Raw genomic sequence first — 55,965 nt, forward strand, 5'->3', positions numbered from 1 at the left:
CGATCATGATTGCTGCCAGATGGACAAGGTGACTAGCCAGAAATCATCGAAGGCCAAGTCGTCTACAACATGCAAACCTGGGCAGGAATGCAAGCTCGGGCAAGTCTTTTCTCCTGTGCTGGCTTCGCTGGCGTTTCAAGCGTTGCCAGCCGACTCTGTTGTTACCATCTATCCCGACATCGTAATTCATTCCCATGACCCGTCCGGGTTGTGGCGCCCCCCGCAGTCCTGACTCCGTTTGACGTTCCGATCCGGTGCGATTTTCGTCGCACGGATTGCTGTCGTGCGCTTTCGCGCACCTGTCACGCCATGGAGTTAGAACATGTCCCATTGCTGGATACGATTCCCCCTGCAGCTGTCGCTGGCAGGGCTGGTCGGCCTTGCCCAGGCCGCACCACTCACATTTAACGCGGCACTTGATCAAGCCGAAAACCACGCGCCGGTACTTGCCGCCCAACGTGCACAAATCGGTGCCGCCCAATTCGCCGCCATGCCGGCTGGCGCCCTGCCGGACCCGAAGCTGTTCGTCGGGATCGACAACTACCCGGTCTCCGGGCCGATGCGCGGCTCGCTGACTCAGGATTTCATGACCATGCAGAAGGTTGGCGTGATGCAGGAGATCCCCAACGCCGACAAGCGCCGGGCGCGGGTCGAGGCCGCAGCGGCTGAGGTCGAGGTGGCCGAAGCGCAAAACCGGGTGGCTCGCCTCAAGGTGCGCAGTGAGGTCGCACTCGCCTGGCTCAACCGATACACCCTGGAACGCAAGCTGACGCTGTTTGATGCGCTCGGGCGGGAGAGCCGGCTGCTTGCCACGGCGGTTCAGGCACAGATTGCGTCAGGCCGTGCCCAGCCCGCCGATGCGGTGATGCCGAAGCAGGAGGCCGCTCAACTGGCCGAGCGGCACGATGACCTGGTGCGCGATCTGGCCAAGGCGAATGCCGAGCTGCGCCGCCTGATCGGCTCCGCGGCCGATGAACCGCTGGCGGGCGAACCACCAACATTCAACCTCGCTACCGCCAGCTTGCGGCAGCACTTGCCCCGGCACCCGGAAATCGCGGCATTCGGCGCGGCAGTGCATAAGGCTGAGGCCGAAGTAAGCGAAGCCGTCGCAATGAAAAAGCCGGACTGGGGCGTGGAGTTTGCCTACCAGAAACGTGGCGCCCAGTTCGGCGACATGATGTCGCTGCAGTTCACCTTTGACCTGCCGCTGTTCACCAGGACACGACAGGATCCGAACATCGCGGCCAAGCAGCAGGAATTGACCAGGATCGATGCCGAGCGCGAAGCGATGCTGCGCGATCATGCCAGCGAATTGGACAGCAACATGGCGGATTACGTCGCTCTCGGGCGCCAGTTGGATCGGACCCGTCAAGAGTGGCTGCCGCTGGCGCAGCAGAAGGTCGATCTGGTTACCGCCAGTTACCAGGCGGGCAAGGCTGACTTGACGGCGGTGCTCGCGGCACGGCGCGAGCTGATCGAGCAGCGCTTCAAGCTCATCGAGCTGGACTACCAGCGCGCCAGCAGTGCCGCCCGGCTCCACTTTGCCTATGGGGAGAACGCACCATGAACAAGCAGCAATGCAAACTCGTTGCCCTGGTGGTAGCGGTGGCACTGGCCAGCGGTGGCGGCAGCTACTGGCTGGCCCGCCAGGGCCAGGCCGAGCACACGGCAAGCCCTGCTGCCACGGCGGTGGGTACCACAGGCGGCAAGGTACTGTACTGGTACGACCCGATGGTACCGAACCAGCACTTCGACAAGCCGGGCAAGTCACCATTCATGGACATGCAACTGGTAGCCAAGTACGCCGACGAAGGGGGCGAAGCGGCTGGGGTCAAGATCGATCCCGGCGTGGTACAGAACCTGGGTATCCGGTTCGCCATGGTCGAATCCAAAACCCTGACAGAAGCGGTCGCCGCGGTGGCGACCGTCGGGTTCAACGAGCGGGAAGTCGCCGTCATCCAGGCTCGGAGTGCCGGCTTCGTGCAAAGAGTATATGCCCGTGCGCCGGGCGATGTGGTTCCGGCCGGCGCTCCCATTGCCGACCTGCTGGTGCCGGAGTGGGCGGGCGCCCAGCAGGAATACCTGGCCATGCGCAACACCGGCGACAAGGCGCTTGCCAGTGCCGCCCGGGAGCGCCTGCGCCTCACCGGGATGCCGGAGTCGCTGATCAGCCGCGTCGAGCAAACCGGCGTAACTCACCCCATTGTCACCATTTCTACCCCGATCGGTGGCGTCATCCAGGAACTGGACGTACGCAGCGGCATGACCGTCGGCATGGGTATGACGCTGGCCAGGGTCAACGGGCTGGGCAGCGTATGGCTGGAGGCGGCCGTTCCCGAAGCGCAGGCCGGTCGTGTCCGTACCGGCCTGCCGTTGGTGGCACAGTTGACGGCCTACCCCGGTGAGACGTTCAAGGGCAAGGTCATCGCGGTGCTGCCACAAACCGATACCGATAGCCGGACCCTGCGCGTCCGCATCGAATTGCCCAACCGCGATGGCCGACTCAAGCCGGGTATGTTCGCGCAAGTGCGTCTCGAGGCGGGGACGGGTAAACCAGCGATCATGGTGCCGAGCGAAGCCATTATTCGCACTGGTACCCGTAGCATCGTGCTACTCGCCGGCGACGGCGGACATTTCCAGCCGGTAGAAGTGCAGCTAGGCCAGGAAGCCGGTGGCAAAACCGTCGTCCTCAAGGGCTTGGAGGCGGGACAAAAGGTGGTGGCTTCCGGCCAGTTCCTGATCGACTCGGAAGCCAGCCTCAAGGGCGTGCTGGCGCGTATGGCGGAGGGCAGCGCTGTTCCGTCACCATCCTCGATGCCGTCCAATGATAAGACCGCCATCCTGAATCAGGCCAGCGGCAAGATCGAGGCCATCAAGCCGGGCGAGATCACCCTTTCACACGGCCCGGTCGCCTCGCTCGGCTGGGGAGCGATGACCATGACCTTCAAGCTCGCCAAACCCGAACTCGCCGCAGGCCTGAAACCCGGTGACAAGGTCTCGTTCGGTTTCAGCCAGCAAGGCAGCGACTTTGTGGTGCAGCAACTCGGCAAGAGCGGAGTCACACCATGATCGAAAAACTCATTCGCTGGTCGGTGGCCAACCGCTTCCTGGTGCTGCTGGCGACGCTATTTATTGCGGTCTGGGGCGTGTGGGCGGTCAAGACCACACCGCTCGATGCGCTGCCGGACCTGTCCGACGTGCAGGTGATCATCCGCACCAGTTACCCGGGACAGGCGCCGCAGATCGTCGAGAACCAGGTCACCTATCCGCTGGCGACCACCATGCTGTCGGTACCGGGCGCCAAGACGGTACGGGCTTACTCCTTCTTTGGCGATTCCTTCGTCTACGTGCTGTTCGAGGACGGTACCGATCTGTATTGGGCACGTTCGCGCGTGCTGGAGTACCTGAACCAGGTGCAGGGGCGGCTGCCCGCTGCCGCCAAGGCCTCGCTGGGCCCGGATGCCACCGGCGTCGGCTGGGTCTACGAATATGCGCTGGTGGACAAGAGCGGGCAGCACGACCTGGCCCAGCTGCGCGGCCTGCAGGACTGGTTCCTCAAGTTCGAACTGAAGAGCCTGCCGGGCGTGTCCGAGGTGGCCACCGTCGGCGGCATGGTCAAGCAGTATCAGGTGGTGCTCGATCCGCTGAAGCTGGCGGCTTACCGCATCCCGCAGAGCAAGGTGGTCGCGGCGATCCAGCAGGCCAATCAGGAAACCGGTGGCTCGGTGCTGGAGCTGGCCGAAACCGAGTACATGGTGCGCGCCTCCGGCTATCTCAAATCGCTGGATGATTTCCGCGCCATCCCGCTTTCCACCACGCAAGCCGGGGTGCCGGTGCGGCTCGGTGACGTCGCTACGCTCCAGCTCGGCCCGGAGATGCGGCGCGGCATCGGCGAGCTCAACGGCCAGGGCGAAACCGTTGGCGGCGTGGTGATCCTGCGTTCCGGCAAGAACGCGCACGAGACCATCGCGGCGGTCAAGGCCAAGCTGGCCGAACTCAAGTCCAGCCTGCCCCCTGGTGTGGAGATCGAGCCGACCTACGACCGCAGCCAGCTGATCGACCGTGCCGTGGACAATCTCAAGGACAAGCTGATCGAGGAGTTCCTGGTGGTGGCGGTAGTGTGCGCGGTGTTCCTGTGGCACCTGCGCTCGGCGCTGGTGGCGATCGTGTCGCTGCCGCTCGGCATCCTGATCGCCTTCATCGTGATGCGGGAGCAAGGCGTCAACGCCAACATCATGTCGCTGGGCGGCATCGCCATTGCCATCGGCGCCATGGTTGACGCCGCGGTGGTGATGATTGAGAACGCCCACAAGCACCTCGAAACCTGGCGCCACCAGCATCCGGGTGAAACGCTGCACGGCGAGGCGCACTGGCGGGTGATGACCGAGGCGGCGGCCGAGGTCGGGCCGGCGCTGTTCTTCTCCTTGCTGATCATCACGCTGTCGTTCATCCCGGTGTTCACGCTGCAGGCGCAGGAGGGGCGGCTGTTCGGGCCGCTGGCGTTCACCAAGACCTACGCCATGGCCGCTGCCGCCGGACTGTCGGTGACACTGATCCCGGTGCTGATGGGCTACTGGATCCGTGGCCGGATTCCGGACGAGCACCGCAACCCGCTCAACCGCTGGCTGATTCGAGGCTACCGCCCCTTGCTCGACGTGGTGCTGCGCCGGCCAAAGACGACATTGCTCGTCGCCGGCCTGCTGTTGCTGACCACGCTGTGGCCGGTGACCCGGCTGGGTGGCGAGTTCATGCCACCGCTGGACGAAGGCGACCTGCTGTACATGCCGTCCGCGCTACCCGGCCTGTCGGCAGCCAAGGCCGCCGAACTGCTGCAACAAACCGACCGCCTGATCAAAACCGTGCCCGAAGTAGCGAGCGTGTTCGGCAAGGTTGGCCGCGCCGAAACGGCAACCGACCCGGCGCCGATGGAGATGTTCGAGACCACCATCCAGTTCAAGCCACGTGCACAGTGGCGGCCGGGCATGACCCCGGACCAGCTGGTCGACGAGCTCGATCGCGTGGTCAAGGTGCCGGGGCTGTCCAACATCTGGGTACCGCCGATCCGTAACCGCATCGACATGTTGGCGACCGGTATCAAGAGTCCGATCGGGGTCAAGGTGGCGGGCACCGATCTGGCCGCCATCGACCAGGTAGCGCAGCAGGTGGAACGGGTGGCCAAAGGGGTGCCGGGAGTCAGCTCCGCGCTGGCGGAACGGTTGACCGGCGGGCGCTACATCGACGTCGATATCGACCGTGCTGCTGCCGCGCGCTATGGGCTCAACATCGCCGAGGTGCAGGCCGTGGTGTCGTCGTCAGTCGGCGGCGAAAACATCGGAGAGGTCATCGAGGGACGCGCCCGTTACCCGATCAATGTGCGCTATCCGCGCGAGATCCGTGACTCGCTGGAGGGGCTGCGCAACCTGCCGCTGCTGACCGACATGGGCCAGCAGATCACGCTGGGCACCGTCGCCACGGTCCGTATCAGCGACGGCCCGCCGATGCTGAAGAGCGAGAACGCGCGGCCGTCCGGCTGGGTGTACGTCGACGTGCGCGGCCGTGACCTGGCCTCGGTGGTGGCCGATTTGCGTGCCAGCATTGCGCAGCAAGTGAAGCTAAAGCCCGGCATCAGCCTCGCCTATTCAGGGCAGTTCGAGTACATGGAGCGCGCCAATGCCCGGCTGAAACTGGTGGTGCCGGCGACGCTGGTGATCATCTTCGTGCTGCTGTACCTGACCTTCCGCCGGCTGGACGAGGCGGCGCTGATCATGGCGACGCTGCCGTTCGCGCTGGTAGGCGGGGTGTGGTTCCTGTATCTGGCCGACTACCACCTGTCGGTAGCCACCGGTGTCGGCTTCATCGCCTTGGCCGGGGTGTCGGCCGAATTCGGCGTGGTGATGCTGCTGTACCTGAAGCAGGCAGCGGCGGAACGGCAAGAACACGGGCTCAAGCTGGACGCGCACATGCTCGATCAGGCGATCCGCCAGGGCGCCGTGCTGCGCGTACGTCCCAAGGCGATGACGGTGGCGGTGATTCTGGCCGGCCTGTTGCCGATCCTGCTCGGCAGTGGCACCGGCTCCGAGGTGATGAGCCGCATCGCGGCGCCGATGGTCGGCGGCATGATCACCGCGCCGCTGTTGTCGATGTTCGTGATCCCGGCGGCGTATCGGCTGATGCGCACCAAGAAGCAGCCATCCCGGGCATTGCCTGAAGCAACCCTCGTCAACCAATCCATCCAGGAGAAATGATATGACCAAGTTACGCTCGATTCTGTTTGTCACCGCCTTCGGCCTCACGGCGATGCTTCCGGCCCAAGCCACCGATATGGGGATGGCGAGTACGGCGAAACCGTCCGCCCAGATGGCCCATGCCGAGGGCGTCATCAAGGCCCTCGACGCCAAGGCCGGTACCGTGACGCTAGCGCATGGACCGGTGCAAGAACTGAAATGGCCCGCGATGACCATGGCGTTCAGGCTGGCGAAGCCGGAGCTGGCTAAAGGACTTACCGTCGGAAAGAAAGTGACGTTCGAGTTTCAATCACAAGGCATGGCGGCGGTGATTACCGCCATCAAGGTAAGCGGCTGAGTGTGATGCAGAGGGGGCGTGAATGCCCCCTCTGCGTCTCACCATCTCAAGGCGTTTCCTTTATTGCTGTTGCAGCAACTTGTGCGAAGTAGGTGAGGTCAGGAAATTTCCTCACGTGGTTGAGAGAGGGACAAAAGGTTACAGACATCCGATTCCATAAAATTTCAGCCACATATCACTCTCCTGAAGCAAGCCGCGATCTGAACTGATGGCGGCCGTTAACTCTCGCCCCGGCACTGTCCGGGGTTTTTCATGGAGAAGGTGATATGTCACATCTGGTGGAATCGATGGCCTTTATGGGGGCTACGCCCTGGCACGGGCTGGGCAATCAATTGACGGAACAGCAGCCGGTCGATGTGTGGCTGCATGAGGCGGGAATGAACTGGACGCTGGAGTCCTCCGAGGTGCTGTTCAATGTATCGAAGGATGGCATGCACATCCGCCTGCACCGTGACGCCAAGGTACTGTACCGCTCCGATACCCTGGCGCCACTGTCGGTGGTGTCCCCGCGTTACAAGGTGGTGCAGCCACATGAGGTGCTGCACTTCTACAACGACCTGGTGCATGCCGGCGGTTTTGAGCTGGAAACGGCGGGGGTGTTGAAGGGCGGCCGCAAGTTGTGGGCGCTGGCGCGAACTGGGCAGGACACGCTGCTCAAGGGCGGCGACCGGGTCAAAGCCTATTTGCTGTTGGCTACCAGCTGCGATGGCACCTTGTGTACCACGGCACAGTTCACCTCGGTGCGGGTGGTGTGCAACAACACGCTGCAGATGGCGGTGGGTGAAACGCGTGGTGCGGTGAAGGTGCCGCACTCGACGGTATTTGACCCGCAGGCGGTGAAAGAGTCGCTGGGTATTGGCCTGTCGTCGTGGGATCACTTCATCGGCGACGTCAAAGCGCTCAGCCGCCGGCCGGTGTCGCCGGATGAGGCGCGGCAGTACTTTGCCGAGTTGCTGGATGAACCGTTGCCGGAGGATGAGGGTGATACGGTGTCGTCCCGCGCCATGCAGCAGCTGTCGATGTTGTACGACGGTGGCGGCCTGGGGTCGCTGCTGTCCAGTAGTCGCAATACGGCCTGGGGACTGGTCAATGCGGTGACCGAGTATGTCGATCATCGCCGTCGTGCCCGCAGCCAGGACTACCGCCTCGATTCTGCCTGGTTCGGCCAGGGCGCGCAGCTGAAAGACCAGGCGCTGCAGCGGGCGCTGGCACTGCTGGATTGAGCCATGGCCAGCGAACTGGACATTGCGCGAGCTGCCACCGGGCTGGCGATGGGACTGCGTGACTTCTGCAGCTGGAGCGACGCCAGGCTGCCCTACGACGGCCAGGACCTGCCGGTCACCTTGCTGTCGCTCTGGGGCCGGGGGGCTTGGGAGCTGCAGGCTGAGCTGGCGCAGTACGCACCGCTGGTGGTGCAACTGGAAGCCGAGCTGTGGGCGGTGCTGCAGGAGGGGTTTCCGGGGTGGTGGCACTACGAGGTGGTGGAGGCGCTGGGCTGGGCCATTGCCGACTGGATCGTCCAGCATGCCGGTGCAGCACCCAGCCGGGAGTGGGTAAGCGCGACCCTGCTGCAGTTGGCAGGCCAGTTTTTCACGCGGGCACCGCAAGCAGACTGGCCCGCGTTACGCGCGGTGTTGCTGCGCCATACCACTGATCCCTCCACGGTGTTGCTGCCGGCCTGAGTCCCGTTGGCCGCACGCTGCAGTGGCGTGCTGCTGTTCCTCTCCCGGACTGCCTTCACCGCTGTTTCTCCTCTTGTTGTCTTGCTGGTCGTGCCTTTCCTGCCGTGTTGTGGTTGCCGACTTTCCCTTTTCTTGTACGCCCGGCCGGGGGTTCCCCGCCGGGCGTTATGCCGTTATGGAGGTTCATCATGCGTGAACGTTACGGCCAGGCGCTGCGCCTGGCATCCACTTTGGAACTGTCCCGCCAGCAGTGGCTGGCGCTACGGGGGCTGGGTATCGGCTCCTCCGATGCCGCGTCGGCGGTGGGCTTGTCACCGTACAAGAGTGCACTGAGCTTGTGGCTGGAGAAGACTGGCCGCCGCGAGCCGGAAGACCTGTCTGAGAAACAGGCGGTGCTGTGGGGCACGGTACTGGAACCGGTGCTGGCCAATGTCTATGCCGAACAGACCGGGCGCCGGGTGCGCCGTGTCAACGCGGTGCTGCAACATGCCGAGCACAGCCACATGCTGGCCAACCTGGATCGTGCGGTGCGTTGTCCAAAACTGGGGCAGGGCATCCTAGAGATCAAGACCGCCAGCTATCACAGTGCGCCGCAGTGGGAAGAGGGTATCCCCGTTGCCTACCAGTGCCAGGTACTGCACCAACTCGCCGTCACCGGCCTCAACTGGGCCGATGTGGCGGTGCTGATCGGCGGCCAGGACTTCCGCATCTACCGGGTAGAACGCGATGACGACAAAATCCGCGACCTGATCGAGCGGGAACAGGACTTCTGGGCACTGGTGCGCTTCGATCAACCGCCGCCACCGGATGGTTCCGAGGATGCCGGCCAGGCACTGAACTGGTTGTTCCCGCGCGACAACGGCACCACCCTCGACCTGTCCGATTCCACCGACGGCAATCGCCTGTTCCATACCCTGCTGGCGTTGCGGGAACGCAGGGAAGCACTGGAGCAGCAAGAGGCGCAAGCCAAGCAGCAGCTGCAGACGGTGCTGGGTGAGGCCACCGGTGCCGTGTTCGCTGCCGGCCGCATCAGCTGGAAGAAACCCAAGGACCGCGAACAGACGGATCTGGAACGGTTGACTGCCGACCATCCCGACTTGCTGCAGCAGTACCGCAAGCCGGTCAGTGGCAGCCGCCGCTTTGTCATTCACACCGAAAGGAAATCAGCATGATCAAGGGACTCGCCATCACCCCGCCCGTGATCGGGCGCATCAGCATTGGCAAGCTGGTGCAGAAGGACCACAAGTGGCTGCCGGAGAAGGACGACAGCTTTACCCTCACCACTCAGGTGCAGAACCGCGACGGTTGGTTACTGCATCCGCTGCACCAACCTTTGGTTGACCAGGCCAGCAACGGCAAGATCCGCGCCATTCCCGTGCGCCTGCTGTTCAACAGCAGCGAACTGAACCTGCGTGCCGAATACAGTGCTTTCGACCGCAGTAATGGTCGGCCGCTGTGTGTCGGTAATGGCGAAACCGCGCGCCGTAGCAGCAAGGAAGGACTGGAGGAGGTGACCTGTTCCGGGCCGGATCGCTGCCCATTTGGCCAGAGTGTCGGCTGCAAGCTGTACGGCCGCCTCAACGTCCAGGTGGACGGGCAGCAGGACGCACTGGGCACCTTCATCTTCCGCACCACCGGCTACAACTCGGTGCGCACTCTGGCCGCCCGGCTGAAGTACTTCGAAGCGCTCAGCGGCGGGCTGACCCACTACCTGCCATTGCTGTTACGCCTACGTGCCAAGACCACCACCCAGTCCTACCGCACCCCGGTGTACTTCGTCGACCTGACGCTGCGTGACGGCGATGAGCTCGCCAAAGTGGTGGCGCAGGCCAAAGTGGAGGCGGAACAGGCGCTGGAGGCGGGCATCGATACCGTGCAACTGGAAGCCGCCGCCAAACAGCTGCTGCAGAACGGCCAGTTTGAAGACACCGAAGAGGAGGTGCCGCAACTGCTGGAAGAGTTCTATCCGGACTCGGAGACCGCAGGCGAGGGCAGCAAGCCGGCCACCCCCACACGAACCACTCGGCTGACACGGCAGCTGGGGAAGGCCAATCAAGCTTAGGAAACAGAACGACCTGTTCAGCCGTATCCGTTTGAAGAAACCCACGGTCGTCACTATGTTGAAGTGATGTCTGGTGTCTCCTCACGCTCTTGATGCTACCTGCTGGTTTGTCATACTGGCTGGCCCTCGCGGTTTCCTGACCGCGGGGGCATTTCTTTGGGATTTACGCTTCTTTCCCCAAACGCTGCACCAGCTTCTCCACCACCTCAATGACAAGGGTGCGATCCGCATCATCCAGTTGCGTCAGCAGCTGGCTCAGATGCTGGGCTTGATCCTGCAGCCGAGGGCTGACTTCATTCAGCAGCTCCGTGACTTCGCAATTGAAGATGTCGGCTAGCTCCACCAACCGAGCCACCGTCGGCATCACCGTTCCACGCTCCATGCGCGACACCGCCTCGTTGCCGATACTCAGTCGTTCGGCGACCTGTTCCTGTGTCAATTCACCAGCTAACCGATGGCGGGCAATCGCTTTGCCGATCACCTTGGCCAATGCTTTTTCATCCACCTTCATCATGTTACCCACCTTTCAACCTGAATGGTGGTGTGGCAACCGATTGACATGAAGTGCCATTCGGGTTGATATTCAACCTTAAAGGTTGATTTACGAATCGAGAAGCCGATTGACCCGATAGCCGGGTCTTACCCATCAAAGAAAGGAAGTGCTATGTCTACTCGTACGATTCGTCAGTACCAACTGTGTACTGCGCTGTTTGCCTTTTTCACGCTGTATGTGCTGTTTACCACCAATCACCACCTTGGCTTCATGTGGTACGTCCTGACCTTTGTCATCGGTTCGATTTGTACCGGTACCGGCGTCGTGGCTGGCGAGGCCTTCCGCCGTTTTGTGCATCCGGATGTGTTGTTGGCCTCGAATAGCTTGGACATGTTTGGTAAGCGGATATTTTGGCTGTGCGGGCCGCAAGTGATTGGTTGGGTCATTGGTCTCTGGATCTACCAGACCGTGATGATGAAGTTTGGTTACTACTACTAGTAGCCGTCGATAAGGAGATAAGCATGAAAAACCGTATCACGTTGGCCCTGCTGGGGCTGACTATCAGCAGTGGCGCCTTGGCATTTGGCGAAGTGGGGCGCTGGTCGAGTGGGTGGGGGCAGGGGGTGAGCGAGTACACCGTGGTCGATGCCAAGCAGAACCAGCTCTATATCGCCTGTGGCGATGAGCCGGCGCGGATGCAACTGACGGTCAACGGTCGCCAGTATGGCTATGGCGCCGCGCAAGGCTTCTCCCTGGTGATCGATGGGCGAGACATGGGGGAGTCCTACGAGACGGAGTCACGAGTGGGGAGTGACATTTTCAAGGCGACCTGGGCCGCGCTACGCAAAGGGAAGACCCTGGTGGCAAAACTGCCGAATGGTCAAAAGATTCTCTTGCCACTGACTGGCGCCGCGAAAGTGTTGCCATCCAGCCAGTCGAAAACCTACCCCTGCCGTACCGAATGGTAGCCACGACTGTGCGAGTGCTCCTGCTGCCAGTCATGGCCTTCTGTGGGGTATTACTGGTTGGGTGTGGAGGTCGGGAGGGATTTAGTCAGGAAGTGGCCGCGAATTACATGCGTGCTTGCACGGCATCGGGGCAGAGTAGTGCCACGCGTTGCCACTGCATCATGACGGCATTGGAAAAGCAGTACACCGATGAAGAGTTTCGTGCGCTGGATACCCAGATAAAAAGCACCCTGAAACTCCCTGACCTGTTCGTCCAGACCCTGGCGTCAGCCAACAGCCAATGTGGCACTTAGCCACGCGAGTCCAGATCACCAGCCACCTTTGCAAAGGTGGCTTTTTTTACGTCGAAAATCGGCGAGAAAGTTTTTTCCATGGAAACCAGCAAGCCCCAGGTCGGCATTCCTCCCCGCCTGCCCGAAGAATTGATTGCCGTATTACAGAGTAGTGGCGTCCGCCTGACGCTGGAGGAGCTGCAGCAAATCAGAGAGCGTATCCATCAGGTGGTCAACTACCATGCCACCATTGGCGTGATGGGCAAGACCGGTGCCGGCAAGAGCAGCTTGTGCAATGCGCTGTTTGGCCGTGACATCGCCGAGACCAGTGCTGTCGAAGCGTGCACCCGAGCTCCCCAGGAAATCGACTGGTCGATGCAGGAGGGGAAAGGACTGTCACTGATCGATATGCCTGGCGTCGGCGAAAGCGAAGCGCGGGATACGGAATATGCCGAGCTCTACCGTCAACTACTACCGGAGCTGGATCTGGTGCTGTGGGTAATCAAGGGGGACGACCGGGCGCTGAGCATCGACGAGCACTTCTACCAGCAAGTGTTACTGCCGCTCATCTGGGACAGTGCCATTCCGGTCATGTTCGTGGTCAGCCAGGCCGACAAGGTAGAGCCCTGCCGCGAGTGGGACTGGCGCAAGAACCATCCCGGGCCTTGTCAGGGGCTCAATATCACCGCCAAGGTGGAACAGATACGGCGCCTGTTCAAGCTACCGGCTAGCCAGGTCTGTGCCATCGCCGCAGAGGAGGGCTATGGTCTGGTCGAGTTGGTAGAGAAGATCGTCACCCTGCTGCCCAACGAAAAAAAATGGAGTTTCACCCGTGAAGCGAAACAGAAAAACGTCTCGAACCAAGCGTGGCAAAGCTCATCGCAAGGTTTGTGGGAGTCGATTGCCTCGGCCGTCAAAACGGTGATCAAAGACAGCTGGGACTATGTGTCCAGCAAGTTCTCCAGCCTGGCCAGCACCCTGTTTGGGTGGTGGTAGGGCATTCAGAGCACCCGTGGGGGGTGTTCTTTTTTTTTTTGGAAGAAATCATCAAAGTGAAGGCTGTAATGGGAGCAAACGGGACAACATCTTGAACTTGGCTGGAGAGTTCACCAAGCCAGTTTCATTTACAAACAGAATGGCCCATTACACTGGATCGTGAGTATGCTTTTGGATCTGAGTCACCGGTGGCAGCATCCTGACTACACCAATGGTACAAAGGGCGATGGTTGCCACGAATCCGGCCAGGAACCACGGGAAAGGCAGAACGCCATAAGCCAGCGGCTTGGCGACGCCCAAGAAGGTGCCGTAAAGCAGGCTGCCACTGGAAATGCCGAACAGCAGGTTGCGCCGTGCCATCGAAGCGCCACGAGAAGATCTTCTGATGGCATAGGAGGTAACCGCCCATAGCACAACCAGGCTGACCTTGGTCCACAGCTTGGGATTGTTCAGATACTCGGCGAAGCTGCTCAGATAGATGCCGGCACCGATCAGGATGGCGCCTGAAATCCAGAGGTGAGTCTCGCCCCAGTTGAACACATGACGCCAGAACGGGTGACCGTTTTCCTCGCCGCGCAGGGTACGGGCAAAATGGAATATCGCCATCATGGCCGCGACGGTAGCTATGACATGATAGACGGCGGCTAAAGCAATAATGAATTTACCAATCATGTTCACGCCACCAGTACCCAATGGTTATCGAGTGCCATCGGCTTGGGCCAAGGCAGGAATACCGGCTTGGCCGCAATATGCCAGCGAACCAGTCCGACTGCCGTTGCCAGCAATACCCCGCCCCCCGGATTGGGGCCATGCCAGTCCGCAAGTGCGTAAGATTCCTCCATTTCGACAATGGTCAGCAGCTTGTCAGGCTCGCCGGGGTGCCAGAGTTTTGCCATGCCCCCCTTGTTGCTAGATAGTACAAAGCCGCCGTTATAGGCAGCAACGATATCTCCGGCATAACCGTAGCCGTCATTGTCACGGGTTGGCGTACGCAGCGTGTCGCCATCAAAAACCGCCAGATTGGGCGCTGCAACGCGAAGCTCCGCACTGTCATGCTCCGCCTGCATCGCAATGCCAAGGTATGTTTTGTCCGCCTCCGGTGAGCGGCTCCAGGCAAGGTGGCGCAGGCTGAGGCGCTGATCGTCCAGCTTCCACTGGCCCAGCTGACGGCCATTACGGCCATCCAGCCTGACCAGCGAGGAGTCCATGTGCTGCAGATCATATTTCTTGTCTGCCAGCGTGCGCCGCACACCGCCATTGGCCACCACCAGATTGCCCGCATCATCAAGTAATGCCTGGTGCGGCTCGATGCCACCACTGGCCCATTCATCCAGTTTTTTCAGGCTGTGACGATCGCGTACGCCGATACGGCCCTGATCGTTCTTGTAGTCGATCTCGGTGGTGTAAAGGAACTCGCTGCCAACGGCAATATGGCCGCTCAACCGTACCGAGGCAGATTCGGCGCTCACATCAATCTGCTGCAGCACCTTGCCGTTACCATCACAACGCAACAGCCAAGTGCCGGGACGCAGTCCGTTGACCAGTAACCCGCCGCCGGCCTCGGGTACCAGGCCGTGCGGCCGCCCCGGCAGTGCCAGCTGATAGCGGATCTCCAGGGTTTTACGCTCCCAGTCTGCCGCCAGTACTCCTGCATAGTAAGCATCACTCGCGTTGGGGCCGCGCCAGGCAGCGCCAATAAGAGTCGTGGACCCTCCTTGAGCGTTAGAACCTGCAGCAAGAGCAGCGTGCGGCAGGATACCGAGAGCGGCAAGGGAGAGGAGGAAGCGCCGGCGGTCGAGTTCAATGTTCATGTAATTAACTGGCAGGCTATGCAATAACTGAATATTTGCCAATGTAAATCATTCTTATTACGTAAAGCCTTAATGAAAATCAAGATTGTCAAATCACTAGTTGTATGGTGCTGATGGCAGCCAATCTTGATCCGTGAGTGAGGAAGATCTGGAATTCGGCCTTATGTGGAACCCCATATAAGGCCGACGGCCTGCCGCGACTCACGGCCGTCAGGCAGCAGGTCGGCCAAAACGGCCGCTCTGAGAATCAATGGGTAATAGCCGGTTTACACGGAGTTTCAGACGCTCCCTCTACACGGGAGCCGGATTGTTTGTACTGGCATTGGGCGGTCTCATACTGAAAGCCCGGTGCACAATCCATGCTCGAATGACGTCTTGAACCGATCCAAGTTAGTTGAAACATAGTGGCCGCCCCATGGGCGACGGAAGGGCTAAGGTTCATGAGGGTGACTGCCACCCTCGGCCTGGCGGGTTGAGATATCTTGCCCATTGATTGAGCTGTGGCACCATCAGGTTGGCAACCAGTACTGCAAAGCACAGTCCATCGGCGTAAAGGCCAAACTCGCGGACTAGCTCAGTAACCATCCCAATCAGGACACCAAAGAAGATACGGCCAAGCTGGCAATCCGGGCTGGTAACCGGATCCGTGGCGATGAAGAAGGCGGCAAACAGGTAACCGCCAAGGGTCAGGCTGTGCAGGCTTTCCGGTAACGTATGACCTGCCAGCATACAAAGCAGTACCGAACTGCCCATCATGGCCAACGGAATTTCCAGTCGACTGACTCTCAACAGCCCCAGAATCAGTCCGCCGGCCAAATAACCTGCCCAAGAGAGATAGGGAGCCGGTGCGTCGAGTAATTCCGTAGCCAGGGGCGTCGCACTACTGAGTGCATCCAATTGCAGCGGCGGTACGATCTGCAGTTGCTGCTGCAACACTGCCGAGAAATCAAGATGGGCACTCCACGGGCTGTGAAAGTTCGGTGCCGGATACAGAAACTGGAAGAAGCAAATCGCGACAACGCCCAGCCCTGCCATCACTGGATTCAGGCAATTCTTTCCCAGCCCGCCACTGCCGTGCTTTACCACTCCGAGTGCAACCACGGTTGCCAGCAACATCAGCCATGCCGGCACCAGCAAGGGGAGTGCACGTGACATCAAGCAACCGCAGAGCAACCAGCTCATGTCACCTAGCCCGTGAGAAAGCGATTGTCCACGCACGCGTAGACAGACAGCCTCCACAAGCAATGCAAACAGGACACACCAAGCCGTCTGTAACCAGACTACCGAGCCAAATTGCCAAGCATGCAACAGCGTGCCAGGAATCAGCGCGATCACTACGGCAAGCATGATGCCCGGTACGGTCTTCGGTTGCAGTCTCATGTCCGTATCCCTAACCAAATAGTGCGCTTGGCGTGACGAAAACTGTCACGTAACGGCAGGCTGCTTGGACATACCTGGCTACAGGCGCCACATTCGATACAGGCCGTCAGTTTTTCCTGCTGCAGCAACGCATGGTTTTCTTGTTCACAGGCGCTTAGCAACTGTAGTGGCCGCAGCGCCATCGGACAGACGTCAACACAGCGGTTACAACGGATGCAGGGACGTGTCGCGGCACGGGGAGGAAATAGGGACTCGGAGCGGGCCAGCAGACCGCTCGTGGTTTTGCTGACCACCGCGGCAGAGTTGGCCAGCACTCGCCCCATCATCGGCCCGCCGACCTGAATGTCACCGGTACCATGGGGCTGTGCTGCGGCCAATAAGGTAGAAATTGGAAGCCCGATGGGCGCTTCAATATTGCCCGGGCTTGTTACCGCGCCGCTCAGGGTAACGATGCGACTGACTAGCGGCTCGCCGTGCAGCAGCGCACGCCCCAATGCGTACACCGTTGCAACATTGAGAACGAGGACACCGACCTCTGCTGGCAACCTGCCGGGAGCCAGCGTACGGCCAGTCAGGCTTTTCACCAGCAAGGGTTGGCCGCCGGCCGGGTATCGTAGTGGCAGGGCCCGGACTTCGATACGGCGATCGGCGTTGACTGTCGCTTGCTGCAAGGCGGTCATCGCCTGGGGTTTGTTGGGCTCAATGCCGATACGCACTTGAGTAATGTCGTATACCTTGGCCAACTGCGCGGCAGCGGCCACGATGTCGGCGGCACGCTCTCGCATCAGCCGGTCATCACAGGTGAGAAATGGCTCGCACTCGGCACCGTTGATCAGCAGCATATCGAGAGGATGCGCCGTGCCGGCCAGTTTTATCCCGGTGGGGAAACCCGCGCCGCCCAGGCCAACCAATCCCATTCGCAGCGCGAACTCGGCCAAGGCAGGCACCGTGAGGGGGTGAGGGGGAAAACAAGGTGGCGCCCAACGCTCTTGCCCATCTGCCGCAATGTGAACTGCAGGTAGGGGCTGCTCACCATCGGCAGGGTGACAGGTATCGATCGCAACTACGGTGCCGGAAGTGGAGGCGTGCGCCCAGACGATCGCTGCGCCCCCGCGTCCAATCACTTCCCCCTTGAGTACTTGCTGTCCGATGTGAACGCAAGGCTCTGCAAGGCTACGGCCATGCTGCAGTGGCACCGCCACAACCTGGCCGGCAAGCGGTAGCGTACGAATGGGCACTTGATTAGACAGTTGCTTGTGCCCGACCAGTTTGATTCCGCCACGCCAGGCTGTATTCGTAGTGCTACGGCTGAAAAAGGACGATAACTGGTGCCAGTTGGCGGGAAGCATACCCCGGGCAAACCGGAGTGGGGTGGCAAGCAGCATGGCTAGTCATCATGGCGGGTTGAGTTCGCTCCCCAGCTTTAAGCAAGCGAGCATCTAGTGAAGTGCCGATTCTAGTCATAACAACAATTCAAATACAAATCGTTATCATTGTTGAAACAAATTTCAATTCAATGTCATTTAACGATGTAGGGGAACCGCAACAAGAAGCGCAGGCTGGGTCTTTGCACAAATGGGCCCTAACTAGCCCATTGGCACCAGCAGCAGCCACACCAGTTTGCTCCTGATATTCCCGGCAGTAGCGTACCCATCTGGTAGGTCTGTTCTTCTGCTCGCCGGCGTGCCCACAGGTACATCAGCTGCTCCCCCAGATGTGACCACCGCTTCGACCGACGTAGGGAATGGTCCAAGGATGATCGCCACGCATGGTTCGTGTGTTCAAGAGGGGGCGGGTAAAGTCAAGGACGGCGCGCCCCAATTCGGCAGGCAGCCTGTTGGTAGAAGAAGTGGGGCAGATCACTTGTAAGGGGGACTCACGCACCGCACCGGCGCTTTAGGCATAATCGCAGGCAGCCCAGCCTTGATCTGGTACCGGCCACCGGTAGAGCATGCATGCCCCATGCAAAGGGGATTTCACTAAACGGAGTGCCTACGGAGCTGTTGTCATGCTGCATTACCTGCCAGATTCACTCTACGTTCACAATCGCCTGACCCAGAGTGGTGATATCGAATTTTGGCTGACCGCCACCGAAAAGCAGCATCTGTAGGAGGTGGCCAGAAGCCATTATCACGACCCGCAGCCGGCTTGCCCGGAGCAGCACGAACATAACCCGTTTCTTGCGTTACCGTGGGCGTATGCGCAACTACAATGGCTGACCACCCGGCTTCTGGATAATGACGCTACAGAGCAACAGGTGCGCGCACTGGCTACCAGTCTGCGCCTGCTGGCCAGCCATGCACCAGATGCGACATTGGCCGCAGGTCTCTTGTTGCCCTATTCGCACTACACCCATGCCCATGCCGTACATGTTGCCTTGTTGGTGGCGCGGCTGGCTGAACGGTTGGCGTTACCGGATGCGACGGCTCAGTCACTGGTCTGTGCCGCGCTGACGATGAATATCGCGATGGTTCACCTGCAGCAGCAGCTCAGTCATCAGGAAGAGGTGCTATCTACCTTGCAGGCGAAGCAGTTGCATCTGCACCCGTTGACCAGTTCGGCCATGCTGCGGGAGGTCGGTATTGACGACGAGATCTGGCACCTGGCGATTCTGGAGCATCATGAGCAATGGAACGGCAAGGGTTATCCATTTGGCTTCAGCCGTAGCAAGATCAGCGCAGTTGCTCACATGCTGCATGTCGCCGATATGGTCATGGCTCGATTGCATCCACGCCATTACCGCCACCCACAGCTACCCAAGAGCGCGATGGTACAACTGTTCCAGCAGCGCGATACGCTGGCCGATGCCAAACTGGTCGATTGCCTGATCAAGGAAGTCGGCCTGTACCCGCCGGGCAGCTTCGTTAAGCTGGAGCAAGGCGATACTGCTATCGTGGTGCAGCATGGCGACGACATCACCACCCCACTGACCATCCGCTTCGGTCGCGATGCCAGTAGCGTGCCAGAGGCAAACCGCATCGCTAGCCCAGCACAAATGACGGTAGAGGCACGTCACTTACCGGCACTGGCCAAGCTGTGGAAGTGCCGAGTTGACAGTTAAGCCGTACGGTAAATGGCAGAAGGTATCAGGAAACATAGGGCAGGGGTGCCATACTGAAATGGTCTTCTCGTGTAGTAATGCTGCGGACCGCTTTGTCGTAAAGAACGGTTTTCCCCGTGTTGAACACCGAAGCGTCTAGAAAAATTGGGGAACTCAGGGACAAGTATTGCTCACACTTAATTTGATAGGTTTTGTTAAAACTCTCCCCAAAAGTCGCCGTGACCCCAAGGTTGAAAAAGGATAGACTGCCGCCATGGATTGGATGACGGATATTTGGAGTGCATGTTCAAAATATGCCGTTGTATGGTCACAAATAATCGTTACGCCTCATGGATGCGATGCTTCTGCCGATGAAAATCTCTCTCCCTGAGCCATTTCTCACGCCATCCCGGGCGTTGCTGCTGGCATTAGCCTACTTCGCCACGGGCTGGCTGGGACTGCTGCTTCCCAATGTCGGCGCACATATCACCCTGATTTGGCTACCTACCGGAATTTCGGTTGCCGCTTTGCTGGGCTGGGGAAAATACACCTGGCCGGGTATCTACCTCGGGGCGCTGCTCACCAATCTATCTATTGGCTCTCCCCCTGCTTTAGCCGCAACCATTGCCATCGGCAATACCCTCGGCCCACTCCTGGTTGCGACCCTGCTAACCCGGACTGGCTTCCGTCCAGCATTCGAACGCCAACGGGATGTGGGCCTTTTTGTCGCGGCAGCGGGTCTCGGAATGCTGCTGCCGGCAAGTGGCGGGGTTGCCAGCCTGGTGGCAGCAGAACAGCTACCGCTAGCTGGCGCCGCTTTCGCGTGGTTGACATGGTGGATGGGGGACACCGTTGGAGTGCTACTGGCCGCACCACTGGTACTCAGTCTGATTCGAGGCAACTGGCAGTCGCAACAGCGCTCTCCCGTGGAGTTGCTACTGTGGGGCTCTGCAGCGTGTGCGATAGCTTGGCTGGCATTCATTTATCACTTCTCGCAACTTGGCGGCACCCTGCCACTGGCCTTTATCACGCTGCCCATGTTGGCCTGGGCCGCCGTCCGCTTCGGAATTGTCGGTGCCACGGTCGCCGGACTCGGGTTTTCCGTCACGGCAGCCTGGGGTGCGGCCAACGGCTCTGGCGCCTTCGCGCAGGCCGATATCCATGTCGGCCTGACGCTACTGTGGTGCTATATGGCCACCACCGTCATCACCGGCCTGCTGATTACCGCGCTGCAGGCGGAGCGGATGCAGATGGAAGCATCGCTGCGTGCGAGTGAAGAAAAGCTTCGTGGCCTGTACGAACTCTCCCCACTCGGGATTGCGCTGACTGATAGTCACGGCCGTTTCATCGAGTTCAACGAGGCATTCCGCGCGATTTGCGGCTACAGCGAGGCCGAGCTCAAGGCGCTGGACTACTGGGAATTGACGCCGAAGCGCTACCAAGCCGACGAGGCCCGGCAACTGGCGATGCTGGAGCAGACCGGCCGCTATGGTCCCTATGAGAAGGAGTACCGGCGCAAGGATGGCAGCCTGGTGACACTGGAGCTGAATGGCATGACCATTCTTGGTGCTGACGGTCAGCACTATATCTGGTCCCTCGTTGAGGACATTACCGAACGCAAGCGCAACCAACAGCAGATGGAATACCTGCTGGCCGAGCAAAAGGCGATTCTGGACAACGACCTGATCGGTATCGCCACCGCTCGTGAGCAGACCATTGTCTGGGCCAACCCGGCAATGGAAAACATCCTTGGCTACGAGCCTGGTGAGTTGGCCGGCGTTCCCTACCGTCGTCATTTTGTCAGTGATGATGCTTATGAAAACTTCAATGCAGAGGCCGCGGCAATCCTGGACGCAGGGGGAATCTACCGCACCCAGGTAGAGCGGGTACGCAAGGATGGCACATCTGTCTGGGTCGATTTAAGTGGTACCGCTCTCCGCCTGGAGACCGGAGAGTCGCTATGGGCATCGGTAGACATTACCGAGCGCGTGCGACTGGAGCACAGCATGGCGCAAAGCGAGGAGCGCATGGTGCTGGCACTGGCCGGTGCCGATCTGGGGCTGTGGGATCTGGACGTACCCAGTGGTCGCTTCACTCACAACCCGCGCTTGGCCGAGATGCTGGGTTATCGCCCGGGAGAACTGCCAGCCAGCGCCAAAGGCATGCGTTCGCTGCTTCACCCTGACGATGCTACCAAATACCAAGAAGCACTTTCTGCACATCTGCGCGGCAAGAGCAGTAGCGTCGATATCGAATTTCGTCTGCGGCATAAAGAGGGACCCTGGATTTGGGTACTGTCGCGCGGCAAGATTGTAGGTTGGGATCACAACCTGCAGCCATTGCGAATGACCGGTACGCACTTGGACATTACCGCGCGCAAGGACAATGAAGCGACGCTCCACAAGATCGCCAGCCGCGTCCCCGGGGTGGTGTACCAGTATCTACTGCGTTCGGATGGCAGCAGTTGCTTCCCGTACGCCAGCGAGGCGATACGCGGCATTTTCAGGGTCGGCCCGGAGGAGGTGCGTGACGATGATTCTGTGCTGGAAGCCATTATTCATCCGGACGACGTCGATGCCTTGCGTGCCGCCATCTTCACTTCCGCCCATGACCTGAGCCCTTGGCGACACGAGTATCGCCTCAAGTTCAGCGATGGCAGCATACGCTGGCTGTACGGTAATTCCGTGCCACAACGCGAGCCGGATGGTTCGGTGCTGTGGCACGGCTTTATCACGGACATCACCGACAGCAAACGAGCCGATGATGAACTGCGCATCGCTGCCGCGGCATTTGAATCACAGGAAGGCATGGCCGTGACCGATGCCAATGACAAAATTCTACGGGTCAATCAGGCTTTTACTCGTATCAGCGGCTACAGCAGTAGCGACGTGCTTGGTCAAGCGCCGCAACTATTGCATGCCGACCCAGATTTCACCCGGCTAGCTTTCATCCGGGAGTGCACCCAGCGTGATGGTCAGTGGCGGGGTGAGCTGTTGTATCAGCGCAAGAATGGCGACTGCTATCCGGTGCTAACCGCTATCAGTGCGGTTCATGGTCAGAAAGGCAATGTCACGCACTACGTACACACTTTCATCGACATCACCGAGCGCAAAGAGGCTGAAGAGCTGATCAGGCAGCTGGCGTTCTACGACCCGCTCACCGGGCTGCCTAATCGACGCCTGTTACTGGATCGCCTGCAGCAGGCGCTGCCGGCTAGTGCCCATAGCAAGCAGCATGCCGCACTGCTGTTTCTGGATCTGGACAAGTTCAAGCTGCTCAATGACACCCAGGGCCACGACAAAGGTGATTTGTTGCTGCAGCAGGTTGCCACCAGACTGCTTGACTGCGTGCGCAAGAACGACACTGTGTCACGCTTGGGCGGTGACGAGTTCGTGTTAATTCTGGAGGCACTGGACGAGGAGTACGCCAATGCGACCGCTCAGGCGGAGTGTGTGGCCCGTAAAGTGCTGGCCGCACTGAGCCAGCCCTTTGTACTGGAAACACTGACATGGCATTGCTCCGCCAGCATTGGCATTACGCTGTTCCATGGTGAGGAAGAAACAGCCCAGACCTTGCTGAAGCAGGCCGACCTGGCGGTTTATCAAGCTAAAAATGACGGCCGCAATATGCAGCGCCTCTACATCCCTGAAATGCAAGCGACATTGATTAAGTCCTCATAAAAACATATGGTTCGGGAACAGCCATCTGCCAAAGCATATTGGTGACAGTACCGCTGAAGAAGCACCGCGCCAGTCTTGCCCGTAACATTGTTTTATTGGGCATCAACTATATTTTTATTTTCCCTGCATAAACAGGTAGTGCTGACTTAAATGAGCAAATGGATCGCACTCGTCACTAGCTCCCCCTCTGATCGTGTCCCGAATCAGAGACAGGCACGCCATCGTCTTGAAGAGGCAGGAGCTGCCGTTCTTCGCGATGATATCTATCTCATGCCAGAAAGCGACGCCTGTCGCACGATGCTGGAGACGGTTGCGTCAGACTTCCGTTTGGCAAAGGGGCTTGCCTTTGTGATCAGTATTGAGGAACCGAGTGGAGGTGATTTTGCCAAGCGGTTTGACCGGGGAAATGACTATGCAATTCTCGTGGCCAGGATCGCCGCCATCAGAGACAGCTTGGCTGCAAGCTCGGCAACCGAAGCGGTCACGCAAGTTCGCAAGCTAAGGGCAACCTTTGCCTCATTATCCGACATTGATTTTTTCCCAGGGGAGAGTCGGAAACAAGCTGAGTTGGCATTACTGGGGTTAGAGCAAGTGGTTACTGGGGATCCTGATTTTCCTGCAGCGTGAAGGCTGATGAGTAGCCATCCAAATGGGAGGCCACATTGCTTTAGTCGGCAATGGCTTGTGGGTCGAGGTTAGTGTTCTCGTCTGCGACAGCCCGATTTCGCCCGGCAACCTTGGCCGCATACAGCGCTTTATCGGCGGCGGAAAGCAGCTGCTCAGGATAACTGTTGCTCCCCGGCACCTGAGTGGCAATACCGATGCTGATGGTGACCATGCCATTGACTGGCGACGCCGCGTGCGGGATACCCAATGCTTCAATCGCCATGCGTAGCTGCTCGGCTTTGGCCTTGGCGTGCACCGGTTCACAGTTGGGCAACAAGCAGACGAACTCCTCGCCGCCATAGCGCGCCACCACATCGTGTGCGCGCCACAAGCGTTCTTGCAGCGACTTGGCCACCAGTTTGAGACAGTCATCGCCGGCCTGATGGCCGTAGTGATCGTTGAACAGTTTGAAATGATCGATATCGATCATGAGCAGAGTGAGATGGGTCTGATGCCGTCGACAGTCGCGCCACTCTTTTTGCAGCCGCTCGTTGAAATGACGACGATTGGCAATGCCGGTCAGGCCATCCTGAAACGCCAGGGCGTGGAGTTGCGCACTCTGTGCTTCCAGCTGAACATTCGCCTCTGCCAGCTTGGTGTTTTGTTCACGCAAGGCCGCGGCAGCACGAGCCGCACTCTCCGTTTCCCGCTGACGCCGGCGTTGCCAGATGGCGAGCATCACCGTACTGAACAGCGCCAGAATGGCATAGACACTGCCCCAGACTTGCACCATCGAATACCAACCAGAATAGAGCGTTTCTGTACTGCGGCTGACACCAACAATCAATGCCTTGTCCATGTTGAGCGCGGCGGGTCGGATCGTGCGTAGCGCCACCATCCGTTCTTCGTTGAGTGCAGGTGAAAAGCCGGTCATCACCATGGCGCTCAAGCCGCTCTGTTTGTAGCGATTGAAGAGCGGTTCGGCTTGGCTCAGATTCGTACCGACCAGATGTTTGCGTTCCGGCATCATCATGAAGTGCACCCCATCGCCATGAGCCAGGCCCGTCATCATGTCGGGGCTATAGTTGACGGAGGAAAGCAGAATCCGGAATTCCTCAGGATCAAGTGAGGCGATCACCAGCCCATCAAAATGACCATCCTTGCCCGGTATCATGCGCGCGACGGTGAGCAACCAGATGTTTTGCTCGGTTTTGAACGGCGCATTGACATAAAGCGTGGAGGGGTCAGGCTGCTTCAGCACCGTCTGAAAGTAGGGGCGATCAGCAAAGCCCCTGCCTATGAGGTCTGTTCGGCTACTCGCCCGGATCACACCGTGCTTATCCATGATCGAGAAGCTGCGGATACCGACCATGGCGTCGGCAAATGCTTTCAATCGTAGGCTTCCGGCCACCACGACCGTGTTTTGTTTGTGCCATGTCGGCACATTCTGAATGACGTTGTTCAGCGTCCGGCTGAGAGCATCCAGTTGACGGCCAATATTGGCCTCGACGACCTGCGCTTGTGCCGCCAGGTGGAGCTGCTCACGGTGGTCTACGGCTTGATGCTCTTCAAACAATGACCATGCCACCACGCCACCTGCCAGCACCAGACAACAGGCCAGGAATAGCCACTCGCCTAAAAAGCGAAAACGATAGGACGGTAATGAGATCATGTCTTATTCATGTATTGAAAATACAGTATTACCGTCAATCTACCGCGTTTCCTTTTAACAATCTTCACCAATTTCGAAATTGGTAGTGGTTTATGACCTGCAGATTCCAGTGAGTCTGGTCAGCGGTGCTTGTCGTCGCTGCCCATTTCTAGCTCCTTGTGCTGGTGGTGCTCCCCCCCCCTCCTGATCACTGAGAGTGCGTCTGAAGTTCGGCCAGAGCGGCCGTCCCAGCCAATCTCCGGAACGACGGCTCCCAGTTACAAACCGGGCATTCTCCCTTACCTGGAAAGAAAACCCAGCAACACAGCCACGATAGCCCCCCGGCGCATCCTCTTGTACCAAATGCCCTGCGCAGGCAATCTCTCGTAGGGCTGCGCCGGGGATGGTTTGCTGCAACTGCCGGCCACGTATCCATTGATCGTCTTCTCCCCATAGTACCAAGCTCGGGCCGCACACCTTCGGCCAAGGGCTGCAGTCTCCCCCACGTGCAGGCATACTCTTTAAATACATGGGGAAATGAATGAATAAGCTCTTGGCATTGCCAGTTGCAGGTGACTCGTTTCTGCTTCGGCGTGGGGACCGGAACATCCTGGTGGATGGTGGATATGGTAGTCGGGCATTGATTGCGGCACTTTCCGCTCCCAGTGTGGCTGTCAACCATCTACATATCGTGGTCTGCACGCATGCAGATAAGGACCACGCTGGCGGCCTGACGGATCTGCTGGAAAAATCCTCAGTTCGGGTCGACGAGTTTTGGCTGCCAGGTTCCTGGGCGGACTCACTGCCAGCACTCTTACAAAGCCCTCAGCGGGTGGTAGACATACTAGTGGCGGAGCTTGACGAGTTTTCGTCGGAAGAGGCGTACAACCACGATGAGGATGACGACAAGTTCGAGTCGCGCGTGCATGCCCGCATCGCCGAGGAGCGGCGCAATTTCCAACTTAATCGCGTGGGCGATGGAGTTCGTGCCGATCCAGAACGCCAGGATATGGAGTCGGGTCTGGCATGGTTGAAGACTCAAGCTGCAAATCTTGAACTCGATGCAGCCAATGCGACTGCTTCGGCCAAAGCATTCATCAGGGGGCGGCGGCTAGTCAGGTATCGTGCAGCAAGGAGAGCGTTGGATCGGCGGTGGGCCGCTTTCTGGATCAGTTTGATCGACACCGCAGAGCGGATCCGCAAGATCGCGGTTCAGGCAATTCGCTACAACGTCAAAGTGCGTTGGTTTGACTTCGGCGAATTCGCCAAGACACGTCGCGCATCTGGAGGGGAGCCGGGCCTGCTGATTCCTTTGAACGCAGTCGAACTCGTGGTACCTCCGCGCCCAATCAACGTGATGAAGTACATGGTTCGATTAACACCGGTGAACGAAGAGAGCTTAGTATTCTTGTCATCCAATTCCTGGGAATGGCCAGATGGGCTCGGCGTGGTGTTCACCGGAGACTCTCCACTGGGAGATGGACCTGGTTACAGGCAGAACTTGTTGGATTGGCGGCAGGAACCTCGTGGATGGGTTGTTGCCACAGCACCTCACCACGGATCCGAAAGCAATGCGGTTGCTTACAAGCATCTCCAGGCAATGACTCATGTCGTGCTCTGGTTACGGTCGGGTGGATCATCCCTGCATCCGGGGCCAACCTTCCGGAAGTTACACCCAACGGTACGAGGGTGTACGCATTGTCCCTATCGGAGGCTCGAGCGGGAGGTGGCCGAAGTGCAGCTGTCACCCCCGTTTCCCTTCGGATGGCCTTTATTCCGGGTCAGGGCTCACGACTGCAACTGCTAACAAGGACACCATGCCAAAGCTCTGCGAACCGTCTTAGAGTAAGGACACTAACTGCCAGTGAATTCAATGACCGCATAGACAAAAGAAGGAGACAATTGAATTTCGACATCGATTGACTGACGGAACCACAATAACTACCGCAATATGGTGCGTAGCACACCTTTCTGGCCGGTTCCGTATCGACAGTCCCCCGTTAGAAATCGAATGGGACATACTCTCTTAGCCCGAGCCACTTCTCAAGAGATCTATGTAACGTTCGCAGGGCCTCTTCGTACTCGGGGAATTCTGCGGAATTGATCACGTCGCATTTAGCCTTCGCCACGCCGATGCCGATGAAATCGTCGATGGTCTCTCTGTTAAAACTGTAGTGCGGCGTGGAGACCCGATCCCCCAACGAGTGGGTCGTGCCCCGGCTCATCATGCGAGAGGCCATTCTTGCGAAGCCTTGATCGGTCCGGATTGCCCTCACCATCCACTCGCGAGGTTCGTCCAATGAGCCCGAATAGTCCCTCCATCGGTAGAGCAGGGACACGAGATCCGATTCAGCGGTCAGCGCGTCGACGTCCGTCGCCCGACTCCTGATCAGCAGCAGCCATTCGGCCTTCATCGCCTTAACAGTGTCGAGGTCAAGCGCCGGATCGAAGGCGTCACCCTCATTCCGATCAGCTGGATCGTTCAGATGGATCAGGATTGCAGCGATGGACAGCGCCTTGGTCTGGCGGAGAGCCTCGAGTACCAGACCATCTCGCCTCCCCTGCGGAATTCGCTTCAGGAACCAGCTCGTTGCTCGCCATGCTGAAACCCAAGGCGAACTGAAGTGATCGGCTTTGCCTTGGTCCACGATTTTCTGGGCAATCTCAAACATCCCTGGCAACAGCACAGCGGCATTTTCAACTGGGAGGCGGTCGACCGACTCGTCGAGTCTCACGACAAGCGAGAGCAGTAGGCCATCGTTCTCTAAAGCGGTGATCGCGGCAGCAAACCCATCCTTAGTCTCCGTCGCCTCGAGGAACGTGACGAAACGGCTTTCCGACATTTCGCCGACAGCTGTTTGGAGTTCGAAGTAACGCGGGAAGTAGCGCGAAGAACATACCCGTTTTTCGGTCAACCAATTGTTTTGGAAGCCATCCGCGTAGTTCGTGCCCCCGTATGCCCATTCGAGAGGTGGGAACAGTTCCTTGAGCGCGTCCCGGACGATGACGCGACGCTCTTCCGATACAATACCGAGCAGCCGCTCGGCTGCCGCCTTGTCCGCATCTCGTCTGCCATAGCCCAGGAAGCGGCGTTCCTGAAGCACCAGCTCCCTCTCCCGGAACAACGCCTCGTGAAGGCCGGGTTCGAAGACCCGGAGTGCCTCCAGAAGAAGGAAGTCAACAATATTCACCTCGAACACCTCGCCGGATGCATGCAATGGCATATGCACGGCGATGGATGAGGTCAGTCGGCGAGCGTCACGCATGTTACGCAGCAGAGGCTGAATACAGCCAACTAGGGCGTTACCCCAGCGTCTCTGCGAGAACCCGTTCTCCTCGGTTGCGTAGATCCCCGCCAACTCGGAGAGTTCTTCCCCGAATAGACGATGCACAATCGACGCCGGGACCGCCGGCAAGTCGAAGTTAGCCTGCACGACCTTCTCGAGGAAGGCGCGACCGTCGCCATCAGCGACCGGATCGAGAGCCCGTTCTACGATGCTGGGCTGGAACAGCAGTACAAAGATGATGTTTGGTAGATTGGCGTTTGCTTTTACCTGCCGTAGGAGTAACCGGATCTGCTCGGGCTCGAGTCGGTCGATGTCGTCGACAAAGACGACCAGCGGCCGGTCAAGTTCGCGAAGCCGATCCTCCAGCGCTTCGCGCACCTTGCCGAGCGGTTCGTTGCCACGGTCGCGCCCGAGATACGACAGCACGCGCCCCAGCAGGGACGTGCCGACCGAGAGGACGGCGAGAGCGGCCGCCACCTTTGCTGCCTTCGGTAGGTTGAAACCTATGGCCGAAGCTACGGCGATTACCGAAACGTTCGTCAGTATCGTCGAGATGAAATGGTTCGAATCCCCGGTCTTCTTAAGCGGCGCACTGGCCCCTGTGAGGATCGCACTGTAGCGTCGCAGCGCTTCGGCTCGGGCGAGTGCTGGCTTCGAATGCTCTCCCCCTAGACGATCTGCTATCTGGCCGAAGAGGGCACGGGCGATCGCGTCGCCGTCGCCCCACTGCCAGGGGTTGAAGTCAAGCCAGTCCGCTCCGTCGCTGGCGTCAAGCCGCTCGGTGATTAGGTTCTTAAGGGAGGACTTGCCGAAGCCCCACCCTCCGCGGATTGCAAACACCCGGCCCTCGCGCAGACTGAGCTCCGAGAGCACGCCGGCTATCCGGTCCGCGAAGTTGGTCCTTCTTAGGCGATCCTCGGAAGCTTTCCGGATTGGTGCCTCCGCACCGATACCGCCATCCGGCAGTTCAGCCCTTGAAGCCTCTGCACGCTTCCTCGCACGGCGACGGGCAAACCATGCCGACAGACGTACCAGAAGCCTAGTCATCGCGCAAAAACTCCCATGAGAGCGTCGGTCCCGGCAAAGCTGCAGTTCATTGGCATCGAGGTGGGATGCGGCAGTTCAGGCATCGGGATAGAAACTCTCGAATATCTCCCGCCCCTCTACCCCCGCAACCGTTTCCAATATTTATTTGGCACATAGTTATATTCCATATATCCCATCATCTTTACGCATCTTAGCTTATTCCATACGCAAACAGCGGGGCAACCGACAAATGTCGAACTGACGGCGAGCGATAGCTCAGGCCGAGTTGGAGTCCTTGAACGTTCGTTCTGTAAGATTGCTCCACTCAGATAGCTGCTCTAGTAACTCTCGTGGCTAAAGCAGCAGTGGGTCGATTGCAGACATTCCCACTCGTACTGACGATCGACCGCTTTGGCCGACGTCCGGCCAGTGCCTTGATGGGCTGGCTGCAGATCGGCCAAAGTTGGCCTTGAAAGGTATCCGGTTATTGTGGCAGGCGAATCTCGGTCAGATGCCACGACACCAGATTGTGTCGCTGCAGAACCAGGTTGATTGTTTGATCCGGTTTGTCGCGCTGATAGACCTTGACCGTAAACTGGCTGAGTCCGTCGTAGCCCATCTTGAACTCGACTTTGTCCGCTTCATTGGGCTGTTTCTGCATGTTGGAATCCGTGGCTTCTGCAGTGGCCGCGGGCAGGGGTTTTTCACCCTGCATCATCATGGCGAGCCCCTGAGGCGAAACAATCGCATCAACCATGGCATTGACCAAGGCTCCGGCAAAAACAACCCCTACCGCGGCAAACGGGTTTCCCTGCAGTTTCTGCAGCATCTGACCGTTCAACTCGGCCTTCAGGTTTTCTTTGACGACAGGAAAGTCGACATAGCTGGCTAGCTTCGTCGCATTGCGTTCTTGGACTGCATCTTGCATACCATGTACTGCCATATACGGTGTGTAGTAGAACCAGCCGCTCACTGCGATAGCAGCAAGAGCCAAGCTGCCCTTCAACTTGTTATCCATGGTGCTTCCTGTTAGGGGCATGATGATTGGTTATCTAGTTTGGATGTTACATTGACTTGATCCGTAATGGTCTGTGGATTGGGCTGTTGTTCTCGTTGGTGCTGGTGAGAGGCCTAGTGGGGTAATTATTGGCATCAACTGCCACACAGGCATTCGCGAGGTGTTCAAGGACTTATGGATGGAAGGGGTGGGCATCAAGTACAGGCAATGCCCAGGGGGTGCCACAAACCAGCAGGGAGCTTGTGATTACGAACTGGGAGTCGGCGGCAATGGCTGGGCTGTTCTAACGGTCAATGGTAAAGCCCGGCGATGGTGCCGGGGTTGTGCCAAAACAAGCGCAAATTATGCGGTGGAGTAGGGTGGTTGCCTGTGACAAAAGCAGCGCAAAACTGTGCCAGAAATAGCGCGAGGTTACATTCAAAAAATGGCTACCATGAATGGCTACCATTGAGGCATTGAAAAGATAAAAGCCCTGAAAAATCAGGGCTTTATCTTGTGATGGTGGTGGAGGCGGCGGGAATCGAACCCGCGTCCGGAAATCCTACACAGAGAGTTCTACATACTTAGTCGTGTCATTTGGATTTAACCTCCACTACGCCGACGGACAGGCTGAGCTTTGGCGAGTTACCTTTTGGTTCGCATTGTGCCAAGTAACCCGACACAACACTAGCAGATGTAAAGTGACACTACAGGGTTTTGACGCCCCCGGCCCATCTGCGAACCGTTGTAGTGTCTAGCCGGCCGTTAGGCTGCTAGAGCGTAGTTTTCGTCGTTTGCGACTAAATAAATTCAGTGTTTTACGGGAAGTCTGAGATCCCGGTATGCCCTCTTCTGCTTCGCAACCCCCGTCGAAACCAGGTCGCCCCCACAGTCTGAAGAATTTCAGTATACCTGAAGGTATAGCCACGCGCTAGCAGTGGCTTGATTCAATTCGCGATTTCGGCGCGGTCGCGGCCGTTGTGCTTGGCCGCGTACAGTGCCTTGTCGGCCTTTTCGAACAGGCTGCGCGTGGTGTCGTCTGCATGCGGCACTTGCGACAGCACACCGATGCTGCACGAGGCGCGGCCAACCGGGCTTTGCTGGTGAGGGATCTGCAGCAGCAGCAGTTGCTGGCGCAGGGTGGCGGCAATGTCCAGTGCCTGCTCGGGAGTGGCGCCGGGCAGCAGGATGGCGAACTCCTCGCCGCCGATGCGGGCGGCGAGGTCATGGCTGTTGCGGACGGCTTTTTCGACGACGGTGGCGATCTTTTTCAGCACGTCGTCACCGGCGGCGTGGCCGTAGTGGTCGTTGTAGCGCTTGAAGTAGTCGACATCGATGATGAGCAGGGCCAGCGGTTTGCGTGTCAGTTGTGCCTGTTGCAGGGTGAAGATGAAGCGGTCGTCAAAGTGGTGACGGTTGGCGAGGCCGGTCAGCTTGTCGGTGAGGGCGAGGCGTTTGAAGTGGCTCTGCTGCAGGAAGTAGTCGGTCACCGTGGCCAGCATGAGCAGCGTGATCAGCGAGGCCAGCGGCAGATACAGCTGCTGCAGTTGCAGCAGCAATACGGCGCCTGCCAGCAGGGTGGCACCGTAGATGGCGACGGCCTGGATGCTTTTTTCGCGGTAGCGCCGTCGCAGCAGGCATTGCCACAGCAGCGTCAGCCCGAGCAGCAGTGGCGGCAGGTAGGCGGCGTCCAGCGGGCGGACCAGGCTCTGGCTTTGCAGCGCCTGGGTGGTGGCGGCGTTGATGACGACGCCGCTGGTTGCCGGCCAGTCGGCCTGCATCGGTGTCAGGTGGCTGTCGCCGAGGCCGGAGGCGGTGGCGCCGATGAGTACGGTCTTGCCGGCCAGCGCCTCGATGTTGCCGTTGTGGTTGAGGATGTCGACAAAGGAGAGGCTGGGAAAACCGAGCTCGCCGTCCAGATGCGGTAGCAGGCGTTCGTCGTGGCGCTGCCAGCGATTGTTGAGAACCGGTGTGTCCAGTGCCATGACCTGGGGCGGCAGGCCGGCTAGCAAGGCGGTAAACGCCGGCCAGCGTGGCTGGCCCAGGCCGCTGGCGAGATAGGTGCGGCGGATCAGACCGTCCTGGTCCAGCGGGTAATCCATCATGCCGATGCCCTTGGCGGCATCGGCAAACATCCGCAGCGGCAGGGTTTCCACCAGCTGGTTGTTGCTGACCTCGGGGACGGCGGGCAGGAATACCTTGCCGTTGCGGCGCAGGGCGTCGACCAGCGCCTGATCGGATTCGGGGTTGGCCGACGGTTCGGCCAGCACCAGATCGAGGCCGACGGCCCGGGCATTGCCCAGTTTGTCGATGGCGCCGGCCAGCAGTTCGCGCGGCCACGGCCAGCGCCCCAGCTCGGCCAGGCTTTTCTCGTCGATGGCCACGATAACGATATCGTCGCTGGCCGCTTGCGCCAGCAACTGACCGAGCCGGTCCTGAAACCAGAGGTCGAGGCGGTTGGGCAGCAGACTGACCAGCAGCACCAGTGCCGGCAGGATGAAGGCAGGCAGGCGCTTGGGAGTGTGGGGGCGCATGCTGTTCAGTCTAGCAGCAAGATGTCATCCGGCTCTTGTGCCAGATAGCCATCGGGAGTGGTGACGCGATAGCTGACCCGGTAGCGGCCGGGGAACAGGCGCTCCACCAGTTGCCAGCGCGGGGTGTCGCCATCCAGTTGCAGCGCTGGCTGCGGCTGGTCGAGCTGGGTCAGCCGCAGCTGGTAACGGGCGTTGGCCAGCGGGTAGGGGCGGGCGCTGAGCGTGGTGCCGCGGTAGTGGCTGGCCCGCCACCAGCCGGTGTCGGCCTGCAGCTGGTAGGTCTGGCTGTAGGGGCCGGGCTGCTGACTGGCGTCCAGGCGGGCGATCTGCCAGAACCAGTGACCGCCCTCCGGCAGGGTGAGACGATTGTCCTGCCGCGAGAAGTCATGCAGCAGCGGCTGGCTGAACGCCGCGTCCCGCGCCAGTCGTAACCGGTAGCGGCTGCCGGCATCGCCACTGACCACAAAACGCACGTCAAGGCTGCGCAGGCGGGCGTCGGGGGCCGGGCTGACGACCAGTGGCGGGGTCGGGAAGGCGTGCACGCTGAAGTCCTGGCTGGCAACGCGGCCTTGCAGGCCGTTGTCCAGCTCGCTGCGCGCCAGCAGCCGGTACTCGCCGTTGTCCAGCGCCGGATAGCTGTGATTGCTGGCGGCCGTTGTGTCGTCGACGATGCGGCGTTCCGGGATGGTGCGCAGCAATTGCACGGGATAGCGGCTGACGCCGGCCACCGGTGGCCACTGCAGGATGGCGGGAGAAAACGCCTGCGTGCCGCCCAGCTGGCCGAGCTCTGGCGGAGGCGGCAGCGCCGTGCTCTTGCCCGGTACCTCGCCGCGACGGGTGACGCTGCCGAAGCCGCTGCCGATCTGTTCGCTGTAGCCGGCGGCGCTGACCTCCACCTGGCCCTCGCTCACCTCGGTGGCGGAGCGGCTGTCGTCGTCGACATTGACGCGGAAGACGGTGCCGCGCACTGCGGTAATCGCGCTCGGTGTCTGGATGGTGTGGCGATTGGGCATCAGCGGGTTCTTGCTGACATGGTTGTCGACGCTGCCGCGTTCGATATTCAGCCAGGTGGCATTGGCGCCGGTACTCGGGTAGTGCACCGCCTGCTGGATGGTGAAGCGGGCATTGGCGCCGATGCTGACCAGACTGCCGTCTTCCAGCAGCAGCTTCAGCAGGCTGTTGGGGCCGGTGCTGATGATGTGGCCGGCCTGTAGCGGATAGCTGTTGCCGTTGACCAGTGCCGTTTGCTGCTTGCCGTTGCCGAGGCTGGCGCTGCCGATCAGGTCGGTCACCGTGGCCTTGCCGGTGTGTTGCCGCATCCACTGCGTCGGGATGCGCACCACGCTGCCGGGTGTCAGGACATAAGGATCGCGGATGGCGTTTTTCTGCTGCAGCGCCGGGACGTGGGCAATCGAGCGCAGGTGCTGACGGGCGATGCTCCACAGCGTGTCACCACGCTGCACGGTATAGCGCCATTCATCGGTGTCGGCAGCCTGGGCCAGATGGGGGAGGCACAGCAAGAGTGGCAGCAGGATCGGTAGAGAACGCATGGGTGTGGTCGGCAGGCTGTTTTTATCAACTTGGCATTATAAGAGCTTGAAGCGTGCCGTGGTGGATATCGCGGCGTGCCGCGCTGCTTGCCGGCCAAGGGGGATGGCTGCCGTGCGGTATTGCTGCTTGGTGATGTGCGGCTAAACTATTGACGGCATTGTGATAATTGATTTCCCTTGGTGCGCCGGCTGGCCTAGCGTTAAAACAGGGTTGTTGATTGCAGGGAGTGTGTCATGGATACCGTGTTGGAATGCAGCGTCTGTCTCGACAGCCTGCCGCCCGATAGTGGCGAGTGCGAGGTAACTGACTATGTGGCGCACTACTGTGGCCTGAACTGCTATGTGCGCTGGCACCAGCATGAAGTGCCGGGCGAGTCGCCGTCGGTGGTGGTATTGCCCGGCTGAGGCGCCGTACCGCGGGTGAACGTGGCAAAAGGTTGGCCGCAATGCCGTGATGGCATGGCGGCCTTGTCATGTCAGGACAGGTGAGGCAGTAGGGCCAGTGGCTGGTCGATGGTGATGTCGGCCTGCCAGCTGTCGGTGTCGTCGCTGTCGGCGATATAGCCCCAGTTGACCAGCACCGTTTTCATGCCGACCGCACGGCCGGCCTGGATATCGCGCTCGGCATCGCCGACATACAGGCAGTGCTCCGGTGCGATGTCGATTTGCTGGGCCGCGTGCAGCATCGGTGCCGGGTCCGGCTTGGCGACGCCGACGGTGTCGCCGCTGACCACTACCGCCGGTGGCACCGCAAACGGCAGCGCCGGCACTAGCCGGTCGGTAAAGCGCATCGGCTTGTTGGTGACGATGCCCCACTTCAGGCCGCGGGCGTCGATCTCGTGCAGCAGCGCGTTGATGTCGTCAAACAGTACCGTTTCGTCGGCAAAGCTGTGCTCGTACAGATCGAGGAAACGCAGCCGGTATTCCTCGAAGCGCGGGTGGCTCTTGTCGATGCCGAAGCCGAGGCTGACCAGACCACGGGCGCCGTGGCTGGCGATCGGACGCACCGCGGTATACGGTTGCGGCGGCAGGCCTTCTTCGGCCAGCAGGCGGTTGAGAGCGGCGCCCAGGTCGCGGGCGGTGTCGGCCAGGGTGCCGTCAAGGTCAAACAGTACGGCCTTGATCATGATTGCTGCGGTCTCCGGTAATGGCTTGCGGCCAACCTTGGGACAAGGTTGGCCGCAAGCGGGCGGGGCGGTTCAGCGGACGGTCTTGCCGAGGAACAGCTTGTACGCCGGGTTGTTGGTTTCTTCCACGCACGGGTAGCCGAGGCTGTCGAGGAATTGCTGGAATGCGGCATTGTCCTCGCTTGGCACCTGGATGCCGACCAGCACGCGCGCGTAGTCGGCGCCGTGGTTGCGGTAGTGGAACAGGCTGATGTTCCAGTTGGTGTGCATCGCCTCCAGGAAGCGCATCAGCGCGCCCGGACGCTCCGGGAACTCGAAGCGGAACACGCGCTCGTCCTTCAGCTGCGGCGCGTGGCCGCCGACCAGGTGGCGGATGTGCAGCTTGGCCAGCTCGTTGTCGGTCAGGTCCAGCCCGTCCAACTCGTTGGCTTGCAGGTCGGCCACGATGCGGGCAACGTCTTCCTTGCCGCTGATCTGCACCCCGACAAACACGTGGGCGATGCTCGGATCGGCAAAGCGGTAGTTGAATTCGGTGATGTTGCGGTTGCCGACCACGCTGCAGAACTTCTTGAAGCTGCCCGGCTTCTCCGGGATGGTGACCGCGATCACCGCCTCACGGCGCTCGCCAAGCTCCGAACGCTCCGACACGTGGCGCAGGCGGTCGAAGTTCATGTTGGCGCCGCAGTTGATAGCGACAAAGGTCTTGCCGCTGCAGCCTTCGCGCTCGATGTAGGTCTTGACCGCCGCCACCGCCAGCGCGCCGGCCGGTTCGGTGATGGAGCGGGTGTCCTCGAAGATGTCCTTGATCGCGGCGCAGATGGCGTCGGTATCGACCAGCATGATCTCGTCCAGCAGCTCGCGGCAGATGCGGAAGGTTTCCTCGCCCACCAGCTTCACCGCCACGCCATCGGCGAACAGGCCGACATCCTTCAGCTCGACGCGGTGGCCGGCCTCGATCGACTGCTTCATGGCGTCGGAATCGACCGGCTGCACGCCGATGATCTTGATTTCCGGCTTCAGCCGCTTGATGTAGCTGGCGACGCCGGCGGCGAGGCCGCCGCCGCCGATGGCGACGAATACCGCGTCGATCGGGCCGGGGTGCTGGCGCAGGATTTCCATGCCGATGGTGCCCTGGCCGGCGATCACGTCCGGGTCGTCAAACGGCGGGATGTAGGTCATGCCGTTTTCGGCCACCAGTTTCATGGTGTGCTGGTAGGCGTCGCTGAACGATTCGCCGGCCAGCACCACCTTGCCGCCGCGACGGGTGACGCCGTCGATCTTCACCTGCGGGGTGGTGACCGGCATCACGATGGTGGCTTCACAGCCGATGCGCTGAGCCGACAGCGCCACGCCCTGCGCGTGGTTGCCGGCGCTGGCGGTAATCACGCCGCGGGCCAGTTGTTCCGGCGTCAGCTTGGACATCTTGTTGTAGGCGCCGCGCAGCTTGAACGAGAACACCGGCTGCAAGTCTTCGCGCTTGAGCAGAATGGTGTTGCCGGTGCGACGGCTGAGGTTGGCCGCCACGTCCAGCGGGCTCTCGATGGCCACGTCGTAGACGTTGGAGGTAAGAATGCGTTCTAGATAGTCCTTGGGATGCGGCATGGTGATCGGTGTCCGGATGATGTCTTTTTTTGTGAATCACCAGATTAACAGGAACCAAGTGCCAGCGAAAAGCGCCGTAAGGCAAAGATTGCTGCATTGCGGCGGCAGTCGGCGCGGCGCGCGGGCTTGTTTTGTAAAGAAAAACCTGCGTCGCGGCGCGAATGAAGCGCGGGCTTGGGTGTATAATCCCCGGCTGCTTTGCCTTGAACCCACCCTAATCGTGTTTTGCCTCTGATGAAAAAGATTACCTCTGCACTGCTTGTAGCCGCCTTGTCTCTCTCCACGCTGGCCCAGGCCAGTACCGCTTTCGTGCCGCCGGTTCCGGAAATCGCGGGGAAGGCGTATTTTCTGATGGACTATCAGAGTGGCCAGATCATCGCGGCCCGCGATCCGGACATGCGTGTCGAACCCGCCTCGCTGACCAAGCTGATGACGGCCTATCTCACCTTCAAGGCGCTGAAGGAAAAACGCCTGACGCTGGACCAGACGCTGACCGTGTCGCAGGTGGGCTGGAAGCAGGAAGGCTCGCGCATGTTCCTTGACCCGAAAGTGCCGGTCACGGTCGACAACCTGATCAAGGGCATGATCGTGCAGTCCGGCAACGACGCCTGCGTGACTCTGGCCGAAGCCATTGCCGGCAGCGAACAGGTGTTCGCGCAGATGATGACGGCCGAGGCCAAGCGCCTGGGCATGAAGGCCAGCAACTTCAAGAATTCCACCGGTCTGCCGGACCCCGAGCACTTTACCTCGGTGCGCGATCTGGCGACGCTGTCGGCGGCGATCATCCATGATTTCCCGCAGTACTACCCGACCTATTCGATCAAGTCGTTTACCTATAACAACATCACCCAGCCGAACCGCAACCTGCTGCTGTACCGCGACCCGAACGTGGACGGTATGAAGACCGGTCACACCGAGGGCGCCGGTTACAACCTGATCGCCTCCAGCCGCCGCGACGGCCGCCGCGTGCTGTCGGTCGTGGTCGGCACCGCCAGCCCGGAAGCGCGCGCGGTGGAAAGCTCGAAATTGCTCAATTACGGCTTGCAGTTTTTCGAAACGCCCAAATTGTATACTGCCGGACAAACCGTCTCGACGCTGCCGGTATACAAGGGCGCCGCCTCGACGCTGGCCATCGGCTTTGACCGCGACGTGCACATCACCGTCAGCAAGGGCGCAACCAGCCGCCTGAAGGCGGAAATGAAAACGCTGCAGCCGGTGATCGCGCCGATCAAGCAGGGCCAGGAAGTCGGCAAGCTGACCGTGTCGCTGGACGGCAAGGTACTGCTGGAGCGCCCGGTACAGGCCTTGAAGGCGGTGGAAGAGGGTGGCTTCTTCAGCCGCCTGTGGGATAGCCTCAAGTTGTGGCTGGGCTGGTAAGCGGCCACGCAAGGTTGGCCGCACCTGACTGCGGCCAACCTTGAACATCAGGAATATTCGAGTACAGAACCATGAGTGAAGAGCAGAAAGAGTTGATGGAGTTTCCGTGCCGCTTCCCGATCAAGGTGATGGGCGAGCAGCATCCGGACTTCCACCCCACCATTTTCGAAGTGGTGCGCCTGCACGCGCCGGATCTGGACATCACCGACATCGTGGCGCGTGACAGCTCCAGTGGCCGTTACGTGTCGCTGACCATCACAGTGACCGCGATGTCGCGCGAGCAGCTGGACGACATTTACCGCGCGCTGTCCAGCCATTCCCTCGTCAAGTTTGCGCTGTAAGTGATGAGCCGCCTCGTCAAACAGCTGGGTCTGGTCGACTACACGCCGACCTGGCAGGCCATGCAGGCCTTCACCGACAGCCGCACGCCGGCGACGCCGGACGAGCTGTGGTGTGTCGAGCACCCGCCGGTGTACACCCTGGGCCTGGCCGGCAAGCCCGAGCACCTGATCATGCCCAGCAGCATCGAGGTGGTGAAGTGCGATCGTGGCGGCCAGGTTACCTACCACGGCCCCGGCCAGCTGGTGGTCTACCTGCTGATCGATTTCAAGCGCATGGGCATCGGCGTGCGCGAGCTGGTGCGCCGCATCGAGCAGGCGATCATCGACATGCTGGGTGAGCTGGGCATTGCCGCCTACGGCGATGTCAACGCCCCCGGGGTCTATGTCGGTGGCGAGAAGATCGCGTCGCTGGGCCTGCGCATCAAGAACGGTGCCGTCTACCACGGGCTGAGCCTGAACGTGGACATGGACCTGACGCCGTTCCTGTGGATCAACCCTTGCGGCTATGCCGGCCTCAAGGTCACGCAAATCAAAGAACAAGGCGTTGCGCTGACCGTTGCGCAAGCCGCCGAACGGCTGCTGCCGCAGCTGGAGCGACACCTGACGGTGATGAAGGAGACAGCATGAAACTGGAAAACCAGGTTGGCGTAAAACACAAAGGCGCTGACAAGACGGCACGCATTCCGATCAAGATCGTGCCGCTCGACGAAAAGCTCAAAAAGCCGGAGTGGATTCGCGCCAAGCTGCCCAATGGCCAGCGTTTCAACGAGATCAAGCAGATCCTGCGCGAGCAGAAGCTGCACACCGTCTGTGAAGAGGCGACCTGCCCGAACATCGGCGAATGCTTCAGCAAGGGTACCGCCACCTTCATGATCATGGGCGACATCTGTACCCGTCGCTGCCCGTTCTGTGACGTCGGCCACGGCCGCCCGAACCCGCTGGACGCGCAGGAGCCGATCCACCTCGCCGAAACCGTGGCCGCGCTCAAGCTGCGCTACGTGGTGGTGACCTCGGTTGACCGCGACGACCTGCGCGACGGCGGTGCCCAGCACTTTGCCGACTGCATCAGCGAAGTGCGCAAGCAGTCGCCGGGCACCCAGATCGAGGTGCTGGTGCCGGACTTCCGCGGCCGTCTCGACATCGCGCTGGACATCCTCAGCGCCACGCCGCCGGACGTGATGAACCATAACCTGGAAACCGCGCCACGTCTGTACAAGCAGGCCCGTCCCGGCTCCGACTACCAGCACTCGCTGACGCTGCTGAAAGAGTACAAGGCGCGCAATCCGGAGGTGCGCACCAAGTCCGGCATCATGGTCGGCCTCGGCGAAACCGATGAAGAAGTGTACGAAGTGATGGCTGACATGCGCGCCCATGATATCGACATGATCACCATCGGCCAGTACCTGCAGCCGACCGATGGTCACCTGCCGGTGCTGCGCTACGTGCATCCGGACGTGTTCAAGCAGTACGAAACCCGTGCCTACGAAATGGGCTTCAAGCACGCCGCCGTCGGTGCCATGGTGCGTTCCAGCTATCACGCTGACGTACAGGCCCACGAGGCCGGCGTGTAAGGTTGGCCGCAACACTCCGACAACGGCGCCAGTGGGCGCCGTTGTTGTTTTTGATTCCGCAATACAAGGACACCATCGCATGAACCATGACGCCCAGCCCGCGGCCATCAGTAACGAACAATGGCGTCACGCCAAGGCCCTGCAACAGCAGCTGGATGCGCTGCTGGGCGAGGTGCTCGGCGCGGCCAAGCTGTGCCACAAGCTTGGCAGTGTCGAAGAAAGCGTGCAGCAAGTGCCGGCGCTGGGGCGGGTGGCACTGGCCAGCAGCCTGCCGCTGATCGTGCGCAACAAGAAAAGGAAGGAATTCATCGGCGGCTGGCTCAACTACCAGATCAGCCTTGCCGGTGACGGCGTGCCGTTGCAACAGGATGGCACGCCGGTGGGCGCGGTGCTGCACGTGGCGCACTGGGCCTGCGAGTTTGCCTTTGAGTACGACGCCTTTGTCGGCTTCCCGGCCAGCGCGTGGCAGCCGTGGGAAAACCGCGGCAACCGCCTGCTGTGGTGGGAGGAGAGCGAGTCCCACTTCGGCGCGGAGTGGACCTATACGCTGCAGCTGGCGGCGCTGGATAGCAACGAGGCGTTGCTGGCGGCGGTGGTGCGCCCGGCACTGGCACTGTTGCAGGGCAAGCCGGTGGACGAGGCGCTACCGGCCGATGTGCCGGGCTTGCTGCACTATCACGACGTGGCGGTGGAGGGCGGTTGCGACCTGCGCGTCAGCGCCGGCTGATGCGGCCAACCCTGGGCTGGCGCACCGGCTAGCCCGGCACGGCCTGTTCCAGCTGCAGGCAGCAGTCGAGGACCAGCTGCATGTAGTGATAGCTGTTGCCGATGGCGGTTTGCAGCGCCCGCCGCGTGCTGGCGTCGGCGTCGCGCCCGGCCAGGGTGCAGACGATGTCCAGCGCTTCCCACGGGTGATCGTCGTCGTAGCGGGCATGCACCTTCAGCCAGCGCATCGCGCTCTGGCGCTGTGTCGCGGGCAGCGAGGCTTCATAGATGCCCGGCGCGCAGACCAGTTGCGTCCACTCGCCGGTGGCACCCTCGATGGCGTAATTGGTGGCGGCCAGCGCCAGCAGCAGCGAGTGGTGGCGGCTGTTGTGCCGGCACCAGTGGCCGAGTTGCTGCAATGGCTCCGGCACCCGCTGCGCCTGCAGCTCGGTTGCCGCGATGCCGCAGGCGGCGGCCCACGCCAGCCAGTAGTCGGCGTGGTTCTGCTCGACACGGATGTTGCGCACCAGAAGCCGCCGCGCCATGTCTTCGCCGCGATGGCGGCCATAGCGGGTCTTGAGCAGGTTTTGCGCCATGTACAGCGGAAACTGCTCGACCACCGGCCACACCCCGATCAGGAACAGCCGCAGTGCGTCATCGCCGAGCTCGGCATCGCGCAGCCGCTGGTAGAACTCGTGTCGCACCACGCGCTGCCTGGCGGCGGCGCAGTCGGCAAGCAGCTGCTGCGCCCATTCCGGATAGCTGTGCGGGCTGCGTAACGCGCCGCTGCGCACGAACTCGCGGTTCACGGCGTCGCGCCCTGGCTGCTGTTGGCCGGCTGCGGCGGTACGGCAGACTGCGCGCTGGTGGCCGCAACTCCCGCCGGTGCCGCGCAGACGCGGCGGAAGTCGTGCTGTAGCTCGCCGTCGCAGTTGAACGGCTGCGGCTTGGCCACGGCGTAACCCTGCGCGTAGTCGACGCCGATGTCGGCCAGCGCCTGCAGCATCGCCGGTGTTTCCACGAATTCGGCAATGGTGCGTTTGCCCATCACGTGGCCGATGTGGTTGATGACCTCGACCATGGCGCGGTCGATCGGGTCGTCGAGCATGTCCTTGACGAAGCCGCCGTCGATCTTCAGATAGTCCACCGGCAGGTGCTTCAGGTAGGTGAACGAGGACATGCCGGCGCCGAAGTCGTCCAGCGAGAAGCGGCAGCCGAGGGTCTGCAGCTCGGTGATGAAGTGGATGGCGCTGGCGAGATTGGCGATGGCGCTGGTCTCGGTGATCTCGAAGCAGATCATGCGCGGCGGGATCGCATGCAGGCGGAACTGTTCGCGCAGGAAGTCCAGAAACGCCTGGTCGCCGATGGTGGTGCCGGACAGGTTGATGGCGCAGGTGCCGATCGGCGTTGCCTTGTGGCAGCGCAGCCGCGCGGCGAGGATGGTGAACGCGTTCTGCACCACCCAGCGGTCGATCAGCGGCATCAGCCCGTAGCGCTCCGCCGCCGGGATGAAGCTGATCGGCGGCACCAGGCGGCCAACCTCGTCGTGCAGGCGCAGCAGCAGCTCGACATGGCTGCCACTGTCGCTGTTGCTGCCCAGCGGCGCGATTTCCTGCGCGTACAGGCACAGCCGCCGCTCTTCCAGCGCCAGGTGGATGCGCTGCACCCAGGCCATCTCGCCAAAGCGCAGCGATAGTTCCGAATCGTCCGGATGGTAGAGCTGTACCCGGTTGCGCCCCTTTTCCTTGGCCATGTAGCAGGCGACGTCGGCGGCGCGCAGCGCCTCGGCCAGCGTGGTCAGCGCGCCGGTGATGTGCACCAGGCCGATGCTGACACTGACGTTGAACGGGCGGCCGCCCCACACGAAGTGCAGGTCCTGTACCGTCTGGCGCAGGCTTTCGGCAATCTGCAGCGCGGCATCGACCGGACATTGCTCCAGCAGGATGCCGAACTCGTCGCCGCCGAGGCGGGCGAGGGTGTCGCTGTCGCGCAGCCGCTGCTGCAGCAGCAGGCAGATCTGGCGCAGCAGCTCGTCGCCGGCGGCGTGGCCGCAGGTGTCGTTGACCACCTTGAACTGGTCAAGGTCGAGGAACATCAGTGCGTGCTGCTGGTGGCCTTCGTGCTGGCGGTCGAGATTGGCCAGTGCCTGCTCCAGCCGGTATTCGAACTCGCGGCGGTTGGCAAGCCCGGTCAGCGCATCGTGCGAGGCCTGCCACGACAGGCTGGCGATGTACTGCCGCTCCCGCGTCATGTCGTGCAGTACCAGCACCGCCCCGCTGATCTGGCCATCACTGTGGATCGGCGCCGCCACCAGTGCCACCGACACCGCGCTGCCGTCCAGGCGCACCATCAGCTGGGAGTGGCTGCTGCTGCCGTGGCTGTGGCCGCCGGCCAGGATTTGCTCGATCAGCACCAGCGCTTCCTGCTGGGAGTCCTCGTCGACGATGCGGAACAGCGAGCCCAGCGGCAGCCCCTGCGCCTGCGCCACCGTCCACGCCGTCAGCTGTTCCGCCGCCGGATTCATGTAGGCGGTCAGGCCGTCGGCGTCGGTGGTGATCACCGCGTCGCCGATGGAGGCGAGGGTGACCTGCGCGCGTTCCTTTTCCGCCTGCAGCGCGCTTTCGAAGGACTGGCGCTGGCCCAGCAGCTTGCGGGTGCGGAACAGCGCCAGCAGGATCAGTAGTGCGGCGCTGGCCAGGTTGGCGGCCAGCAATAGCCGCTGGATGACGCGCGAGCCTTGGCCGAGGGTGTCGGAAAAGGCTTTCTCCATCGGGGTGAGGCGGTCGTTGATGGCGTAGATTTCCGCCTTCCACTCGACAATGTCGCGCGGGCTGGCCAGCCCGCCGCTGATCTGGAAGTGCATCTGCTCGGCCAGCCCGGTCAGCGCCTGCAGGTTGCGGTCGCCGAATTCCCAGTGCGCAATCGCCTGTTGCAGGTAGCTGAACTGGCGGAAGTTCTGGTACAGCCAGATCAGGCCGGCAATGTCCTGCGGGTGGTTGCCGCCCTGCAGGAAGCCGGCGCGGGCCAGCGCCAGATCCGGCACCGGCTGTTCCAGCGCCATGCGCGCGGCGTGGTCGCCGAGCGGGATGGCGATGGCGGTCTGGTACTGGTGGAAGTGGCGTTCGTCGTGACTGTCGGCGTACAGGGTGAGATAGTAGATGGCATCTTTTTGCCCTTTGGACCACAGGCTCTCGCCGCTGACGTAGGCGCGCACCGCGGACTGGATCTCCAGGCTGACGCCGCCCAGTGCCGCCAGCAGCAGGGCAACGGCAATGAAGGGCCAGACCAGACCGGGCAGCTGTGTGGTATTGCGATTGCGGTGTTGTGTCATGCCCTTGCTCACCCCGGCAAATGGCGGACGGCGTTGTCGCTGCCCGCGGTGGTTCAGGTCAGGCCTTGTCGTGCGGTGTTGTCCCGGGTGCTGCGGTGGCCGGTGGCGGCGGCGCCGGCGCGGCAATTATTGTTTTGCTGATGTCATTACGGATAATAGATAGCCTTGCCTACGCTGAATAGTTAATTTTCCCGATTCGGTGGCAGAAATGAAAACAGCCATGCAAAGGCATGGCTGTCGGCGGCAAACTGCGGCCAACGTTGGCCGCAGTTGTTTATTGCCAGCAGAGCAGGGTGTGGTGCTTCTTGCCGCGCTTGAGCAGGCTGTAGTGGCCGAACAGGCGTTCGCCGTCGCTGATCTGGTGCTCGAGGCTGTCGATCTTGTTGCCGTTGACGCTGACGGCACCGCTCTGGATGAAGGTGCGCGCTTCCGATTTGGACTTGGCCAGGCCGCCGGCCACCAGCGCGTCGATCAGGCCGCTGCTGTCGCGTGGCAGTTGCAGGCTGGGCATGCCGTCCTGTGCCAGCTGCGCGAAGTCGGACGCGGTCAGCTCGTGCAGGCTGCCGGAGAACAGGCTGGCGCTGATGCGCTGCGCGGCGGCCACGGCATCCTGGCCGTGCACCAGCGCGGTGACCTGTTCCGCCAGGATGCGCTGCGCTTGCGGCTTGCTGCCGCTGTTCTTGTCCTGTTCCTCGATGGCGGCGATCTCGGCCACCGACAGGAAGCTGAAGTAGCGCAGGAACTTGTACACGTCGGCGTCGGCGGTATTCAGCCAGAACTGGTAGAACGCGTACGGCGAGGTCTTGCTGGCATCCAGCCAGATCGCGCCGCCTTCGGTCTTGCCGAACTTGGTGCCGTCGGCCTTGGTTACCAGCGGCAGGGTCAGGCCGAACACGTGTTGCTGGTTGATGCGGCGGGTGAGGTCGGTGCCGGCGGTAATGTTGCCCCACTGGTCGGAGCCGCCGATCTGCAGCCTGCAGCCGTGGCGGCGGTTCAGCTCGGTGAAATCGTAGCCCTGCAGCAGGCTGTAGCTGAATTCGGTGTAGCTGATGCCCTGGTCTTCGCGGCTGATGCGCTGCTGCACCGATTCCTTCTTGATCATCTGATTGACCGAGAAGTGCTTGCCGATGTCGCGCAGGAACTCCAGCGCGCCCATGCCGCCAAACCAGTCGTAGTTGTTGGCCATGATCGCGGCGTTGTCGCCTTCGAAGCTCAGGAACGGCGATACCTGGCCGCGGATCTTGTCGACCCAGCCGGCGATCACGTCCGGGGTATTCAGCTTGCGCTCGGTAGCCTTGAAGCTCGGGTCGCCGATCATGCCGGTGGCGCCGCCGACGAGGGCGATCGGGCGGTGGCCGGCCTGCTGGAAGCGGCGCAGTACCAGCACCGGTACCAGGTGACCGAGGTGGAGACTGTCGGCGGTCGGGTCGAAGCCGCAATACAAGGTCACACTTTCCTTAGCCAGCAGTTCGTCGAGTGCCGCCGCGTCGGTTTGCTGGGCGATCAGGCCGCGAGCTTGCAGTTCCTGGATAAGGCTGGATTGGTGCATGTATTTCTTCTCCACATGAGCAGGATGCGGGCCGTGGGCCGCGCGGTAACGATTGCGCCTGTTGGCGTTGCAACAAAAGATGGCGATTTTAACCGAAAATGACGCTTCGTAACGTGCGCTCTGGCGGCGGCCCGGCTTTGGGTGAACAATGCCGGGCTTGGCCGCCAGCCGCGCAAACAGGAAAGGATGCAGCAAACATGAGCAGGATGATCAAGGTGTGGGATGTGCCGACGCGGCTGTTTCACTGGACGATGTTGCCGGTTTTTGCCGGGCTGTGGTTCACCGGCGAGCAGGGCGGCGACTGGATGGAATGGCATCTGCGCCTTGGCATGCTGATGCTGGTGCTGCTGCTGTTCCGCGTGCTGTGGGGGCTGTGCGGTAGTCAGACGGCGCGCTTCAGCAGTTTTCTCGCCGGGCCGGCGCGCATCCGTGCCTATCTGGCTGGGCAGCTGCCGGTGACGGCGCAGCCGGGACACAACCCGCTGGGTGGCTGGATGGTGCTGGCGCTGCTGCTGGCGCTGTTGCTGCAGGCCGGGCTGGGGCTGTTTGCCGCTGACGTCAACAGCTACCTCTACGACGGCCCGCTGAAGGTGCTGATCGACGGCGAGCTGGCCGAGCAGGTGACCGGCTGGCACAAGTCGTCGTTTGACGTATTGCTGCTGCTGGCAGCGGTGCATGTGCTGGCGGTGCTGTTCTACAAGGTTGGCCGCAACACCGATCTGGTGCGCCCGATGCTGAGCGGGATGAAGGCGCTGCCGGTCGATGCCGCGCCGTTGCGCTTTGCACCGCTGTGGCTGGCCTTGCTGCTGCTGCTGCTGATGGCTTTGCTGGTGTTTGGTGGCGTGCCGTGGCTGGCGGCCAGCATGGCGGCCTGAACCGCCTCCGGAAATGAAAAACCGCTAGTCCTTATCGACTGGCGGTTTTTGTTTCTGGCAGCGTGATTGTGCTTGGCGCCACTTAGCGCATCGGGCCGCGGAAGCTGTCGTGACAGGCCTTGCAGCTGGCGGCCACGGCGCCGTAGTCGCGGCGGATGGCGGCGAGGTCGTCGCCGCGCGCGGTTTTCTGCAACTGGTCAACCGCGAGCAGGAACTTGTCCTGTTCCGCTTTCCATTTTGCCGGCTCGCTCCAGATCGCCGGCTTGGCGCGGCTGACGTCGTCGATGGTGCCCGGCTTGAACTGGCTGAACGGGGCTGCGGCGACCGCTTTCAGTGCGTCGGCGTGCTTGATGAATACATCCTTGCGATAGCCGCTGCCGCGCAGCATCACCCCCATCGGTTCGAAGCTGCGCAGTACCTGTTTGAAGGCTTTCTGGCGGTCTTCACCGGGGCCGGCCTGGCTGGTGGTGGCAAGGAGGGCGAGGGTGGCTAGCAGGAGAATTTTTTTCATGATCTTGATGCGGGTGGGGAGGGTGGCCATTGGGCGTCGGGCGCCCAAAAAAGTTCAGCCCCGCTCGGGGCTGAACGCGGTGGCGGACGCCGGACTCAGTCGTTGCGGAAGCTTTCGTGACAGGCCTTGCAGGTTTTCTGGGTGGCGCCGAACTGTGCCTTGATCGCGGCGAGGTCACCGCCGGCGGCGGTCTGCTTCAGCTTGGCGGTCTCGGTCTTGTGCTTGTCGATGGCGGCTTTCCAGTCTTGCGGCTTGCTCCAGATCTCGGCGCGGGCGTCGGTCTTGCCCTTGTCGCTGCCGGCCGGGAAGTGCTGCCACGGCTGCTGCGCCAGCGCATCCAGGTGCGCGGCCAGCTTGGCGAACTCGTCCTTGCTGTACGGCGTTTCGCCCTTCACGGTCTTGGCCATGGTGCCGACGGTTTGCTTGTACTGCTTGAAGATTTCCTGGCGCTGGGTGACCGGGTCGGCGGCAAATGCCGGGCTCAGCAGCACGGTACAGGACAACACGGTGAGCAGTAGCTGTTTCATCTGCAGGCTCCTTACGGATGGGGTAGGCAATCAATGCCGACAGCTTAGCACACCGCACTGCACCATCGAAGCGGCGGGCGGTTAACAGTTGTTAACGGTGTTGTTATATAGTAACATTTAAGAATTGCTGCTAATTGTCTCCCTCATTCTTTTAACTCCTGGTGACTTGTCATGGATAAAGCTGGCTTTATGGCCGCGGCCGACCACCAGTGCCAGCAACAAGGCGTGAAGCTGACCGCGCTGCGCCGTCAGGTGCTGGAGCTGGTGCTGGCGCACGAAGGCGTGGTCAAGGCCTATCAGGTGCTGGCCGATCTGCAGCGCGAGCGCGGCATTGCCGCACCGCCGACGGTGTACCGGGCGCTGGATTTCCTGGTGGAAGCCGGCCTGCTGCACAAGGTCGACGCGCTCAACGGTTATATCGTGTGCAGCCACGTCGGCTGCTGCCACGAAGGGCTGATCCTGGTGTGCACCGCCTGCGGCAGCGTCAACGAGCTGGAGGCGGCGCCGGCGCTGGACACGCTGCGACAGCAGGCGGCAGCGCAGGGCTTTGCCATCGCACAACAAAACCTTTTACTGACCGGACTGTGCCAGGCATGTCGAGTATGAAAAAAACCACCGTCAACGTGCTCACCGGCTTTCTCGGGGTGGGCAAGACCACGGCGCTGCGCCACCTGATCGCGCAGCGGCCGCAACATGAAAAATGGGCGATCATCGTCAACGAGTTCGGCGAGATCGGCATCGACGGCGCGGTGCTGGACAACGGCGAGCTGCCGATTGCCGAGATCGCCGGTGGCTGCCTGTGCTGCGTCGCCGGGCCGCAGATGACGGTCACCGTCGCCAACCTGCTGCGCCGTGAACGGCCGGACCGGCTGATCATCGAGGCCAGCGGTCTCGCCCACGCCGCCGGGCTGATCGACGAGCTGCGTGCCGAGCCGCTGGGCAACGCGCTGGAAGTGGGCGCGGTGATGACGCTGGTCGATCCGCGCCAGTTCGCCAACAACGACTACTTCCGCCAGCCGCTGTACCGCGACCAGGTGATGATTGCCGACGTGCTGCTGGCCACCAAGTGCGACCTCGCCGACGCGCCAACGTTGGCCGCCTACCGCGACAAGGCCGCCGCGCTGTTTCCGCCCAAGTCGCTGATCGCCGAGATCAGCGACGGCGCCGCCGATCCTGCGTGGCTGGATGCCGCGGTGCAGAACAAGTCGCGCTACCGGCCGGCGGTGCGGCCGGGCGATGCTTCCGGCTGGCAGTCGCAGGGCTGGACCTTCGCGCCGGCCGCGGAGTTCTCCGGCGAGGCGCTGACCGACCTGTTCGACCGCCTGCCGCAGCTGGTCGACGGCCTGGTGCGCGCCAAGGGCGTGTTCCGCGTGCTGGATACCTGGCTGTGGCTGAACTGGACCGAAGGGCAGTGGGCGGCCAATCAGGTGGCGTGGCGCCGTGACAGCCGCTTCGAGGTGATCGGCAGCCGCATCGACGCCGACGCGCTGGAAGCCGCCATCCAGGCGTGCGTGCTGCCGGCCGGCAGCGGGAACGGGGCGTGAGCGGCATGACACCTTCGCATCAGCACGAGCAACATTCACACGATCATGCGCACGCACACGGCGCCGCGCATGCCCACTCCCATCCGCACCCGCATGCCGCCGGTGAAACCTCGCACCTGCCGCGCTGGCGCCTGCTGTCGCTGTCCGCCGGCCAGCGTCTGCTGCTGGCCGCGCTGCCGCTGGCCGCGTTGTGGCTGCTGGTGCACTGGGCATTGCAGGAGGTGGCATGATCCGGCTGGAAAACCTGACGGTGTCCTACCGTCGCCACCCCGCCGTGCACCATGTCAGCGGCAGCTTTGCCGACGGCCAGGCCACGGCGATCTTCGGCCCCAATGGCGCCGGCAAGAGCACCTTGCTGAAAGCCATCATGGGCGCGCTGAAGCCGGATGCCGGCCGCGTGCTGATGCGCGGCGTGGCGCGCCGCGACATGGCCTATCTGCCGCAGCAGTCGGAAATCGACCGTTCGCTGCCGGTGTCAGTGATCGATCTGGTGTCCAGCGGTCACTGGCAGCGCAGCGGCCTGTTCGGCAAGGTTGGCCGCAACGATGACGACGCGTCGTGGAACGCGCTGGTGACCGTCGGTCTGGAGGACTTCGCCACCCGTCCGATCGCCGCGCTGTCCAGCGGCCAGTTCCAGCGCGTGCTGTTCGCCCGCATCCTGGTGCAGGACGCACCGCTGATTCTGCTCGACGAGCCGTTCAACGCCGTTGACGCCGCCACCACCGCCGATCTGCTGGCGCTGGTCGAACGCTGGAAGACGGAAGGGCGCACCGTGATCGCGGTGCTGCACGATGAGCAGCAGGTGCGCGAGCACTTTCCGCAGACGCTGCTGATGGCGCGCGAGGTGATTGCCTGGGGCGACACCGCCGAGGTGCTGACCGCGGACAAGCTGCGCCGCGCCAGCGATACCGCCGCGCACTGGTCGGCCAATGCCCCGGTGTGCCGCGTGGATGGAGTAACGCCGTGATCGATTTCCTGTACCAATGGGTGCTGGCACCCTTTGTAGAATTCGCCTTCATGCGCCGTGCGCTGGTGGCCTGCCTGGCGCTGGCGCTGGGTAGCGCGCCGGTCGGCCTGTTCCTGGTGATGCGGCGCATGAGCCTGGTTGGCGACGCGATGAGCCACGCGGTGCTGCCCGGCGCCGCGGTCGGCTTCCTCATTGCCGGCCTGAGCCTGCCGGCGATGAGTCTCGGCGGCTTTGTCGCCGGCGTGCTGGTGGCCGGTTTTGCTGGCCTCGCGACGCGCTTTACCGAGATCAAGGAAGACGCCAGCTTTGCCGCCTTCTACCTGCTGTCGCTGGCCATCGGCGTGCTGCTGGTGTCCAGCAGCGGTAGCAATGTCGACCTGATGCACCTGCTGTTCGGCTCGGTGCTGGCGGTGGACGATGCCGCGCTGCTTCTGGTGGCCAGCGTCGCCAGTGTGACGCTGCTGACGCTGGCGGTGATCTATCGCCCGCTGTTGCTGGAAAGCCTCGATCCGGTGTTCCTGCGTGCGGTTGGCGGCCACGGCAGCGTGTGGCACCTGCTGTTCCTGCTGCTGGTGGTGCTGAACCTGGTGTCGGGCTTCCAGGCGCTGGGCACGCTGATGTCGGTGGGGCTGATGATGCTGCCGGCGATCTGCTCGCGGCTGTGGGCGGCCACCGTCGGCGGCATGCTGCTGGCGGCGTTCCTGATCGCCGCGCTGGCGGGCATGGGCGGGCTGCTGCTGTCCTATCACGTCGAGCTGCCGTCCGGGCCGTGCATCATCCTGCTGGCCGGCCTGTTCTATATCGTTTCGCTGTTTGTTGCCCCGCAGGGCGGCGTGTTGCCCCGCCTGCTGCGGCAACGTCATTTGGAGAGTTGAGCGCGTGAACGTACGGAAAATTATTGTGAGCAGCCTGCTGTTGTCGCCGCTGGCGGCGTGGGCCAACCTGCCGGTGGTCGCCAGCTTCAGCATCATGGCCGACATCACCCGCGAAGTCGGCGGCGAGCGCGTCAGCGTGGTGTCGCTGGTCGGTGCCGACCAGGACGCCCATGTGTTCCAGCCCAAGCCGGCCGACGTCAAGAAACTGGCCGAGGCCAAGGTATTCGTGGTCAACGGCCTTGGTTTCGAAGGCTGGATCAACCGTCTGAACAAGTCGGCCAACTTCAAGGGCGTGACCGTGACCGCCGGCAACGGCATCAAGCCACTAGAAGTGGCGGAAGACGAGCACGGCCACGACGAGCATGGCCATGACCACGGCCGTGCCGATCCGCACGCCTGGCACAACCCGCAGCACGTGCTGCGCTATGTCGATAATATCGCCGCCGGCCTCAGCCGCGCCGATGCCGCCGGCGCCGCGTACTACCGCGAGCGCGCCGCCGCCTACAAGGCGCGGTTGCAGGAGCTGGACAGCTGGGCCGGCAAGCAGTTTGCCGCGGTGCCGGTGGCGCGGCGCAAGGTGCTGACCTCGCACGACGCCTTTGCCTACCTCGGCCAGCGCTACGCGATCCGCTTCATGGCGCCGCAGGGGGTGAGCACCGATGCCGAGGCCTCGGCCAAGTCCGTGGCGCAGTTGATCCGTCAGGTGAAAAAGGAACAGGTGAAGGCGGTGTTCATCGAGAACATGTCCGACCGGCGTCTGATCGACCAGCTGGCGAAAGAGGCCGGCGTCAAGGTCGGCGGCAAGCTGTACTCCGATGCGCTGTCCAGCCAGCCTGGCGCGCGCAGCTATCTGGAGATGTTCCGCAGCAACGTGACCGCGCTTAGCCAGTCGATGTAAGCAGCAGCCACAGGTGCCAGCCACCGAGTGCCATCACGGCCAGTCCCGCCACCAGGCGGACTGGCCGTTGCTGTTTCAGCTGCTGCAGCTTGCTGGCAAACAGCCCCATCAGCAGCAGGTTGGGCAGGGTGCCGAGGCCGAAGGCCAGCATCACCAGCGCGCCCTGGCCGGCACCGCCGGAGGCCAGTGCGGCGATGCTGGCGGTGTAGACCAGACCACACGGCAGCCAGCCCCAGATCGCACCGGCCAGCAGCGCCTGGCGGGCGGTGCGCACCGGCAGGTAGCGGCGGGTCAGCGGCTGCAGGCGCCGCCACAGTGGCCGGCCGAGGTGCTCGATGCGGGTGATGGCGGCGGACAGGCCGGCCAGGTACAGGCCGAGCAGGATCAGCAACAGGTTGGCCGCAATGAACAGCGCGGTCTGCAGCGGCTGGTACGCCGCCTGGCTCAGCCCCCACTGCGCCAGGCCGCCGAGCAGCGCGCCGGCACAGACGTAGCTGCCGATGCGGCCAACGTTGTAGCACAGCAGGTGCCACAGCGGCGCCGCTTGCGACTTGCCCAGCGAAATGGCGGTGACGATGCCGCCGCACATGCCGAGGCAGTGCACGCCGCCGAGCAGGCCGGCAAGAAACAGGGACAGCAGACTGATTTCCAGCATGGGTGACAACGCAGGCAAAAAAGATGGCCGCTAGTGTAGCAGCCGGGCCCGGCCGCGGCGCGGAACTTGTCGCGGTCGGCCATTTGTAAACGTGGTCTATTGAATGGCTGGCAGCAAATTGCGCCGCCATTTGCCCGGCGGGGCGAAACTTGCAAAATCAGCAACATAGTCCATGGTTAAAGCTAGCAAACCCGCGTCAATGCTCACAAGGTAGCCATTTTTTTCGGTGAATCCACAGTGAATAACGCTGTTGAATATTGCGCTTCAGCTGGGCTTTGTCGAGGCTGGAGGAGTGCCACATGACACAAAAAATCATTGTCGAACGTCTTGGGCAATCAGCAATTGTCACGATCAACAACCCGCCGGCCAATGTGTGGACGATAGAGTCGTTGCAGGAGCTGGCCCGGGCGATGGACGCGCTGGCGGCCGACACCGCCATCCGCGCGGTGGTGCTGACCGGCGCCGGCGAGCGCTACTTCTCGGCCGGTGCCGATCTGGCGCTGTTTGGCGACGGTGCGGCCGCGCAGGCTGGCAAGGTGGCGGACGCCTTTGCGCTGGCGTTTGACGCGGTGCGCCACTATCCCGGCGTGACGGTGGCGGCGGTGAACGGCTTCGCGCTGGGCGGCGGGCTGGAGTGCGCGCTGGCCTGCGACTACATCGTGGCCGAGCGCGGCGCCAGCCTCGGGCTGCCGGAGGCGCGTGTCGGGCTGATTCCCTGTGCCGGCGGCACCAAGGCGCTGACCGACCGCGTCGGCGTGCCATGGGCGAAGCGGCTCATCCTCGGCGGCGAGTTCGTGACCGCCGACAAGGCACTGGCCATCGGGCTGGTGGAAGAAGTGGTGGAAAGCGGGCTGGCCAAGATCGTGGCGCTGAGCCTGGCGGCGCGGGTGCGCGAGCAGTCGCCGCAGGCGATCCACGCCGCACGGCGGCTGATCGAAGCCAGTCCTGCGCAAACGTTGGCCGCACAGCTGGCGGCGGAAAAGGCGGCCTTCCTGGCGTTGATCGGCAGTGCGGAGCAGCTGGAAGGCGTGCGTGCCTTCAACGAGAAGCGCGAGCCGGGTTGGGCGGAGCAGGACGACGACTGAACGTCGTACTGCGCGCCTGACCATGAAAAAACCGGCCAGTGGCCGGTTTTTTCATGGCGGAAGCACGTGGGCTCACTGAGCCTTCTTACTGGACCTTGGCGCTGGCCTTCAGCGACTTGATCAGTGCTTCGATGCGCTGCGACTGGATGCGCTGTTCCAGTTGCGGACGCAGGGTTTCCAGCGGTGGTGCCGCTTCCACTTTCACGTCGTTCAGCTTGATGACGTGGAAGCCGAAATCGGTCTTCACCGGAGTGGCGGTCACCTGGCCCTTGGCCAGCTTCACCATCGCCTCGGAGAACGGGGCCACGAAGGTGCCCGGTTCGTTCCAGCCCAGGTTGCCGCCGTTGTCCTTGGAGCCCGGATCCAGCGATTTTTCCTTGGCCAGCTGCGCGAACGGCTTGCCTTTTTTCAGCGCGTCGATCACGGCCTTGGCTTCGGCTTCGGTCTTCACCAGGATGTGGCTGGCGTCAAAGCTCTTGCGCTCCGGGAACTCGGCTTTCACCTTGTCGTACTCGGCACGGGCCTGGGCGTCGGTCACCGGGTTGGTGCGCAGGTGTTCCTTGATCAGGCGGTTGGCCAGTGCCATTGCCTTGGCGTTCTCGATTTCGGCGAGGTAGTCGGCGGACTTGTCCAGGCCCTTCTTCACGGCTTCCTGACGCAGGATTTCAGCGGTGATCAGCTGGTCCTTGACCATTTGCGCCATTTCCGGCGTCGATTTCTGGCCTTGCGCTTCCATCATGCGGGTGATGGCATCAATACGCTGCTGGCTGATGGCAACGCCATTGACCGAAGTGGCGAACGCGGCGGCAGTGGCGGTCAGCATGCTGACGGCAATCAGGGTTTTTTTCAAAGGGAAGTTCATCGGGGTTTCCAGTGGTTATTGAATGTTGGCTTTCTGACGCAATTCGCCGATCGCGTCACTAATCGCTTTGTCCTGCAGGTCGCGGGCGATCTGCGGCTTGACGGTATCAAAAGGCAGCGGCTTCGCGTCGCGGATGTCCTCTACCTTGAACAGGTGCCAGCCAAGGCCGGAGCGCAGCGGCTGGGCGCTGAATTTGCCTTTGGGAATGGCTTGGAGCGCGGCGGCCAGTGGCGGTTCCATCGACGCCAGATTTCCCCAGCCCAGGTCGCCACCGCGTTCGCGGCTAGGCTGGTGGGTGGATTTGCTGGCGGCCAGGGTTTCGAACTTGGCGCCTTTTTTCAGCTCGGCCAGTACGCTGTTGGCGTCGGCTTCGCTGTTGACGATGATCTGGCGGACTTTCACTTCCTTCACGCCGTTAAAGCGTTCGCTGTACTGCTGGTAGGCCGCCTTCAGCGCGCTGTCCGACACCGGACTGGTGCTGATGCTCTGCTTGAAGAATGCCTGTTGCAGCAATTCGGTGCGTGCTTCGGTCAGCTGTTGCTGGAATTCCGGCTTCTTGTCGAGGCCGGCCTTGGTGGCCGCCTGTACGATCAGTTCGCGGTTGATCAGGCGCTGGCGCACTTCTTCGCGCAGCGCCGGGCTGTCTTTCAGCTGGCCGTTGCTGCTGCCGATGACCTGCTTTACCGCCTGGTCTAGGGTGCTGCTGTCGATGGCGCTGCCGTTGACGGTGGCTACCGGTGCGGCCAGGCTCGGGGTGCTGCCGACGGCAGCCAGCAGCAGGGCCGCGATAGTGAGTGATTTCTTCATGGAATGAATTTCAGAGATCGTCCGGAGTAAGGGTTTTGAGTGCCAGGGCGTGAATGCCCTGCTGCATCAAGTCGCCGAGCGCATCGTACACCATCCGTTGCCGCTCGATGCGCGACTTGCCGCTGAAACAGGCGCTGAC

Annotated in this window: 51 protein-coding genes and 1 other RNA gene (2 of these 52 only partly in view); 30 read left to right on the plus strand and 22 right to left on the minus strand. The window is 61.6% G+C overall.

Annotated features, from left to right (window positions below; genetic code table 11):
- The 9 genes from C8E02_RS02585 to C8E02_RS02625 all read left to right on the plus strand — a co-directional run.
- On the plus strand, positions 1 to 232 hold the 3' portion of the coding sequence (locus C8E02_RS02585; RefSeq protein WP_120809528.1) for a hypothetical protein. 137 nt of this gene lie to the left of the window's left edge; only the last 232 of its 369 coding nucleotides appear in the window; its start codon lies off the left edge, out of view; its stop codon occupies positions 230 to 232.
- A gap of 90 nt (positions 233 to 322) precedes the next feature.
- The gene (locus C8E02_RS02590; RefSeq protein ID WP_120809529.1) at positions 323 to 1,567 is read left to right on the plus strand and encodes a TolC family protein; all 1,245 of its coding nucleotides are present in this window, start codon (positions 323 to 325) and stop codon (positions 1,565 to 1,567) included.
- Positions 1,564 to 3,069, plus strand: a complete 1,506-nt coding sequence (locus C8E02_RS02595; RefSeq protein ID WP_120809530.1) for an efflux RND transporter periplasmic adaptor subunit — start codon at positions 1,564 to 1,566, stop codon at positions 3,067 to 3,069. The genes C8E02_RS02590 and C8E02_RS02595 overlap by 4 nt, the downstream gene beginning before the upstream one ends.
- Positions 3,066 to 6,245, plus strand: coding sequence for an efflux RND transporter permease subunit (locus C8E02_RS02600; protein ID WP_120809531.1), 3,180 nt, complete (start codon positions 3,066 to 3,068; stop codon positions 6,243 to 6,245). Before C8E02_RS02595 ends, C8E02_RS02600 begins: the two co-directional genes overlap by 4 nt.
- Before the next feature lies 1 nt (position 6,246).
- Positions 6,247 to 6,582 carry a copper-binding protein gene (locus C8E02_RS02605; protein WP_120809532.1) on the plus strand — a complete coding sequence of 112 codons (336 nt, stop codon included), beginning with the start codon at positions 6,247 to 6,249 and terminating at the stop codon, positions 6,580 to 6,582.
- 266 nt (positions 6,583 to 6,848) lie between these two features.
- The gene (locus tag C8E02_RS02610; protein WP_120809533.1) at positions 6,849 to 7,805 is read left to right on the plus strand and encodes a DUF932 domain-containing protein; all 957 of its coding nucleotides are present in this window, start codon (positions 6,849 to 6,851) and stop codon (positions 7,803 to 7,805) included.
- Positions 7,806 to 7,808: 3 nt separating this feature from the next.
- Complete coding sequence (locus C8E02_RS02615; RefSeq protein WP_120809534.1) at positions 7,809 to 8,264, plus strand: hypothetical protein; 456 nt, start codon at positions 7,809 to 7,811, stop codon at positions 8,262 to 8,264.
- Between the two features lie 188 nt (positions 8,265 to 8,452).
- Complete coding sequence (locus C8E02_RS02620) at positions 8,453 to 9,436, plus strand: YqaJ viral recombinase family nuclease (RefSeq protein WP_120809535.1); 984 nt, start codon at positions 8,453 to 8,455, stop codon at positions 9,434 to 9,436.
- Positions 9,433 to 10,326, plus strand: coding sequence for a recombination directionality factor (locus tag C8E02_RS02625; protein WP_120809536.1), 894 nt, complete (start codon positions 9,433 to 9,435; stop codon positions 10,324 to 10,326). Before C8E02_RS02620 ends, C8E02_RS02625 begins: the two co-directional genes overlap by 4 nt.
- 163 nt (positions 10,327 to 10,489) lie before the next feature.
- Here the strand turns inward: C8E02_RS02625 and C8E02_RS02630 are convergent, their stop codons facing one another.
- Complete coding sequence (locus C8E02_RS02630) at positions 10,490 to 10,840, minus strand: helix-turn-helix domain-containing protein (RefSeq protein WP_120809537.1); 351 nt, start codon at positions 10,838 to 10,840, stop codon at positions 10,490 to 10,492.
- 150 nt (positions 10,841 to 10,990) lie between these two features.
- Here C8E02_RS02630 and C8E02_RS02635 point away from each other — a divergent pair, with 150 nt between their 5' ends.
- The 3 genes from C8E02_RS02635 (at position 10,991) to C8E02_RS02645 (ending at position 13,055) form a co-directional block, all read left to right on the plus strand.
- Positions 10,991 to 11,317 carry a hypothetical protein gene (locus tag C8E02_RS02635; protein ID WP_120809538.1) on the plus strand — a complete coding sequence of 109 codons (327 nt, stop codon included), beginning with the start codon at positions 10,991 to 10,993 and terminating at the stop codon, positions 11,315 to 11,317.
- 23 nt (positions 11,318 to 11,340) lie between these two features.
- Positions 11,341 to 11,787, plus strand: a complete 447-nt coding sequence (locus C8E02_RS02640; protein ID WP_120809539.1) for a hypothetical protein — start codon at positions 11,341 to 11,343, stop codon at positions 11,785 to 11,787.
- Between the two features lie 371 nt (positions 11,788 to 12,158).
- The gene (locus C8E02_RS02645) at positions 12,159 to 13,055 is read left to right on the plus strand and encodes a GTPase family protein (RefSeq protein ID WP_120809540.1); all 897 of its coding nucleotides are present in this window, start codon (positions 12,159 to 12,161) and stop codon (positions 13,053 to 13,055) included.
- 147 nt (positions 13,056 to 13,202) lie between these two features.
- Here C8E02_RS02645 and C8E02_RS02650 read toward each other — a convergent pair whose 3' ends face one another.
- The 4 genes from C8E02_RS02650 to rsxC form a co-directional block, all read right to left on the minus strand.
- Positions 13,203 to 13,727 carry a hypothetical protein gene (locus tag C8E02_RS02650; RefSeq protein ID WP_120809541.1) on the minus strand — a complete coding sequence of 175 codons (525 nt, stop codon included), beginning with the start codon at positions 13,725 to 13,727 and terminating at the stop codon, positions 13,203 to 13,205.
- A 2-nt stretch (positions 13,728 to 13,729) separates the two neighbouring features.
- Positions 13,730 to 14,866: a DUF1513 domain-containing protein gene (locus tag C8E02_RS02655; RefSeq protein WP_120809542.1), complete on the minus strand. Its 1,137-nt coding sequence runs from the start codon at positions 14,864 to 14,866 to the stop codon at positions 13,730 to 13,732.
- Between the two features lie 438 nt (positions 14,867 to 15,304).
- Positions 15,305 to 16,246, minus strand: coding sequence for an RnfABCDGE type electron transport complex subunit D (locus C8E02_RS02660; RefSeq protein WP_120809543.1), 942 nt, complete (start codon positions 16,244 to 16,246; stop codon positions 15,305 to 15,307).
- Complete coding sequence (gene rsxC, locus C8E02_RS02665; protein WP_120809544.1) at positions 16,243 to 17,631, minus strand: electron transport complex subunit RsxC; 1,389 nt, start codon at positions 17,629 to 17,631, stop codon at positions 16,243 to 16,245. The genes C8E02_RS02660 and rsxC overlap by 4 nt, the downstream gene beginning before the upstream one ends.
- A gap of 728 nt (positions 17,632 to 18,359) precedes the next feature.
- On the opposite strand from rsxC, the gene C8E02_RS02670 reads away from it, so the two are divergent.
- The 3 genes from C8E02_RS02670 (at position 18,360) to C8E02_RS02680 (ending at position 23,593) form a co-directional block, all read left to right on the plus strand.
- Entirely contained in the window at positions 18,360 to 19,307 is a 948-nt protein-coding gene (locus C8E02_RS02670; RefSeq protein ID WP_120809545.1) for an HD-GYP domain-containing protein, read from the plus strand.
- Positions 19,308 to 19,636: 329 nt separating this feature from the next.
- Positions 19,637 to 22,966, plus strand: a complete 3,330-nt coding sequence (locus tag C8E02_RS02675) for a PAS domain S-box protein (RefSeq protein ID WP_120809546.1) — start codon at positions 19,637 to 19,639, stop codon at positions 22,964 to 22,966.
- Between the two features lie 150 nt (positions 22,967 to 23,116).
- The gene (locus C8E02_RS02680; RefSeq protein WP_147424417.1) at positions 23,117 to 23,593 is read left to right on the plus strand and encodes a hypothetical protein; all 477 of its coding nucleotides are present in this window, start codon (positions 23,117 to 23,119) and stop codon (positions 23,591 to 23,593) included.
- A 40-nt stretch (positions 23,594 to 23,633) separates the two neighbouring features.
- Here the strand turns inward: C8E02_RS02680 and C8E02_RS17495 are convergent, their stop codons facing one another.
- Complete coding sequence (locus C8E02_RS17495) at positions 23,634 to 25,244, minus strand: sensor domain-containing diguanylate cyclase (RefSeq protein WP_211329139.1); 1,611 nt, start codon at positions 25,242 to 25,244, stop codon at positions 23,634 to 23,636.
- 520 nt (positions 25,245 to 25,764) lie between these two features.
- Between C8E02_RS17495 and C8E02_RS02695 the strand changes: the two genes are divergently transcribed.
- Positions 25,765 to 27,030: an MBL fold metallo-hydrolase gene (locus C8E02_RS02695; protein WP_120809548.1), complete on the plus strand. Its 1,266-nt coding sequence runs from the start codon at positions 25,765 to 25,767 to the stop codon at positions 27,028 to 27,030.
- 193 nt (positions 27,031 to 27,223) lie between these two features.
- Here C8E02_RS02695 and C8E02_RS02700 read toward each other — a convergent pair whose 3' ends face one another.
- The 5 genes from C8E02_RS02700 to C8E02_RS02720 all read right to left on the minus strand — a co-directional run bounded on the left by C8E02_RS02700 (position 27,224) and on the right by C8E02_RS02720 (position 34,617).
- On the minus strand, positions 27,224 to 29,557 hold the full coding sequence (locus C8E02_RS02700; RefSeq protein ID WP_120809549.1) for a KAP family P-loop NTPase fold protein: 2,334 nt from the start codon (positions 29,555 to 29,557) through the stop codon (positions 27,224 to 27,226).
- A gap of 463 nt (positions 29,558 to 30,020) precedes the next feature.
- Positions 30,021 to 30,554, minus strand: coding sequence for a DUF2939 domain-containing protein (locus C8E02_RS02705; protein WP_170152082.1), 534 nt, complete (start codon positions 30,552 to 30,554; stop codon positions 30,021 to 30,023).
- Between the two features lie 502 nt (positions 30,555 to 31,056).
- Positions 31,057 to 31,421: a transfer-messenger RNA gene (gene ssrA / locus C8E02_RS02710) on the minus strand.
- 59 nt (positions 31,422 to 31,480) lie between these two features.
- On the minus strand, positions 31,481 to 33,067 hold the full coding sequence (locus tag C8E02_RS02715; protein ID WP_120809551.1) for a diguanylate cyclase: 1,587 nt from the start codon (positions 33,065 to 33,067) through the stop codon (positions 31,481 to 31,483).
- 5 nt (positions 33,068 to 33,072) lie between these two features.
- A complete protein-coding gene (locus tag C8E02_RS02720; protein WP_120809552.1) occupies positions 33,073 to 34,617 on the minus strand; it encodes a FecR family protein in 1,545 nt (514 codons plus the stop codon).
- Between the two features lie 234 nt (positions 34,618 to 34,851).
- Here C8E02_RS02720 and C8E02_RS02725 point away from each other — a divergent pair, with 234 nt between their 5' ends.
- Positions 34,852 to 35,022: a DUF3330 domain-containing protein gene (locus C8E02_RS02725; RefSeq protein WP_120809553.1), complete on the plus strand. Its 171-nt coding sequence runs from the start codon at positions 34,852 to 34,854 to the stop codon at positions 35,020 to 35,022.
- Between the two features lie 71 nt (positions 35,023 to 35,093).
- On the opposite strand, the gene C8E02_RS02730 is transcribed toward C8E02_RS02725, so the two are convergent.
- Complete coding sequence (locus C8E02_RS02730) at positions 35,094 to 35,744, minus strand: HAD family hydrolase (protein WP_120809554.1); 651 nt, start codon at positions 35,742 to 35,744, stop codon at positions 35,094 to 35,096.
- A 72-nt stretch (positions 35,745 to 35,816) separates the two neighbouring features.
- Positions 35,817 to 37,346 carry a threonine ammonia-lyase, biosynthetic gene (gene ilvA / locus C8E02_RS02735; RefSeq protein WP_120809555.1) on the minus strand — a complete coding sequence of 510 codons (1,530 nt, stop codon included), beginning with the start codon at positions 37,344 to 37,346 and terminating at the stop codon, positions 35,817 to 35,819.
- Between the two features lie 234 nt (positions 37,347 to 37,580).
- Between ilvA and C8E02_RS02740 the strand changes: the two genes are divergently transcribed.
- The 5 genes from C8E02_RS02740 (at position 37,581) to C8E02_RS02760 (ending at position 41,362) form a co-directional block, all read left to right on the plus strand.
- On the plus strand, positions 37,581 to 38,723 hold the full coding sequence (locus tag C8E02_RS02740; RefSeq protein ID WP_120809556.1) for a D-alanyl-D-alanine carboxypeptidase family protein: 1,143 nt from the start codon (positions 37,581 to 37,583) through the stop codon (positions 38,721 to 38,723).
- A gap of 71 nt (positions 38,724 to 38,794) precedes the next feature.
- On the plus strand, positions 38,795 to 39,064 hold the full coding sequence (locus C8E02_RS02745; protein ID WP_047966474.1) for an HP0495 family protein: 270 nt from the start codon (positions 38,795 to 38,797) through the stop codon (positions 39,062 to 39,064).
- A gap of 3 nt (positions 39,065 to 39,067) precedes the next feature.
- Complete coding sequence (gene lipB / locus C8E02_RS02750; protein WP_120809557.1) at positions 39,068 to 39,691, plus strand: lipoyl(octanoyl) transferase LipB; 624 nt, start codon at positions 39,068 to 39,070, stop codon at positions 39,689 to 39,691.
- The gene (gene lipA, locus C8E02_RS02755) at positions 39,688 to 40,635 is read left to right on the plus strand and encodes a lipoyl synthase (protein WP_047966472.1); all 948 of its coding nucleotides are present in this window, start codon (positions 39,688 to 39,690) and stop codon (positions 40,633 to 40,635) included. The genes lipB and lipA overlap by 4 nt, the downstream gene beginning before the upstream one ends.
- 79 nt (positions 40,636 to 40,714) lie before the next feature.
- Positions 40,715 to 41,362, plus strand: coding sequence for a hypothetical protein (locus tag C8E02_RS02760; RefSeq protein WP_120809558.1), 648 nt, complete (start codon positions 40,715 to 40,717; stop codon positions 41,360 to 41,362).
- 28 nt (positions 41,363 to 41,390) lie between these two features.
- Here the strand turns inward: C8E02_RS02760 and C8E02_RS02765 are convergent, their stop codons facing one another.
- From C8E02_RS02765 to tyrS, 3 genes are all read right to left on the minus strand, one after another.
- The gene (locus C8E02_RS02765) at positions 41,391 to 42,149 is read right to left on the minus strand and encodes an iron-containing redox enzyme family protein (protein WP_120809559.1); all 759 of its coding nucleotides are present in this window, start codon (positions 42,147 to 42,149) and stop codon (positions 41,391 to 41,393) included.
- On the minus strand, positions 42,146 to 44,671 hold the full coding sequence (locus tag C8E02_RS02770) for an EAL domain-containing protein (RefSeq protein WP_120809560.1): 2,526 nt from the start codon (positions 44,669 to 44,671) through the stop codon (positions 42,146 to 42,148). Before C8E02_RS02770 ends, C8E02_RS02765 begins: the two co-directional genes overlap by 4 nt.
- A gap of 274 nt (positions 44,672 to 44,945) precedes the next feature.
- Complete coding sequence (gene tyrS / locus C8E02_RS02775) at positions 44,946 to 46,220, minus strand: tyrosine--tRNA ligase (protein ID WP_120810062.1); 1,275 nt, start codon at positions 46,218 to 46,220, stop codon at positions 44,946 to 44,948.
- Positions 46,221 to 46,417: 197 nt separating this feature from the next.
- Here tyrS and C8E02_RS02780 point away from each other — a divergent pair, with 197 nt between their 5' ends.
- Entirely contained in the window at positions 46,418 to 47,095 is a 678-nt protein-coding gene (locus C8E02_RS02780) for a cytochrome b/b6 domain-containing protein (protein ID WP_120809561.1), read from the plus strand.
- Between the two features lie 82 nt (positions 47,096 to 47,177).
- Here C8E02_RS02780 and C8E02_RS02785 read toward each other — a convergent pair whose 3' ends face one another.
- Positions 47,178 to 47,606, minus strand: a complete 429-nt coding sequence (locus C8E02_RS02785; RefSeq protein ID WP_047966539.1) for a c-type cytochrome — start codon at positions 47,604 to 47,606, stop codon at positions 47,178 to 47,180.
- A gap of 95 nt (positions 47,607 to 47,701) precedes the next feature.
- Positions 47,702 to 48,133, minus strand: a complete 432-nt coding sequence (locus tag C8E02_RS02790) for a c-type cytochrome (protein ID WP_120809562.1) — start codon at positions 48,131 to 48,133, stop codon at positions 47,702 to 47,704.
- Positions 48,134 to 48,304: 171 nt separating this feature from the next.
- On the opposite strand from C8E02_RS02790, the gene C8E02_RS02795 reads away from it, so the two are divergent.
- The 6 genes from C8E02_RS02795 to C8E02_RS02820 are packed head-to-tail and all read left to right on the plus strand — an operon-like array spanning position 48,305 to position 52,417.
- Positions 48,305 to 48,739, plus strand: coding sequence for a Fur family transcriptional regulator (locus C8E02_RS02795; RefSeq protein WP_047966466.1), 435 nt, complete (start codon positions 48,305 to 48,307; stop codon positions 48,737 to 48,739).
- Positions 48,727 to 49,677, plus strand: coding sequence for a CobW family GTP-binding protein (locus C8E02_RS02800; RefSeq protein WP_170152083.1), 951 nt, complete (start codon positions 48,727 to 48,729; stop codon positions 49,675 to 49,677). Before C8E02_RS02795 ends, C8E02_RS02800 begins: the two co-directional genes overlap by 13 nt.
- A gap of 5 nt (positions 49,678 to 49,682) precedes the next feature.
- A complete protein-coding gene (locus C8E02_RS02805; RefSeq protein ID WP_147424418.1) occupies positions 49,683 to 49,907 on the plus strand; it encodes a hypothetical protein in 225 nt (74 codons plus the stop codon).
- On the plus strand, positions 49,904 to 50,644 hold the full coding sequence (locus C8E02_RS02810; protein ID WP_120809565.1) for a metal ABC transporter ATP-binding protein: 741 nt from the start codon (positions 49,904 to 49,906) through the stop codon (positions 50,642 to 50,644). The genes C8E02_RS02805 and C8E02_RS02810 overlap by 4 nt, the downstream gene beginning before the upstream one ends.
- Before the next feature lie 50 nt (positions 50,645 to 50,694).
- A complete protein-coding gene (locus C8E02_RS02815) occupies positions 50,695 to 51,519 on the plus strand; it encodes a metal ABC transporter permease (RefSeq protein ID WP_047966538.1) in 825 nt (274 codons plus the stop codon).
- A gap of 25 nt (positions 51,520 to 51,544) precedes the next feature.
- Positions 51,545 to 52,417 (plus strand): metal ABC transporter solute-binding protein, Zn/Mn family, encoded by an 873-nt coding sequence (locus C8E02_RS02820; protein ID WP_245961048.1) that lies wholly within the window; start codon positions 51,545 to 51,547, stop codon positions 52,415 to 52,417.
- Here the strand turns inward: C8E02_RS02820 and C8E02_RS02825 are convergent.
- A complete protein-coding gene (locus C8E02_RS02825) occupies positions 52,401 to 53,072 on the minus strand; it encodes a sulfite exporter TauE/SafE family protein (protein ID WP_120809566.1) in 672 nt (223 codons plus the stop codon). The two genes, C8E02_RS02820 and C8E02_RS02825, sit on opposite strands and share 17 nt — an antisense overlap.
- A gap of 299 nt (positions 53,073 to 53,371) precedes the next feature.
- Between C8E02_RS02825 and C8E02_RS02830 the strand changes: the two genes are divergently transcribed.
- A complete protein-coding gene (locus C8E02_RS02830; protein WP_047966460.1) occupies positions 53,372 to 54,157 on the plus strand; it encodes an enoyl-CoA hydratase in 786 nt (261 codons plus the stop codon).
- An 85-nt stretch (positions 54,158 to 54,242) separates the two neighbouring features.
- Here the strand turns inward: C8E02_RS02830 and C8E02_RS02835 are convergent, their stop codons facing one another.
- The 3 genes in view from C8E02_RS02835 to C8E02_RS02845 are tightly spaced (at most 15 nt apart) and all read right to left on the minus strand, a layout consistent with a single transcriptional unit that may run on beyond the window.
- Positions 54,243 to 55,019: a peptidylprolyl isomerase gene (locus tag C8E02_RS02835; RefSeq protein ID WP_245961049.1), complete on the minus strand. Its 777-nt coding sequence runs from the start codon at positions 55,017 to 55,019 to the stop codon at positions 54,243 to 54,245.
- A 15-nt stretch (positions 55,020 to 55,034) separates the two neighbouring features.
- Complete coding sequence (locus C8E02_RS02840) at positions 55,035 to 55,826, minus strand: peptidylprolyl isomerase (protein ID WP_120809567.1); 792 nt, start codon at positions 55,824 to 55,826, stop codon at positions 55,035 to 55,037.
- Positions 55,827 to 55,836: 10 nt separating this feature from the next.
- Positions 55,837 to 55,965, minus strand: partial view of a BolA family protein gene (locus C8E02_RS02845; protein ID WP_120809568.1) — the end only. It continues 135 nt past the right edge of the window; only the last 129 of its 264 coding nucleotides appear in the window; its start codon lies beyond the right edge, outside the window; it ends in the stop codon at positions 55,837 to 55,839.

The organism is Vogesella indigofera, from assembly GCF_003633895.1.
GTDB classification, from domain to species: Bacteria; Pseudomonadota; Gammaproteobacteria; order Burkholderiales; family Chromobacteriaceae; genus Vogesella; species Vogesella indigofera.

What these genes read in the sequence shown, in the direction of transcription:
- C8E02_RS02810 (WP_120809565.1), top strand. Translation starts at nt 49,904, where the DNA reads ATGATCCGGCTGGAAAACCTGACGGTGTCCTACCGTCGCCACCCCGCC.
- C8E02_RS02795 (WP_047966466.1), top strand. Translation starts at nt 48,305, where the DNA reads ATGGATAAAGCTGGCTTTATGGCCGCGGCCGACCACCAGTGCCAGCAA.
- C8E02_RS02730 (WP_120809554.1), bottom strand. Translation starts at nt 35,744, where the DNA reads ATGATCAAGGCCGTACTGTTTGACCTTGACGGCACCCTGGCCGACACC.
- C8E02_RS02695 (WP_120809548.1), top strand. Translation starts at nt 25,765, where the DNA reads ATGAATAAGCTCTTGGCATTGCCAGTTGCAGGTGACTCGTTTCTGCTT.
- C8E02_RS02825 (WP_120809566.1), bottom strand. Translation starts at nt 53,072, where the DNA reads ATGCTGGAAATCAGTCTGCTGTCCCTGTTTCTTGCCGGCCTGCTCGGC.
- C8E02_RS02600 (WP_120809531.1), top strand. Translation starts at nt 3,066, where the DNA reads ATGATCGAAAAACTCATTCGCTGGTCGGTGGCCAACCGCTTCCTGGTG.
- C8E02_RS02800 (WP_170152083.1), top strand. Translation starts at nt 48,727, where the DNA reads ATGTCGAGTATGAAAAAAACCACCGTCAACGTGCTCACCGGCTTTCTC.
- lipB (WP_120809557.1), top strand. Translation starts at nt 39,068, where the DNA reads ATGAGCCGCCTCGTCAAACAGCTGGGTCTGGTCGACTACACGCCGACC.
- C8E02_RS02660 (WP_120809543.1), bottom strand. Translation starts at nt 16,246, where the DNA reads ATGAGACTGCAACCGAAGACCGTACCGGGCATCATGCTTGCCGTAGTG.
- C8E02_RS02715 (WP_120809551.1), bottom strand. Translation starts at nt 33,067, where the DNA reads ATGCGCCCCCACACTCCCAAGCGCCTGCCTGCCTTCATCCTGCCGGCA.
- C8E02_RS02640 (WP_120809539.1), top strand. Translation starts at nt 11,341, where the DNA reads ATGAAAAACCGTATCACGTTGGCCCTGCTGGGGCTGACTATCAGCAGT.
- C8E02_RS02645 (WP_120809540.1), top strand. Translation starts at nt 12,159, where the DNA reads ATGGAAACCAGCAAGCCCCAGGTCGGCATTCCTCCCCGCCTGCCCGAA.
- C8E02_RS02805 (WP_147424418.1), top strand. Translation starts at nt 49,683, where the DNA reads ATGACACCTTCGCATCAGCACGAGCAACATTCACACGATCATGCGCAC.
- C8E02_RS17495 (WP_211329139.1), bottom strand. Translation starts at nt 25,244, where the DNA reads ATGATCTCATTACCGTCCTATCGTTTTCGCTTTTTAGGCGAGTGGCTA.
- C8E02_RS02675 (WP_120809546.1), top strand. Translation starts at nt 19,637, where the DNA reads ATGGATGCGATGCTTCTGCCGATGAAAATCTCTCTCCCTGAGCCATTT.
- C8E02_RS02740 (WP_120809556.1), top strand. Translation starts at nt 37,581, where the DNA reads ATGAAAAAGATTACCTCTGCACTGCTTGTAGCCGCCTTGTCTCTCTCC.
- C8E02_RS02840 (WP_120809567.1), bottom strand. Translation starts at nt 55,826, where the DNA reads ATGAAGAAATCACTCACTATCGCGGCCCTGCTGCTGGCTGCCGTCGGC.
- C8E02_RS02745 (WP_047966474.1), top strand. Translation starts at nt 38,795, where the DNA reads ATGAGTGAAGAGCAGAAAGAGTTGATGGAGTTTCCGTGCCGCTTCCCG.
- lipA (WP_047966472.1), top strand. Translation starts at nt 39,688, where the DNA reads ATGAAACTGGAAAACCAGGTTGGCGTAAAACACAAAGGCGCTGACAAG.
- C8E02_RS02770 (WP_120809560.1), bottom strand. Translation starts at nt 44,671, where the DNA reads ATGACACAACACCGCAATCGCAATACCACACAGCTGCCCGGTCTGGTC.
- C8E02_RS02785 (WP_047966539.1), bottom strand. Translation starts at nt 47,606, where the DNA reads ATGAAAAAAATTCTCCTGCTAGCCACCCTCGCCCTCCTTGCCACCACC.
- C8E02_RS02635 (WP_120809538.1), top strand. Translation starts at nt 10,991, where the DNA reads ATGTCTACTCGTACGATTCGTCAGTACCAACTGTGTACTGCGCTGTTT.
- C8E02_RS02790 (WP_120809562.1), bottom strand. Translation starts at nt 48,133, where the DNA reads ATGAAACAGCTACTGCTCACCGTGTTGTCCTGTACCGTGCTGCTGAGC.
- C8E02_RS02725 (WP_120809553.1), top strand. Translation starts at nt 34,852, where the DNA reads ATGGATACCGTGTTGGAATGCAGCGTCTGTCTCGACAGCCTGCCGCCC.
- C8E02_RS02595 (WP_120809530.1), top strand. Translation starts at nt 1,564, where the DNA reads ATGAACAAGCAGCAATGCAAACTCGTTGCCCTGGTGGTAGCGGTGGCA.
- tyrS (WP_120810062.1), bottom strand. Translation starts at nt 46,220, where the DNA reads ATGCACCAATCCAGCCTTATCCAGGAACTGCAAGCTCGCGGCCTGATC.
- C8E02_RS02615 (WP_120809534.1), top strand. Translation starts at nt 7,809, where the DNA reads ATGGCCAGCGAACTGGACATTGCGCGAGCTGCCACCGGGCTGGCGATG.
- C8E02_RS02605 (WP_120809532.1), top strand. Translation starts at nt 6,247, where the DNA reads ATGACCAAGTTACGCTCGATTCTGTTTGTCACCGCCTTCGGCCTCACG.
- C8E02_RS02650 (WP_120809541.1), bottom strand. Translation starts at nt 13,727, where the DNA reads ATGATTGGTAAATTCATTATTGCTTTAGCCGCCGTCTATCATGTCATA.
- C8E02_RS02620 (WP_120809535.1), top strand. Translation starts at nt 8,453, where the DNA reads ATGCGTGAACGTTACGGCCAGGCGCTGCGCCTGGCATCCACTTTGGAA.
- C8E02_RS02835 (WP_245961049.1), bottom strand. Translation starts at nt 55,019, where the DNA reads ATGAACTTCCCTTTGAAAAAAACCCTGATTGCCGTCAGCATGCTGACC.
- C8E02_RS02815 (WP_047966538.1), top strand. Translation starts at nt 50,695, where the DNA reads ATGCGCCGTGCGCTGGTGGCCTGCCTGGCGCTGGCGCTGGGTAGCGCG.
- C8E02_RS02780 (WP_120809561.1), top strand. Translation starts at nt 46,418, where the DNA reads ATGAGCAGGATGATCAAGGTGTGGGATGTGCCGACGCGGCTGTTTCAC.
- C8E02_RS02590 (WP_120809529.1), top strand. Translation starts at nt 323, where the DNA reads ATGTCCCATTGCTGGATACGATTCCCCCTGCAGCTGTCGCTGGCAGGG.
- C8E02_RS02610 (WP_120809533.1), top strand. Translation starts at nt 6,849, where the DNA reads ATGTCACATCTGGTGGAATCGATGGCCTTTATGGGGGCTACGCCCTGG.
- C8E02_RS02630 (WP_120809537.1), bottom strand. Translation starts at nt 10,840, where the DNA reads ATGATGAAGGTGGATGAAAAAGCATTGGCCAAGGTGATCGGCAAAGCG.
- C8E02_RS02680 (WP_147424417.1), top strand. Translation starts at nt 23,117, where the DNA reads ATGAGCAAATGGATCGCACTCGTCACTAGCTCCCCCTCTGATCGTGTC.
- C8E02_RS02655 (WP_120809542.1), bottom strand. Translation starts at nt 14,866, where the DNA reads ATGAACATTGAACTCGACCGCCGGCGCTTCCTCCTCTCCCTTGCCGCT.
- C8E02_RS02830 (WP_047966460.1), top strand. Translation starts at nt 53,372, where the DNA reads ATGACACAAAAAATCATTGTCGAACGTCTTGGGCAATCAGCAATTGTC.
- C8E02_RS02760 (WP_120809558.1), top strand. Translation starts at nt 40,715, where the DNA reads ATGAACCATGACGCCCAGCCCGCGGCCATCAGTAACGAACAATGGCGT.
- C8E02_RS02700 (WP_120809549.1), bottom strand. Translation starts at nt 29,557, where the DNA reads ATGACTAGGCTTCTGGTACGTCTGTCGGCATGGTTTGCCCGTCGCCGT.
- C8E02_RS02625 (WP_120809536.1), top strand. Translation starts at nt 9,433, where the DNA reads ATGATCAAGGGACTCGCCATCACCCCGCCCGTGATCGGGCGCATCAGC.
- ilvA (WP_120809555.1), bottom strand. Translation starts at nt 37,346, where the DNA reads ATGCCGCATCCCAAGGACTATCTAGAACGCATTCTTACCTCCAACGTC.
- C8E02_RS02720 (WP_120809552.1), bottom strand. Translation starts at nt 34,617, where the DNA reads ATGCGTTCTCTACCGATCCTGCTGCCACTCTTGCTGTGCCTCCCCCAT.
- rsxC (WP_120809544.1), bottom strand. Translation starts at nt 17,631, where the DNA reads ATGCTGCTTGCCACCCCACTCCGGTTTGCCCGGGGTATGCTTCCCGCC.
- C8E02_RS02705 (WP_170152082.1), bottom strand. Translation starts at nt 30,554, where the DNA reads ATGGATAACAAGTTGAAGGGCAGCTTGGCTCTTGCTGCTATCGCAGTG.